The organism is Bradyrhizobium macuxiense, assembly GCF_001542415.1.
Lineage (GTDB): Bacteria > Pseudomonadota > Alphaproteobacteria > Rhizobiales > Xanthobacteraceae > Bradyrhizobium > Bradyrhizobium macuxiense.
On the sequence record NZ_LNCU01000077.1, the window covers coordinates 9,346 to 53,368 of the forward strand.

The 44,023-nt window shown below is 65.8% G+C and carries 40 protein-coding genes, 1 pseudogene and 2 riboswitches; of the genes and pseudogenes, 25 read left to right on the plus strand and 16 right to left on the minus strand.

Going from position 1 to position 44,023, the window contains the following annotated elements; translation table 11 throughout:
• Positions 1 to 515: chloride channel protein (locus AS156_RS44750; RefSeq protein ID WP_347336642.1), on the minus strand; the 515-nt coding region annotated here is incomplete at its 3' end.
• 194 nt (positions 516 to 709) lie between these two features.
• Between AS156_RS44750 and AS156_RS22235 the strand changes: the two genes are divergently transcribed.
• The 4 genes from AS156_RS22235 to AS156_RS44755 all read left to right on the plus strand — a co-directional run bounded on the left by AS156_RS22235 (position 710) and on the right by AS156_RS44755 (position 3,933).
• Entirely contained in the window at positions 710 to 1,267 is a 558-nt protein-coding gene (locus AS156_RS22235; protein WP_066508708.1) for an HNH endonuclease, read from the plus strand.
• A 142-nt stretch (positions 1,268 to 1,409) separates the two neighbouring features.
• Positions 1,410 to 2,516: a D-alanyl-D-alanine carboxypeptidase family protein gene (locus AS156_RS41055; RefSeq protein WP_245313006.1), complete on the plus strand. Its 1,107-nt coding sequence runs from the start codon at positions 1,410 to 1,412 to the stop codon at positions 2,514 to 2,516.
• A gap of 24 nt (positions 2,517 to 2,540) precedes the next feature.
• The coding region (locus AS156_RS41060) for an amidase (RefSeq protein ID WP_245313007.1) at positions 2,541 to 3,450 on the plus strand (910 nt) is incomplete at its 3' end.
• Positions 3,451 to 3,585: 135 nt separating this feature from the next.
• The gene (locus AS156_RS44755) at positions 3,586 to 3,933 is read left to right on the plus strand and encodes an amidase family protein (RefSeq protein WP_245313008.1); all 348 of its coding nucleotides are present in this window, start codon (positions 3,586 to 3,588) and stop codon (positions 3,931 to 3,933) included.
• Positions 3,934 to 4,047: 114 nt separating this feature from the next.
• Here the strand turns inward: AS156_RS44755 and AS156_RS22250 are convergent.
• The 4 genes and pseudogenes from AS156_RS22250 to cobU all read right to left on the minus strand — a co-directional run.
• A pseudogene (locus AS156_RS22250) lies at positions 4,048 to 5,478 on the minus strand (PepSY domain-containing protein); the annotation flags it as partial.
• Positions 5,479 to 5,480: 2 nt separating this feature from the next.
• Positions 5,481 to 7,508 carry a TonB-dependent receptor gene (locus tag AS156_RS22255; protein ID WP_430641808.1) on the minus strand — a complete coding sequence of 676 codons (2,028 nt, stop codon included), beginning with the start codon at positions 7,506 to 7,508 and terminating at the stop codon, positions 5,481 to 5,483.
• Between the two features lie 351 nt (positions 7,509 to 7,859).
• Positions 7,860 to 8,057: riboswitch (cobalamin riboswitch) on the minus strand.
• Positions 8,058 to 8,136: 79 nt separating this feature from the next.
• Positions 8,137 to 8,769, minus strand: coding sequence for a 5,6-dimethylbenzimidazole synthase (gene bluB, locus AS156_RS22260; RefSeq protein WP_066508719.1), 633 nt, complete (start codon positions 8,767 to 8,769; stop codon positions 8,137 to 8,139).
• Positions 8,770 to 8,788: 19 nt separating this feature from the next.
• The gene (cobU, locus tag AS156_RS22265; RefSeq protein ID WP_066508721.1) at positions 8,789 to 9,292 is read right to left on the minus strand and encodes a bifunctional adenosylcobinamide kinase/adenosylcobinamide-phosphate guanylyltransferase; all 504 of its coding nucleotides are present in this window, start codon (positions 9,290 to 9,292) and stop codon (positions 8,789 to 8,791) included.
• A 125-nt stretch (positions 9,293 to 9,417) separates the two neighbouring features.
• Between cobU and cbiB the strand changes: the two genes are divergently transcribed.
• Together cbiB and cobD are read left to right on the plus strand one after the other, a co-directional pair.
• Complete coding sequence (cbiB, locus tag AS156_RS22270) at positions 9,418 to 10,359, plus strand: adenosylcobinamide-phosphate synthase CbiB (protein ID WP_066508723.1); 942 nt, start codon at positions 9,418 to 9,420, stop codon at positions 10,357 to 10,359.
• An 11-nt stretch (positions 10,360 to 10,370) separates the two neighbouring features.
• A complete protein-coding gene (cobD, locus tag AS156_RS22275) occupies positions 10,371 to 11,336 on the plus strand; it encodes a threonine-phosphate decarboxylase CobD (RefSeq protein WP_066508727.1) in 966 nt (321 codons plus the stop codon).
• Positions 11,337 to 11,341: 5 nt separating this feature from the next.
• Here the strand turns inward: cobD and AS156_RS22280 are convergent, their stop codons facing one another.
• Complete coding sequence (locus AS156_RS22280; RefSeq protein WP_066508728.1) at positions 11,342 to 12,790, minus strand: cobyric acid synthase; 1,449 nt, start codon at positions 12,788 to 12,790, stop codon at positions 11,342 to 11,344.
• Positions 12,791 to 12,815: 25 nt separating this feature from the next.
• Positions 12,816 to 13,469 carry a cob(I)yrinic acid a,c-diamide adenosyltransferase gene (gene cobO / locus AS156_RS22285; RefSeq protein WP_066508730.1) on the minus strand — a complete coding sequence of 218 codons (654 nt, stop codon included), beginning with the start codon at positions 13,467 to 13,469 and terminating at the stop codon, positions 12,816 to 12,818.
• A gap of 38 nt (positions 13,470 to 13,507) precedes the next feature.
• Positions 13,508 to 13,716, plus strand: a riboswitch (cobalamin riboswitch).
• A gap of 91 nt (positions 13,717 to 13,807) precedes the next feature.
• Here cobO and AS156_RS22290 point away from each other — a divergent pair.
• The 7 genes from AS156_RS22290 to cobJ are packed head-to-tail and all read left to right on the plus strand — an operon-like array spanning position 13,808 to position 21,715.
• The gene (locus tag AS156_RS22290; protein ID WP_066508732.1) at positions 13,808 to 14,182 is read left to right on the plus strand and encodes a DUF1636 family protein; all 375 of its coding nucleotides are present in this window, start codon (positions 13,808 to 13,810) and stop codon (positions 14,180 to 14,182) included.
• Positions 14,179 to 15,213, plus strand: coding sequence for a cobalamin biosynthesis protein CobW (gene cobW, locus AS156_RS22295; protein ID WP_066508734.1), 1,035 nt, complete (start codon positions 14,179 to 14,181; stop codon positions 15,211 to 15,213). The genes AS156_RS22290 and cobW overlap by 4 nt, the downstream gene beginning before the upstream one ends.
• On the plus strand, positions 15,213 to 18,461 hold the full coding sequence (gene cobN / locus AS156_RS22300; RefSeq protein WP_066508736.1) for a cobaltochelatase subunit CobN: 3,249 nt from the start codon (positions 15,213 to 15,215) through the stop codon (positions 18,459 to 18,461). The genes cobW and cobN overlap by 1 nt, the downstream gene beginning before the upstream one ends.
• Complete coding sequence (cobG, locus tag AS156_RS22305; RefSeq protein ID WP_066508787.1) at positions 18,458 to 19,621, plus strand: precorrin-3B synthase; 1,164 nt, start codon at positions 18,458 to 18,460, stop codon at positions 19,619 to 19,621. The genes cobN and cobG overlap by 4 nt, the downstream gene beginning before the upstream one ends.
• Positions 19,621 to 20,250, plus strand: coding sequence for a precorrin-8X methylmutase (locus AS156_RS22310; protein WP_066508738.1), 630 nt, complete (start codon positions 19,621 to 19,623; stop codon positions 20,248 to 20,250). Before cobG ends, AS156_RS22310 begins: the two co-directional genes overlap by 1 nt.
• Before the next feature lie 2 nt (positions 20,251 to 20,252).
• A complete protein-coding gene (locus AS156_RS22315) occupies positions 20,253 to 20,984 on the plus strand; it encodes a precorrin-2 C(20)-methyltransferase (protein WP_066508740.1) in 732 nt (243 codons plus the stop codon).
• Positions 20,981 to 21,715: a precorrin-3B C(17)-methyltransferase gene (gene cobJ, locus AS156_RS22320; protein ID WP_066508741.1), complete on the plus strand. Its 735-nt coding sequence runs from the start codon at positions 20,981 to 20,983 to the stop codon at positions 21,713 to 21,715. The genes AS156_RS22315 and cobJ overlap by 4 nt, the downstream gene beginning before the upstream one ends.
• On the opposite strand, the gene AS156_RS22325 is transcribed toward cobJ, so the two are convergent.
• The gene (locus tag AS156_RS22325; RefSeq protein ID WP_066508743.1) at positions 21,691 to 22,440 is read right to left on the minus strand and encodes a cobalt-precorrin-6A reductase; all 750 of its coding nucleotides are present in this window, start codon (positions 22,438 to 22,440) and stop codon (positions 21,691 to 21,693) included. The genes cobJ and AS156_RS22325 overlap by 25 nt on opposite strands.
• On the opposite strand from AS156_RS22325, the gene AS156_RS22330 reads away from it, so the two are divergent.
• The 6 genes from AS156_RS22330 to cobF are packed head-to-tail and all read left to right on the plus strand — an operon-like array spanning position 22,439 to position 27,556.
• On the plus strand, positions 22,439 to 23,620 hold the full coding sequence (locus AS156_RS22330) for a bifunctional cobalt-precorrin-7 (C(5))-methyltransferase/cobalt-precorrin-6B (C(15))-methyltransferase (protein ID WP_066508747.1): 1,182 nt from the start codon (positions 22,439 to 22,441) through the stop codon (positions 23,618 to 23,620). The two genes, AS156_RS22325 and AS156_RS22330, sit on opposite strands and share 2 nt — an antisense overlap.
• Positions 23,617 to 23,985, plus strand: coding sequence for a cobalamin biosynthesis protein (locus tag AS156_RS22335; protein WP_066508788.1), 369 nt, complete (start codon positions 23,617 to 23,619; stop codon positions 23,983 to 23,985). Before AS156_RS22330 ends, AS156_RS22335 begins: the two co-directional genes overlap by 4 nt.
• Positions 23,982 to 24,764, plus strand: a complete 783-nt coding sequence (gene cobM / locus AS156_RS22340; protein WP_066508749.1) for a precorrin-4 C(11)-methyltransferase — start codon at positions 23,982 to 23,984, stop codon at positions 24,762 to 24,764. Before AS156_RS22335 ends, cobM begins: the two co-directional genes overlap by 4 nt.
• A complete protein-coding gene (locus tag AS156_RS22345) occupies positions 24,764 to 26,074 on the plus strand; it encodes a cobyrinic acid a,c-diamide synthase CobB (RefSeq protein WP_066508751.1) in 1,311 nt (436 codons plus the stop codon). Before cobM ends, AS156_RS22345 begins: the two co-directional genes overlap by 1 nt.
• A complete protein-coding gene (gene cobA / locus AS156_RS22350) occupies positions 26,071 to 26,799 on the plus strand; it encodes a uroporphyrinogen-III C-methyltransferase (RefSeq protein WP_066508753.1) in 729 nt (242 codons plus the stop codon). Before AS156_RS22345 ends, cobA begins: the two co-directional genes overlap by 4 nt.
• Before the next feature lie 7 nt (positions 26,800 to 26,806).
• Complete coding sequence (gene cobF / locus AS156_RS22355; RefSeq protein WP_066508755.1) at positions 26,807 to 27,556, plus strand: precorrin-6A synthase (deacetylating); 750 nt, start codon at positions 26,807 to 26,809, stop codon at positions 27,554 to 27,556.
• Between the two features lie 25 nt (positions 27,557 to 27,581).
• Here the strand turns inward: cobF and AS156_RS22360 are convergent, their stop codons facing one another.
• Positions 27,582 to 28,511 carry a CobW family GTP-binding protein gene (locus tag AS156_RS22360; protein WP_066508756.1) on the minus strand — a complete coding sequence of 310 codons (930 nt, stop codon included), beginning with the start codon at positions 28,509 to 28,511 and terminating at the stop codon, positions 27,582 to 27,584.
• 2 nt (positions 28,512 to 28,513) lie between these two features.
• Positions 28,514 to 30,004, minus strand: coding sequence for an amidohydrolase family protein (locus AS156_RS22365; protein WP_066508757.1), 1,491 nt, complete (start codon positions 30,002 to 30,004; stop codon positions 28,514 to 28,516).
• Positions 30,005 to 30,261: 257 nt separating this feature from the next.
• Between AS156_RS22365 and AS156_RS22370 the strand changes: the two genes are divergently transcribed.
• On the plus strand, positions 30,262 to 31,083 hold the full coding sequence (locus tag AS156_RS22370; protein WP_066508759.1) for an alpha/beta fold hydrolase: 822 nt from the start codon (positions 30,262 to 30,264) through the stop codon (positions 31,081 to 31,083).
• Between the two features lie 37 nt (positions 31,084 to 31,120).
• Here the strand turns inward: AS156_RS22370 and AS156_RS22375 are convergent, their stop codons facing one another.
• Both AS156_RS22375 and AS156_RS22380 read right to left on the minus strand, forming a co-directional pair.
• A complete protein-coding gene (locus AS156_RS22375; RefSeq protein ID WP_066508761.1) occupies positions 31,121 to 31,516 on the minus strand; it encodes a hypothetical protein in 396 nt (131 codons plus the stop codon).
• 221 nt (positions 31,517 to 31,737) lie between these two features.
• The gene (locus AS156_RS22380) at positions 31,738 to 33,585 is read right to left on the minus strand and encodes an ABC transporter transmembrane domain-containing protein (RefSeq protein WP_066508789.1); all 1,848 of its coding nucleotides are present in this window, start codon (positions 33,583 to 33,585) and stop codon (positions 31,738 to 31,740) included.
• Between the two features lie 193 nt (positions 33,586 to 33,778).
• Between AS156_RS22380 and rpmE the strand changes: the two genes are divergently transcribed.
• A complete protein-coding gene (gene rpmE, locus AS156_RS22385) occupies positions 33,779 to 34,006 on the plus strand; it encodes a 50S ribosomal protein L31 (RefSeq protein WP_016845230.1) in 228 nt (75 codons plus the stop codon).
• Positions 34,007 to 34,087: 81 nt separating this feature from the next.
• On the opposite strand, the gene AS156_RS22390 is transcribed toward rpmE, so the two are convergent.
• Complete coding sequence (locus AS156_RS22390; protein WP_066508763.1) at positions 34,088 to 34,705, minus strand: LysE family translocator; 618 nt, start codon at positions 34,703 to 34,705, stop codon at positions 34,088 to 34,090.
• 14 nt (positions 34,706 to 34,719) lie between these two features.
• Positions 34,720 to 35,346 carry an FMN-binding negative transcriptional regulator gene (locus AS156_RS22395; RefSeq protein WP_066508765.1) on the minus strand — a complete coding sequence of 209 codons (627 nt, stop codon included), beginning with the start codon at positions 35,344 to 35,346 and terminating at the stop codon, positions 34,720 to 34,722.
• Between the two features lie 87 nt (positions 35,347 to 35,433).
• Between AS156_RS22395 and pdxR the strand changes: the two genes are divergently transcribed.
• Complete coding sequence (gene pdxR, locus AS156_RS22400; protein WP_066508767.1) at positions 35,434 to 36,942, plus strand: MocR-like pyridoxine biosynthesis transcription factor PdxR; 1,509 nt, start codon at positions 35,434 to 35,436, stop codon at positions 36,940 to 36,942.
• Between the two features lie 18 nt (positions 36,943 to 36,960).
• Here pdxR and rcdA read toward each other — a convergent pair whose 3' ends face one another.
• Positions 36,961 to 37,473 carry a protease adaptor protein RcdA gene (gene rcdA / locus AS156_RS22405; RefSeq protein WP_066508769.1) on the minus strand — a complete coding sequence of 171 codons (513 nt, stop codon included), beginning with the start codon at positions 37,471 to 37,473 and terminating at the stop codon, positions 36,961 to 36,963.
• A gap of 396 nt (positions 37,474 to 37,869) precedes the next feature.
• Positions 37,870 to 38,061: a DUF1192 domain-containing protein gene (locus AS156_RS22410; protein ID WP_066508771.1), complete on the minus strand. Its 192-nt coding sequence runs from the start codon at positions 38,059 to 38,061 to the stop codon at positions 37,870 to 37,872.
• A 270-nt stretch (positions 38,062 to 38,331) separates the two neighbouring features.
• On the opposite strand from AS156_RS22410, the gene metG reads away from it, so the two are divergent.
• The 3 genes from metG to AS156_RS22425 form a co-directional block, all read left to right on the plus strand.
• On the plus strand, positions 38,332 to 40,014 hold the full coding sequence (gene metG, locus AS156_RS22415; protein ID WP_066508791.1) for a methionine--tRNA ligase: 1,683 nt from the start codon (positions 38,332 to 38,334) through the stop codon (positions 40,012 to 40,014).
• 66 nt (positions 40,015 to 40,080) lie between these two features.
• On the plus strand, positions 40,081 to 41,082 hold the full coding sequence (locus tag AS156_RS22420) for an NAD(P)H-quinone oxidoreductase (protein WP_066508773.1): 1,002 nt from the start codon (positions 40,081 to 40,083) through the stop codon (positions 41,080 to 41,082).
• 120 nt (positions 41,083 to 41,202) lie between these two features.
• On the plus strand, positions 41,203 to 44,023 hold a 2,821-nt coding region (locus tag AS156_RS22425; RefSeq protein WP_066508793.1), incomplete at its 3' end, for an EAL domain-containing protein.

Below are 44,023 nucleotides of genomic sequence, written 5' to 3' on the forward strand. Positions count from 1 at the left end.
CCGCATCCGACCATGATTCGCTGGTCGTTGCGGCGAAGGTGAAAGCCGCGTCCGAGCGAGGCGGCCAGGCCGCTCGCCAGCTGGGTGTAGCCGGCCTCGAGCCCAACCGAGGCGCCGACGCCGCTCGACCAGATCGTCTGCAGGGCCACGATCACGCTGCCGCGGAACGACATCCGCCCGCCATAAAGCGCATTGGCCTCGATCGGGTCGATTTCGCGGGCCGGCCGGACCCGCAGCAGCAGGAGAAACGCGATTCCCAGCAACAGCCCGCCAAGCCCTGGAACCACGATTGCACGCAACGGATCGATGCTCGACTGGCTCGACAGCCGCGCACCCCACGGCAAATTGAACAGCACGGCATGCAGCACCGTGACCATCCCGCTCATGGTCGCCACCACGAGCCCGCCGATCGCTCCGATCAGCACGGCCAGCACCACGAGGCTCGTTTCGTGCGCGCGCACGAATGCGCGGAGCCGGCGAGGGGCCTCGAAATAGCTGGACGTCAGGGTCGTCATCGGCAGGGTCCGTCAGTGACCGACAAAGGGCCTCCTGCTCCCTTTAGCGGGCCTGACGGGCCGTATGCAATCGGGGCAGGAACATGGCGAGCGCAGGGCGGATAAGCCGCTCATTGCTCTTCACAATCCCGTCACGCTGCCTGTAGTATGTGAGTGCATGCTGCTTCGCAGCTAATGGGAGTCAGGAGCGTTATTTGAACGCACATGTCTCGCAAGGCGGATGGCCGGTCCTGGTGCTGAATGCGGACTTCCGGCCGCTGAGTTACTACCCGCTGTCGCTCTGGTCCTGGCAGGACGCGATCAAGGCGGTGTTCCTCGATCGTGTCAACATCGTCGAATACTACGATAGGGCGGTACGAAGTCCTTCCTTCGAAATCCAGCTGCCGAGCGTCGTATCCCTCAAATCCTTCGTCAAGCCGACCACCCACCCCGCCTTCACCCGGTTCAACGTCTTCCTTCGCGATCGCTTCGCCTGCCAATACTGCCTCTCGGGCGACGACCTGACCTTCGATCACATCATTCCGCGCAGCAAGGGTGGCCAGACCACCTGGGAGAACGTCGTCGCCGCCTGCTCACCCTGCAATCTGCGCAAGGGCAACCTGACACCGCAGCAGGCCAAGATGTTCCCGAAGCAGACGCCCTACGCGCCGACGGTGCACCAGCTCCACCGCAACGGCAGGCTGTTCCCGCCGAACTATCTGCACGAAAGCTGGCTCGACTATCTCTACTGGGATACTGAGCTCGATCCGTAGGCCTGGATCGCGGCATACGGCGCCTCACGCGCCATCCCTCCCTCACATTCCTGCCTCCCGATGACCGCGCCTTCGCCGGCTATTGCGCGGCGGTCGCGTATCCGGCTAACGTTTTGACGGGGGTTCATTGGAGGCGGCGATCGTGCATCCGCGCCTGGTTGTCCTGTCAGACCTGTGCCGCGACGTCACAATGCCGGTCCTGGTCGTGCTGATGGCCGCATCGTCTGGCCTGACAGGCATTCCCGACAACCTCAGGCTAACGCCCGCAACACACGACTCGCCGCCGTCGCCGACCCAGGCCGAGTTTACCGTCCACGCAGACTCAACGACGCACGCCAGTGCCGATTCGCCGATCGCTGACCAGACGACCGCAAGCCAGCCCGCGGCATCGGTTCAGGCGTTGGCGACGCCCGAGACTGAAACAGCCCCGCCGGCTGCATCGATGCCTGAGCCGGAGGCTGTGCCATCGTCAATTCCTGCGCCGGCGAACATTAGCGACAGTCAGACCTCGGATGCGGCCGCAGTCGATGAGGCCGCGGTCGAGGTCGTTGATGAGTGCCTGGTGCTGGAGATTTGCGTCGATCGATATCTGTGGACGCTCTACCAGCGAGCTCCCAAGGAAGACACCATAAGCAGCGAAACGACCCAACAGGTCACGATCAAGCGAAAGGGCAAGCTGGTCACGAAGACAAAGACGATCACGACGCGGATCGACGAAGATTTTGCGTGGAAGGATGCGAAAGCTGCCGACAAGGCCGGCATGACGACCGAGACCTATGTCATCGGCGGCATGGACGCTGACTTCAAATTGAAGCTGTTCTACATGCTTCATGCGGCCGAGAAAGCGGGCCTGTCGCCCGGCATCACCAGCGGCTTCCGCGATGACTATCGCCAATCGATTGCAAGCGGGCTGAAAGCTGCCAACAACCGCTCCTATCACGGTGGCAGCCTACGCGGAGGCTATGGTCACGGGCTTGCGGCCGACATCGTCAGCATCGAGGGCGCAACCCGAGCGGAGCGGCTCGCTTCGACCCACGTTCTCTGGAAATGGCTTGACGCACACGGCAGCGAGTTCGGCATCGGACGCCCTTACCTTGATAGAGATCCTCCTCACGTCGGTCCGATCGACGGAGAAGAATACGCCAAGCACCGCCTTGGAATACGGCCGCCGCGACTTGAAGCCGAAGAGAAACAAACCCCGCCCGCAAAACGCAAGGTCGCGAAGCACGCCAGAACAGCGAAGCTATGAATACGACGACGGAAGAGTGACGACATGCGAAATGAATTGTGGGGTTGGAGAGCCGCGGATCTCGCCCGTGCCATTGCGAGCGGCGTGATTTCGAGCCGCGAGGCGGTGCAGGCAAGCCTCGATCGCATCGCAACCGTCAACCCGGCCCTGAACGCGATCGTCCAGGTGCTCGCCGATGAAGCTCTTTCGGCTGCGGATACCGCCGATGCTGCGCGCAAGGCCGGCGCTGTGCTCGGTCCGCTGCATGGCGTCCCGGTCACGGTGAAGGTCAACGTCGACCAGCGCGGCTGCGCCACCACCAACGGTGTGGTCGAATTCCGCAACGTCATCGCCAGCGACGACAGTCCGGTTGTCGCGAACTTGCGCAAGGCAGGCGCCGTCATCGTCGGGCGAACCAACACACCGGCGTTCTCCCATCGGTGGTTCACCGACAACGACCTGCATGGCGCGACCTACAATCCCTGGAGCAAGCGGCTCACGCCGGGCGGATCGAGCGGCGGCGCCGCCTCTTCCGTCGCATCCGGCATGGGTGCGATCGCCCACGGCAACGATTTCGGCGGCTCGATCCGCTATCCCGCCTATGCCTGCGGCGTCGCAGGCCTGCGCCCGACACCGGGCCGGATTCCGAGTTTCAATCCATCAGCCACGGCCGATCGCCCGATCACGGCGCAGATGATGTCGGTGCAGGGCCCGCTCGCGCGCTCCGTCGCCGACCTGCGGATCGCACTGGCGGCGATGGCGCAGCCGGACGCACGGGACGGCGGCTGGATCCCGGCGCCGCTCGAGGGGCCGGCCTTGAGCCGCCCGATCGGGGTTGCGATCGCGCCATCGCCGTTCGGCGACGAAGCGGCCGAAGTCAGCGCCGCTGTGAAGCAGGCGGGGCGCTGGCTCGCAGATGCCGGCTTTGCCGTGGAAGAGATTGCCCCGCCACGGCNATATCTGGCATCGGCTCGTCATCAACGAGGAACGGCGCTCGCTCGCGCCCCTGATCCGTCGCTACGGCGACGACAGGAGCCGCTACAATCTGGATTGCCACCTGGCCTATGCCCCGGAGCTCGACGGCGACCAGGTGCTGGCCTGCTTCGAACAGCGGCTCGCCATCCTGCGGGCCTGGCAGCTGTTTCAGGAACGCTATCCGATCATCATCCTGCCGGTATCGGCGCAACTGCCGTTCCGCTTCGGACAGGACCAGGAAGACGCCGCGGTGGTGCGGGCGTTGATCGACGCCCAGCGGCCGCTGCTCGCAGTCCCGGCGCTGGGTTTCCCCTCGGTCGTGGTGCCGACCGGGACTGCCGGTGACGGTCCGGTGGGCGTGCAGGTGATCGCGGGCCGCTTCCGCGAGGATATCTGTCTCGCAGCAGCCGAGGTGATCGAGGCACGCGCGCCACGCCTGACGCCGATCGACCCGAGGGGATGAGCGCATCTCGCTGAGGCGATCATCTTCCTGCTGCGAGACTTTCACCGGCGCGTTGACTTTCGGATCGACGCAAGCGGTTCGTATCGGCGGCGCGCGCCGAACGGCGTCGCAGCNCCAGCCGATCACGACGCCGCTGATCGATATGATCGTGCCGACCAGCGACAGCAGCCAGACCACGATGTCGCGCGACGGGACATAACGCAGCAGCAGCGGGAAATCGAAACTGTGCAGCGCGTTGAAGAGCCAGCGATAGGTGCGGCGTCCGTCGTCACTGCGATCGAGGACCTCGGCGGTGATGGGAGAAATGTGCAGCCAGGTGTGGACCGGATCGTCGAAGCCGACCCGCAGCACCGGAAACTCGCGCTCGTGATGCAGCGTGTACCAGTAAGCATCGGGCTCGTCGATCTGCCGGGAGAACATCATCGCTGCGTCGGGGACGGCGTGGCGCGCGGCGTCGATGATCTCTTCGTGTGACAGACTAATCGGCGCACCCGTCGCTGGGTCGACCAGACTTCGGCGGCCGCTATTGTCGTCCAGCACCATCAATTGGCGTCCGCCGATCCAGACGAAGCGCGCCTCGGCTGCCGGCGTTGGCGGCGTCGATTGGAACGCGGCAACGATGTCAGGCGCGTCGTGACCGCTATACCGAACCGCGATATCCCTCGTCATACCGCGACCCGAGAACGCGTCGCCTGGGTTGAGCGACAGCCAGCCGCTGAACATCCAGGTGAACACGAAGATGCCGCCGATCAGGCCGGCGATGTGATGCCAGGCCATCCAGCCGCGATAGGGCGATACGGCGCCGTGCGCATAACGGCGCGACAGCCGCAGCCGGAGAACGCCGATCCAGAAGCCTGTGACCGCAACCACGAGGCAGATGCCTGAGATCCACAGCACGACCTGCCGCCACAGCGGACCGTCCTTGCGCAGCACGGTCGGATAGATCCAGTGTGGGATCGAACCGAGCCAGTTCCAGATCCGCTCTTGCCGCGTCGTATCGAGCGCGATCTCGCCGCTACGGGATGAGACGTAGAGCTCCGTGCCGCCACGATCGCCGAGCGCGATCAAATAGAGCGGCCGCAAGGGATCGAAGCGCGCCGTGACAGACCATTGATCGCGCGTCACGATCTCGAGCAGATGCGGCTGCACCGCATCAGGGTGATGGGCGGCGATCGCCAGGGCCTGCTCCGGCGTGATGCCGTCAATGATGCTGCCGTCGACTGCGGAAATGGTAACGGCCCTGCCCTTCCACGGAGTCACCCGATAGACAGGGACATCATTCATCATCGAGAGGCGCAGGTCGCGCGGATAATGCTCCACGCCGGCGACCGCCATCGCGCGATCCGGCGTGATCTGCACCTTGTTCCAGGAAATGAAGGGGAGCGCGGCAAGGCGCTCCGCGTCGGTCAGCCGCGGAAAGGCCACGTACATCATGACGAGGCCGGACATGAACCACATCGCAAACAGCAGGCATGTCGCAATGCCGATCCAGCGATGGGCGATGTAGAGCCATCGCCGTCCTCGCCGGATCAGCGCGCTGCGCATGATCAGAACTTCACGTTGAGGGACAGTTCCGCGGTGCGCGGCATGCCCAGGAGCCACTGCCCGGTGCCGTTCGAGGTCACCGCGTAAACCTTGTCGAACAGATTGTAGACCCGGAGCGCGACCGTGGTGCGGTCATCCGGCTTCCAACTGACACCGCCATTGACCAGGTTGTAGCCCGGCCGCACCTGGGTGTTGGCAAGATCGGAATACATCTGGCCGACTATCTGCACGCCGCCATAGGCCGACCAATTGGGCGCGAAGCCCCAGGTCAGCCAGATGTTGGAGACCTGCTGCGGAACGTTGACGGGGACGTTGCCGTCATAGCTGACGATCTTCCCGCCGACCACTTGGCTGTTGTTGTCGTACCTGGCGCGCAGCACCGCAAGATTGGCGTCGATGCGCCAGCCGTCGTTCAGCGCGAGCCCGACCGATCCCTCGACTCCGCGGGATGATTGCTGACCGATCTGCAGTGCCAGGCCGCCTGTGGGATTGCTGGGATCAGGAATGGTCAGGCCGGTCTTGACGATCTCATAGGCCGCCAGCGTCCACTCGCCGCGACCGTTCCAGAACGATTGCTTGACCCCGATCTCGGTCTGCTTGCCGGTGGCGAGCTGGAAGGTCTTCTGCGTGGTCGACAGCGAAATGAGATTGGTGACCGGATCGACGCCAACGGCATATTGGCCGTAGAACGCGAGATTCTTGATCGGCTCATAGACGAGGCCGGCGCGCCAGCTGGTGCCCGACAGCGCGACGTCGAAACTGTTCGACGGCACCCTGTAATCGGTGCGATCGACCTCGGGCCGGTCGTACCTGACGCCGGTGACGAGCGACAGTTGATCGGTCAGCGACAGCCGGTCCTCGGCAAACAGCGCGTATTGATTGACGATTGCATTGAAGCCGGGCGAGGTCGGAGACGTGGTTGCAAAGAACGATCCTGGGTCAAAAACGTAAGGGTTGACCGACGATGCACCGTTGTAAGGTGAGTTGTTGGTGTGGGTGAAATCGATGTGGTTGACGTCGAAGCCCGTGACGAACTGGTTCGCAAGGCCAAAGATGTGACCGCTGAAGGTCGTATCCATCCGGTTGCCGAGCTGCTTCTGGTCGTGGAAGATTTCGATGTAGCTGGAGCGATTGATCAGCTGGGTCGCCGGATTCCAGGTGTAGTTTTCGATGTCGCGCCAGTGCCGCTCGCTGGTCAGGTAGTAGAGCGTGTTGTTGACCTTGATGCCGTCGGCGGCATCCCACTCGGTCTTGAACTGGGTCCAGCCGTCCTGATAGCGGATCGTGCTGTCCGATGCGTTGTAGCTCTTGAAGCGCAGAGCGTCGACGATTCCGCCGTTGATCACCGGCGTACCGAAATAACGCGACGGGCTACGGTCGCCATAGTCCTCGGAGAGTGTGAAGGCGAGATTCTCTGATGCCTGCACCCGCACCGCGGCGGAGACCGCCACGTTCGATGTCTTGTCGCGATCGACCCAGCCGTCCGACATGTTGCCGGTGGCATTGATGCGGTAGGACACATTGGGATTGATCGGACCGGTGCTGTCCACCGAGAGCCGGCGCGTCATGTTGCTGTCCAGCGAGACTTCGGCCTCGTTATAGGGCGTGTTGAGCGGCTTCTTCGGGATCACATTGATGACCCCGCCGATCGCGCCTTCGCCGTACAGCACCGAGGCCGGTCCGCGCAGCACCTCGATGCGCTGCGTCGACCAGGTGTCGTATGGAAACGTCAGGGTTCCGGAGCCGATATAAAAGCGCGTGCCGTCATACAGCGTCATCACCGAATTGCTGCCGGCGAAGCCGCGCGTACTGAACGACAGGCCGCCATTGCCCGGCGCGGGCGTTGCGGTGAAGCCCGCCGCATTCTGCGTGACGGCATCGAGCACATTATGCTGGCCGCGCTCGGCAATAGTTTCGGACGAGATGGTCTCGACGCTCGCCGGTGTCTGCAAAGGCGTCAGATTGAGGCGGCTGCCCGTTCCTTCCGACTGGGTGGCGTTGAGGGTCGGCGAAGCCGAAGCGGACGACACAGCGGGCTGGGGCGTACCGTGCGCTCCCGCGTTTGCTGCCGGGCTCGGCCGAGACCGCGCAGATGCGGTCCTGCTGCTTCGCGCGGCACGTTTCGGTTTGATCGTGTCGGGAGGCGAGACCTGGATGGGATCCAACCTGGTTGACGGAGCGGTCTGCCCCCAGGCTTCAACCGGCAGCAACAGCGGTGATACTGAACAAACGAGGCCAAGGCGCCATCCGAGCGCTATGGGGAAAGACGAGGACATGAAAGGACTCGCGGTTAACGTGGCACGTCACCGCGAACGCGGACACCGCATGCCGCAAGGCAATGCGCCGACCCCCACCAGGACGCCCCCGCCCGATGTGCTCGCGTGTGACCACGACTGACGGCAGGTCTCCTGGCTCACGGGTTATCGCCTGTCGACGCCTTCCCGGGCCGCTTGGCCCAGTGGCAAATTGACGAAAGGCTCGCCGTTTACAGTTGCGGGGACAGCTGCGGCCTTGAGCTCGCGCCCGCACCGCATTCCCTTTTGATCTCCCGAAGGAGAACCGTCGCGATCAAGATAGTTTCATTTGGAAATAACTGTCAATAACGCGCCCGCCGACGCGACAAACCAGAGTGCTCGCGTAGTGGCGCGCGCATGTTGTTCAGCGCCGGACCGTGAACTCGCTCGAATTTCGCCGCGACTCCCACTTGGCCTGCTCAAGCTCCGGCCTGTCACACTCTGTTTCAGGATACCCGATGCAGAGATAGCCGATGAACTTCCAGGCCTCCGGCACATCAAGAATGTCGTGGATGCGAATCGGATTGAGGATCGACACCCAGCCGAGCCCAATGCCTTCGGCGCGCGCGGCAAGCCACATCGAGCAGATGGCAGCCACCACGGAATATTCTGTCGTTTCGGGCATCGTCGCACGCCCGAGGCCGGAGCCGATGGTGCTCGTCTTTTCCGCGAACACAGCCAGATGGCCGGGTGCATCCTCCAGGCCGGAAAGTTTCAGGGCCGCGTACAGCGCCGCGCGCTCACCCGAATAGGACTGCAAGGCATCGGCATTGCAGGCCCTGAAGTCCTCAATGACAGCAAGGCGCCTCGCTTTGTCCTCGACGATGACGAACCTCCATGGCTGGCTCAGTCCGACCGACGGCGACAGGCAGGCCGTGTCGATCAATCGCTCCAGCGTGCCGTCCGGCAGCGGATCCCTTCGAAAGCGCCGCACGTCGCGGCGCCACACGAATAATTCGTGCAGTTGCCGGCGAAACGTATCGTCGAAGGAGATCATCAGCGTCGTCGTCCCATCTTCATTTGAGCTTCATCGGCAAGCCCGCCACGACGAATTCAACTTCGTCGGCGACGCCGGCAATCGTCTGATTCATGAGACCGGCGGCGTCGCGAAAGAGACGTGCCAACGCATTGTCGGGCACGATGCCAAGGCCGACCTCGTTGGTGACCAGGACGACCGGGCTATGCTGGCGCGGCAACACATCGGCAAGACGCGTAACCTCCTGCGACCAGTCGCGCTCCGCATGGAGAAGATTTGACAGCCAGAGCGTAAGGCAATCGACGAGCCGTGCGCCGCCACCGTCAGTTTCAGTGAGCATCTCGACAAGATCGAGCGGCACCTCCCGCTCGATCCAGTCGCGGCCGCGCCGCGCCCGGTGCCGCGCGATGCGCTCGTCCATTTCCGCATCGAGCGCTTCCGCCGTCGCGATATAGACGGGCTGCGCGGGAAAAGAGCGCGCGCGGACTTCGGCGCGCCGGCTCTTTCCCGATCGGGCCCCGCCCGTTATCAAAATGACGGCCATCATGATCTCCTGTCGCCAGCAGTAACCACCAAACGCGGTGAAAGACAAAGCCGAATTCGGTCGCGCAGGGCTTGCGCTCGCTCAATGTCTTGCGCATCAGGGGAGATCGAGGCGGGAGAGTGTGCGTGAGTTTTGCGGGAGCGATGGCGGTGGCAATGGCGGTGGACGCCCTGATCGGCTGGCCGGTGTGGCTGTTCGCGCGCATCGGTCATCCCGTGACCTGGCTCGGCCGGCTGATCAATGCCGTCGATACCGCGTGGAACCGGACGTCTGCCCCGCCTGCGCTGCGTCGCGCGGCCGGCATTGCGGCTGCGATCCTGGTGATAGCGCTGGCAGCGGCGCTCGCCTGGACCATTCAAATCGCACTCCCCGCAGGCTGGACCCGCATCGTCCTGGTCGGAATTCTGGCCTGGCCGCTGGTTGCGTTGCGCTCGCTCCATGACCATGTCGCCGCGGTCGCTAATCCGCTGGCGTCCGGCGATCTCGCCGGCGCGCGCGCTGCGGTTTCACTCATCGTCGGACGCGATCCCGCCACGCTCGATGACGCCGGCATTGCGCGCGCGACGATCGAGAGCCTTGCCGAGAATTCCTCCGACGGCATCGTGGCACCGGTGTTCTGGGGCGCGTTGTTCGGGCTGCCCGGCATCGCCGGCTACAAGGCAATCAATACACTGGACTCCATGATCGGCCATCGCACCGAGCGGCACGAGGCTTTCGGCTGGGCCGCCGCGCGCATCGATGATCTCGCCAATCTGATCCCGGCGCGCCTCACCGGTCTGCTTTTCGTGCTGCTTGCGCCCAAGCCTTCGCAGGCATGGTCGTGCATGCTGCGCGATGCGAGGAGCCATCGCTCGCCGAACGCCGGCTGGCCGGAAGCCGCCATGGCCGGCGCGATCGGCGTGCGGCTGAGCGGTCCGCGCATCTACCACGGCAGCACGGCGAATGAGCCTTGGCTGAACGAGGGCGCGCGCGATCCTGCCGCCACGGATATTCGCCGCGGATTGAAACTCTATCGTCGCGCCATGATGCTGTTGGCTGGGGTGCTTGCGCTCCTGGCCTTCGCGTGAAGGAGCCACAAATGCGTGAGCATGGTGGAAATCTCGACGTCGCCCAGCGGACGTTTGGCGGCCAGCCGAACGACTGGATCGACCTGTCGACGGGAATCAACCGGCTGCCCTATCCCTCAGTCGACGTGGAGCCGCGACTGTGGAGCGCGTTGCCGTCGCGATCAGACATCGAATCGCTGCATGAGGCGGCACAGCGCGCTTATGCCACCGATGCGCCGATCGTGGCGCTGGGCGGCGCGCAGGGGGCGATTCAGTTACTACCGCATCTGTCATCGCGTGGCCGGGCGCGCATCCTTGCGCCGACCTACAATGAGTACGCCGCGATTCTCTCGGCCTCCGGCTGGGACGTCACGGAGGTTTCCGATCTCCAAGCACTCGCTGGCGCCGATCTCGCCGTGGTCGTCAATCCCAACAATCCCGATGGGAGACGCCACGATCGCGGCGAGTTGCTCGCGCTTCTGCCGCGCCTCGGCCGACTCGTGATCGACGAGAGTTTCGCCGACGCCGCCCCGGACCTGTCGCTTGCTTCAGAGGCTGGCCGGGAGGGATTGTTGATCCTGCGTTCGTTCGGAAAATTCTACGGCCTGGCCGGCCTGCGGCTCGGCTTTGCGATCGGCTGCGAGCGAGACATCACCGCGCTTGCCGCGCAGACCGGTCCATGGCCGGTGTCAGGCGCCGCGATTGCGATCGGGCGCCGCGCCTTGCGCGATGATGCCTGGAAAGCCGCGACGTCAACGCGTCTGGCGAGCGATTGCCTCAGGCTCGATGCAGCGGTGCGATCGCAGGGCTGGACGCTGGTCGGCGGCACGGCCTTATTCCGGCTCTATGAAACCGGTGACGCTCTCGCCGCGCAGGAGAAGCTGGCGCGTCGTCAGATCTGGTCGCGCGTCTTCCAGCAACGGCCGGGATGGCTGCGCCTCGGCCTGCCCGGAAGCGAAACAGAATGGTCCCGCCTTGCCGCGGTGTTGTCGCGCTGAAAATCCTAGCGCGCCAGCGCAAGCAATCCGTCGACATCGAGATACGCTTCGATGTAATCGGCGAGCGCATCGAGCGCGCCATCGACCTTGGCGCCGTACGCCTGGTCTGAGGCAGGAATGTCCAGTTGCGCAAGGAAGGCCTTGCGAAATTCGTCCGACGCGAACAGGCCGTGCAGATAGCTGCCGTGGATCCGTCCATCGACCGACACAGCGCCTTCCGGCGCGCCGTCGACCGATGCGAATGGCCGGGCTCGATCCGGGCCGTCGGTCTGCCCGATGTGAATCTCGTAGGCGCTGATCGATTGATCGCTGGCGGCATGAACGGCGGCGACGCGGGTCAGCGTCTTCTGCTCGGTCATGACCGTCGTGACATCAAGAAGTCCGAGGCCGCGCGTATCGCCGGCGGGACCTTCGATCCCATCAGGATCGGCGACGCTCTGCCCGAGCATCTGGTATCCGCCGCACAGGCCCAGCACGTGGCCGCCGCGGCGATGATGCGCCAGCAGATCGATGTCCCAACCCTGCGCACGCAGAAAGGCAAGATCGCCGCGGGTGGATTTCGAGCCGGGCACGATAACGAGTCTGGCATCGCCCGGGATTGCCTCGCCGGGACGCACCATCACGAGATCGACACCGGGCTCGAGCTTCAAGGGATCGAGATCGTCGAAATTGGCGATGCGCGACAACGCAAGAAAAGCGATCTTGCACTGGCTGGGCTTACGCGCATCGCCGAGCCCGAGCGCATCCTCGGCCGGTAGTTCGCCGGCGCGGACGAACCAGGGCAGCACGCCGAACCCACGCCACGAGGTACGCGCTTCGATCAGCCGGTAGCCGTCGTCAAACAGCGTCGGATCGCCACGGAACTTGTTGATGATGAAGCCGCGGATCATCGCGGCGTCGTCGGGATCGATCACCGTCTTGATGCCGACCAGCTGCGCGATCACGCCGCCGCGGTCGATATCGCCGACCAGCACGACCGGAACGCCGGCCCTGCGGGCAAAGCCCATATTGGCGATGTCGGCCTTGCGCAGATTGACTTCGGCGGGGCTGCCGGCGCCCTCGACCAGCACCAGATCGGCGCGCTCCTTCAGCCGCGCGAAACTCTCCAGCACCGCGCCCATCAGCGACGGCTTCATCACCGCGTATTCACGGGCGCGAGCGGTCGCGACACGCTTGCCCTGCACGATGATCTGCGCGCCGACATCGGTCTCCGGCTTCAGCAGCACCGGGTTCATGTCGGTGTGCGGCTCGACGCCGGCGGCAAGCGCCTGCAGTGCCTGCGCGCGTCCGATCTCGCCGCCGTCGACGGTCACTGCCGCGTTGTTCGACATGTTCTGCGGCTTGAAGGGCTGCGCGCGCAGCCCGCGTCGCTTGGCTGCGCGCGCGAGGCCCGCGACGATCAGCGACTTGCCGACGTCCGAGCCCGCTCCCTGGATCATCAATGCGCGTGCCATCGCGTCTGCTTGCCTGGCTATACCGTCAAAATTCGACGCCCGGCTGCGCCTTGATGCCGGAGCGGAATGGATGCTTCACCAGCGTCATCTCGGTGACGAGGTCGGCGATCTCGATCAGCTCCTCCCTGGCGTTGCGCCCGGTGAGCACGACATGGGTCATCGGAGGCTTCGACGTCTTCAGGAATTCGATGACGTCGGCGATCGCCAGATAGTCGTAGCGAAGCGCGATGTTGATCTCGTCGAGCACGACCATGCGCAAGGTGGGATCCGAGATCAGCTGCTTGGCCTTTTCCCAGCCGGCCTGCGCTGCAGCGATGTCGCGGCTACGATCCTGGGTTTCCCAGGTGAAGCCCTCGCCCATCGCGTGGAATTGGCAGAGATCGCCGAAATGCCCGGTCAACAGACGGCGCTCGCCGGTATCCCAGGCGCCCTTGATGAACTGCACCACCGCGCAGGGAAAGCCATGGGCCACACAGCGGACGATCATGCCGAAGGCCGAGGATGATTTTCCCTTGCCCGCGCCCGTATGAACGATGATCAATCCCTTCTCACCGCTCTTGGTCGCCATGATCTTGTCACGTGCGGCCTTCTTCTTGGCCATCTTGGTGGCATGGCGCTCGTCCAGCGCAGCCTCGGAGCCACCAGCTTCGTTCTCGGTGGCGTCTGGTTCGGACATCATCCGGCGTTCCTTCGGCTTGACAAGTTCTGGGCTTGGACGAATGGTGGGCCCACGTTGGTTCCTGTCCTACGACAGGCGAAGAGGGAATGCGATAGGGCTCAAGTCGGCCCGAAGCGCAGCCGCCCCCGCGACCGTGACCGGAGAGATGCCCAAAGCCACTGATTCCCAACGGAATCGGGAAGGCGGGGATCGAAGGGCAAAGCCCTGCTCCGCAAGCCGGGAGACCTGCCAACGCAGACGTTGAGACCAGCGGACGGGGTGTTCCGCGACGGGGAACGAACCTTCGATCGAACGGTTCGTCTGCCTCATCGCCTCCCGCTGTCAATTCAGGAAGGGCGATGAGCGTTACACTTCATGTCTGTATCACCTGCCGCGCCGGCCAGACGCTGGACGAAGGTGAGGTAAGGCCCGGCGCGCGGCTGCATGCCGCGATTCTCGATGCCGGTGTGCCTGATGGCGTCAATCTGGTTCCCGTCGAATGCCTGTCGGCGTGCAACCAGGGTTGCTCGGTCGCGCTCAGCGCGCCGGGGCGATGGTCTTATGTCTACGGCCGCTTGTCCGAAGCCAATGCGAAGGATGTGATTGCCGGTGCGTCCGCCTATGCGGCGGCGCCTGATGGCATCGTGCCGTGGCGCAGCCGCCCGGAGATCTTTCGCAAGCAATCGCTCGCCCGTATTCCCCCCATCGCCGTCGTGCCAGAGGCCGCAGAATGAACACGCTCACCAAGGTGCCTGTCACCGTCGTCACCGGCTTTCTCGGATCGGGCAAGACGACGCTGATCCAGCACCTGATCAGGAATGCCAACGGCAAGAAGCTCGCGGTGCTGGTGAACGAGTTCGGCAGCGAGGGCGTCGACGGGGAGATCCTGAAGTCCTGCGCCCACGACAATTGCCCGAGCGAGAACATCGTCGAGCTCGCCAATGGCTGCATCTGCTGCACCGTCGCCGACGATTTCATCCCGGCGATGGAGCAGTTGCTCGCGCGCCGCGTGAAGCCCGACCACATCGTGATCGAGACATCGGGGCTCGCTTTGCCGAAGCCGCTATTGAAGGCGTTCGACTGGCCGGAGATCCGCTCGCGCATCACGGTCGACGGCGTGATCGCGCTTGCCGATGCGGAAGCCGTTGCCGCCGGCCGCTTTGCGCCGGATCCCGCCGCCGTCGACGCGCAGCGGGCGGCAGACGACAGCCTCGACCACGAGACGCCGCTGTCGGAAGTGTTCGAGGACCAGATCGCTTGCGCGGACATCGTGCTGTTGACCAAAGCCGATCTGGCCGGCTCCGAAGGGATTGAGGCCGCCAAAGTGGTGATCGCGGCCGAGATGCCGCGAGAGGTGCCGATGTTGCCTGTCGTGGATGGCGCGATCGATGCTCGCGTCATCCTGGGCCTCGAGGCCGCCGCCGAAGACGACCTCGCGGCGCGTCCGTCTCACCACGACGGCGAGAACGAGCACGAACACAATGATTTCAATTCCGTGGTGATCGACCTCCCGGAAATCGCCGACGTCGATACGCTCATCGCATCGATCAAGGGACTGGCGCGCGAGCAGAACGTGCTGCGCGCGAAGGGCTATATCGCGATCGAAGGCAAGCCGATGCGCCTGCTGGTGCAATCGGTCGGCGAGCGGGTGAGGCACCAGTTCGACATGCCCTGGGGCGTGCGGCCGCGGCAGTCCAAGCTGGTCGTGATCGGCGAGCACGGCGATATCGATGAGGCCGCCATCCGGGCGCGACTTGGTGTCTGATGCACGTCGTCTTCCGCGAGAGCCGCGGTCTTGAGGAGACCGCGACACCAAGGGATCTCGGCCAGGACCCGGCCGACCTCGTGGTGCTCTCGTTTTCGGACAGCGATCTTGCAGCGTTTGCATTCGGCTGGCGGCGCGGCCGCGGATCGCTGCCGTCGCTGCGGCTCGCCAATCTGGCGGAGCTGCGCCATCCGCTGTCGGTCGACACCTATATCGAACGGACGTTGTCGCAGGCGCGCGGCATCCTCGTGCGCCTGATCGGCGGCGAACCCTATTGGTCCTATGGGCTGGCCGCGCTGCACCGCCTGGCGAAAGAGCGCAACATCGCATTTGCGGTGTTGCCGGCAGACGGCCGCGATGACCTGCGGCTCGATGAATTCTCAACCCTGCCGGTTTCCACACTGCGCAGGCTCAAGGTGCTCTGCGACAAGGGCGGTCCGGTCGCGGCGCAGGCCGTGATCGCACAGCTGGCGCTGGCGTCGGGTCTCTATGCCGGACCTGTCGCCGGCGAGATCGATCTTCCAGAGATTGGTTTCTACGATCCCGGACTCGGCGTCATCGCGACGCCGCCGATGCCTGGCAATCGCCCGCGGGCGCTGGTGACGTTCTATCGCGCCTATCTCGCGGCAGGTGACATGGTGCCGGTCGACGCGCTGATCGGCGCGTTGCGACAGGAGGGCTTCGATGCTTACGGCGTATTCATCACCTCACTAAAGGCAACCGGCGTCGCCGACTGGATGCGCGCTCAGTTCGCGCAATGTGCGCCCGCCGCCATCGTCAATGCGACCGCCTTCTCTGCGATCGGCGACGACGGCACGACGCCGTTCGATTCCGTATCGTGCCCGGTCTTCCAGGTCGCCTTGTCGACCGCACAGCGCGACGATTGGGCGGAATCGCTTCGCGGTCTTTCACCCGGCGATCTGGCGATGCACGTGGTATTGCCGGAGGTCGACGGCCGCTTGTTTGCAGGCGTCGTGAGTTTCAAGTCGCCCGGTGAGCGCGATCCAGATCTGCAATTTGCGCACCTGGCGCACCGGCCTGACGAGGAACGCGTCGCGGCGGTCGCTGCGCGCGTGGCGGCGTGGCACCGGCTTGCGACCAAGCCGACGCACGCGAAGCGGCTCGCGATCGTGCTCTCGAACTATCCTGGCCGTCCCCACCAGATCGCGCATGCCGTCGGGCTCGATGCCCTCGCTTCGGTCGACGCGCTACTGACTGATCTCGCGACGGCCGGCTTCGACGTCGCGATCATGGACTCGCTCGGCGACACTCCGTTGCGGCAGAAATTGACCTGGAGCGTCGCCGACTATCGCACGGCGCTGTCCGCCCTTCCCAATCAGCTTCAGGACGACCTTGCGCGCGCCTGGGGCACGCCGGAGGATGATCCCGATTGCCGCGGCGGCGCATTTCATTTCGCCGCGATCCAGTGCGGCAGGTCCGTGGTCGCCGTTCAGCCGGAGCGCGGTGACATCGGCCATCGCGACGCCGACTATCACGATCTCTCCCGCACGCCCCGCCACGCCTATGTCGCGTTCTACCTCTGGCTCAGGCAGCAGAGTATCGACGCCGTCGTGCACATGGGCGCGCATGGCACCCTCGAATGGCTGCCCGGCAAATCGGTCGCGCTGTCGTCCTCCTGCTGGCCGGAAGCATTGATCGGCGATCTGCCGGTGATCTATCCCTTCATCGTCAATGACCCCGGCGAAGCCGCGCAGGCCAAGCGCCGGATCGGCGCCGTCACGATCGGCCATCTGCCTCCGCCGCTGGCTAACGCCGCACTGCCGGAGAGCCTGCGCCGTCTCGAACAATTGCTTGACGAATATTCCACCGCCGACGGCCTCGATCCCGCGCGGCGCCAGCGCCTGATTGCGGCGATCCGGGATGAAGCCCGTATCGCGGGGCTGGAAGAGGATCTGGGTCTCGCCGGATCGGTCTCGGCTGCCGAGGCCATTCCGCAGATCGACCGCTTCGTCTGCGATCTCAAGGAAAGCCAGTTCGGCGACGGCCTGCATGTATTCGGCCAGGGCGCCTGTGGCGAGGCGGAGATGCAGGCGCTGCGCGCTGCCCTCTCCGGTCAGCGTGTCGCGCCCGGTCCGTCAGGTTCGCCCTATCGCGGTCGCCGCGACGTGCTGCCGACCGGACGCAATCTGTTCGCGGTCGATCCGCGCGCCGTGCCAACGCCATCTGCGCATGCGCAAGGCGTCAAGCTTGCCGAGGAGCTGCTGCGCCGTCACCTGCAGGACCACGGCGACTGGCCGAAAGGGCTCGTCATCGATCTCTGGGGATCATCGACGATGCGCACCGCCGGCGAGGATTTCGCGATGGCCCTACATCTCGCGGGCGTCGCGCCGCGCTGGGATCACGCGTCGGGCCGCGTGACCGGTTATGACATCATCGCGCCGGCAGAGCTCGGCCGCCCGCGCATCGATGTCACGCTCCGCGTGTCGGGACTGTTCCGCGACGTATTTTCCGGCCTGGCCCAGTTGTTCGAAGCCGCGGCCGAGGCGCTGTCCGAACGCGACGAAGAAGGTGACGAAAATCCCTACACGCAGCGCGTAGCGCGCGTGTTCGGACCCCGTCCCGGACAATATGGCGTCGGCGCCGGCGCGACGCCGGATGTCTTCACGCCGGAGTCGCGCGACGCGGCCGGCGAAGCCTGGCTGTCGGCATCGTCATGGGCCTTTGCATCCGACGGCGAGATGCGGTCCGACCGCGCCGGCATCGAGGCAAGGCTTGGTTCGGCCGATGCCTTCGTCCACACCCAGGACCTGCCGGAGACCGACCTGCTGCTGGCGGCGGACTATGCCGCGCATGAGGCCGGCATCGCTGCGGCGGCTGCGCGCCTTGGCGCGAGCGCGCCATCGCTCTATCACCTCGACGCGACGCGGCCGGACCAGCCGCATGCCCGCCTGCTGACCGAGGAGATTTCGCGCGTGGTGCGTGCACGCGCCGCCAATCCGGCGTGGATCGCGGGCATGATGCGTCACGGCTTCCGCGGCGCGGCAGAGATCACCGCGACGCTCGAACACATGGCGGCCTTCGCCCATCTCGCTGGCGCGGTGCCGCCGCATCTGTTCGATCTCTACTATGATGCGACCTTGGGCAACAACGAGGTTCGCGCGTTCATGGAGCGTGAGAACCCGGCGGCGCTGGCGGCGATGGAAACGTGCTTCACCCGCTTGCATGAGGCATCGCTGTGGAAGACGCGGCGCAATTCGATCGCGGCCGCGCTGCGGGAGGCTTCATGAGCACAGTTGCGGTCAGGGGCTGGTGTCCCGGCGCGCTGCGGCCGATGCAGTCGGGCGACGGGCTTGTGGTGCGGATCCGCCCGCGTGGCGGGCGGCTGGACGCTGCGCAGGCGGCCGGAATAGCCGAACTGGCTGGGCGGCATGGCAACGGGCTGATCGATCTGACCAGTCGCGCCAACCTTCAGATTCGCGGCGTCAGCGATGACAGCCACCTGCCTTTGATCGATGGGCTCGCGCGTCTTGGATTGCTCGATCCGGATTCCGAGAGCGAAGCGCGGCGCAACATTCTGGTGACGCCGTTCTGGTCCGCGGGTGACGATACGCCGTCTCTTGCGTCCGAGCTAGAGCTCGGTTTGACCAGCGCTCCGCTCAATCTTCCGACCAAGTTTGGTTTCGCCATCGACGATGGTCATGAGCGGGTACTGGCCGGGGCGTCAGCGGACGTCCGGATCGAGCGCGACTCGGCTGGCGAGCTGCTGGTGCGCGCCGATGGTGCCGACCGCGGCCGTTCCGTCACGCGGAGCGAGGCCGTGCCCGTCGCGCTCGCGCTGGCCGAATGGTTCATCGCCTCCGGCGGTGCCAAGGGCGACAGGCGGCGGATGGCACGGCATATCGCGGCCGGCGCGCGCCTGCCCGACGCGCTTCGCGGCGATGCCGAGCCGGCGCCGCGCGCGGCCGAACCGCTTCCCGGTCTTTATCCGCAAGGCGCGATGGTTGGCGTCGCGTTCGGCCAGGTGCCGCATCAGACACTCAGCCGTCTCGCCACCGCCGCACAAGCGCTTCGCCTGACGCCGTGGCGGATGCTGCTGGCGGAAGGAATGGGCGAGATGCCGCAAGATACGGACCTCATTACGCGGGCCGACGATCCGGCGCTTCGGGCGATCGCCTGCAGCGGCGCACCGCGTTGCCGTAAGGCCCACGCCGATACGCGCGCCTTGGCGTCTGTGCTCGCGCCGCATATACCGGCCGGCGCCCGGCTCCATGTCTCCGGCTGCGCCAAGGGCTGCGCGCATTCCGGTCCAGCCACGATTACACTTGTTGCAACAAACGATGGCTTTGATCTTGTCCGAAACGGCTCGACGCGAGATGCACCTGTGATGCGCGGACTGAGCGGCGCGAGCATTGTCGCGGATCCTTCCGCATTGGCGGGAGACCGCTGATGCCGCATACCTATGAGACCGACGGCGCCGCGATCTATCGGCAATCTTTTGCCACCATCCGGTCCGAGGCGGACCTCGCCCGCTTCACGCCGGACGAGGAGCCGGTCGTCGTACGCATGATCCATGCCGCCGGCATGGTGGGACTCGAAGCCGACATCCGCTTCACGCCCGGCATGGCCATCGCCGCACGTGCCGCCTTGCAGAACGGCGCGCCGATCCTGTGCGACGCGCGCATGGTGTCGGAGGGAATTACGCGCGCGCGCCTGCCGGCCGGTAACGCCGTGATCTGCACGCTTTGCGACCCTGCCGTTCCCGCGCTCGCGCAATCGATGCGCAACACGCGCTCCGCGGCGGCGCTCGAGCTCTGGCGGCCGCACCTGGCCGGCGCGATCGTTGCGATCGGCAATGCGCCGACCGCCCTGTTTCATCTTCTCAACATGCTGGAGCAGCCGGATTGCCCAAGGCCGGCGGCAATCATCGGCTGCCCGGTCGGCTTCGTCGGCGCCGCCGAATCCAAGGCAGCGTTGATGGCTGATCCGCCAGCGCCGGCGTTGACGGTCGAGGGACGTCTCGGCGGTTCGGCGATCACGGTTGCCGCCGTCAATGCACTGGCGAGCCGGAGCGAATAGCGATGGGACGCATCATCTGTTGTGGCCTCGGCCCAGGCGATCCGGACCTGATGAGCGTACGCGCCGACCGCACAGTGCGCGGCGCGAAGCACGTCGCCTATTTCCGCAAGAAGGGCCATCCCGGCCAGGCCCGCCGTATCGTCGAAGGGATGCTCGCCGCTGACGTCTGCGAATATCCGATGGAATACCCGGTCACGACCGAGATCGCGTTCGACAGCCCGGACTACGTCCGGCTGCTGGCGTCCTTCTATGACGAATGGACGGAGCGCCTTGCGCGGCTGGCGCGCGCGGTCGACATCGTCGTGCTCTGCGAAGGCGATCCCTATTTCTACGGCTCGTTCATACACCTGCATGCGCGCTTGCAGGGCCGCCTCGAGATCGAGGTGATAGCCGGCATTCCCGGCATGGCGGGCTGCTGGAATGCCGTCGGCCAGCCGATCGCGCTTGGAGACGACGTCACGACCGTCCTGATGGGCACGCTGCCGGAGGCGGAGCTCGAGCAGCGAATGCGCAATTCCGACGCACTGGTCATCATGAAGACCGGGCGCAATCTGACGAAGGTTCGCCGCGCACTGGCATCCGCCGGCCGTCTCAACGAAGCTTGGCTCGTCGAGCGCGGCACCATGCCGGATCAACGTGTCGCCAGACTCATGGACGTCGACGCCGCCGACTGTCCCTATTTTGCGATCGTGCTCGTGCATGGGCAGGGCCGCCGCGAGGGATCAGCGGAATGACCGGGACCTTGACCATCGCGGGACTGGGACCGGGCGACGAGGCTCTGATCACGCCGGAGGTCTCCGCGGCGCTTGCGGCTGCAACCGACATCGTAGGCTATGCGCCCTATGTTGCCCGCGTACGCCCGCGCGACGGGCTGACGTTGCATCCGTCCGACAACCGCGTCGAGCTGCAGCGCGCCGGCGATGCCTTACAGCTGGCATCCGAAGGACGCCACGTCGTCGTCGTGTCGTCAGGCGATCCCGGCGTGTTTGCGATGGCCTCGGCCGTGTTCGAGGCGCTGGAGGAATTTCCGCAATGGCGGGAGCTGCCCATTCGTGTTTTGCCCGGCGTGACGGCGATGCTGGCGGCGGCGGCAAGCGCCGGTGCGCCGCTTGGCCATGATTTTTGCGCGATCAATCTGTCCGACAATCTGAAGCCGTGGCCGGTGATCGAGAAACGCCTGCGGCTCGCCGCCGAAGCCGATTTCGCGATCGCGATGTATAATCCGCGTTCGGCGAGCCGCCCCGAGGGCTTTGGCCGCGCGCTGGAGATCTTGCGTGAAGCCGGTTGCGGCGAGCGCTTCGTGATCTTCGCACGTGCCGTCAGCGCACCCGATCAGCGGATCGAAACGGTCAAGCTGCACGAGGCAAGCCCCGAGATGGCCGATATGCGCACGCTCGTGATCGTCGGCAATTCAGCAACGCGCCGTGTCGGACGCTGGGTCTATGCGCCGAGGCATGCGCGATGACCGAGCCACTCCATGACCTCGGCCACACTTTCCACCCGCGGTCTGTCCGGAAGTTGCGGTCGCGCGATCATAATCACGGGAAGGCCGAGCATGCGGGCGGCGTCGATCTTGGCGCGCGCACCTGGCCCGCCGGAATTGCGGGCGACGATCCATGCAATGGCACGCGCCCGCATCATCTCCAGCTCGCCGGCGAGTGTGAACGGTCCGCGCGATACGATGACGTCGGCATCGGGCAATGGCAGCGCGACGTCGGGAGGATCGACGAATCGCAGCGTGTAGGCATGTTGTGGCGTCGCACTGAACGGGGCGATGTGCTGGCGGCCGATGGCGAGGAACACGCGGGCGCGGTTCTTTGGCAAAGCCGCGACGGCGGAGCTGATATCCGTGACCTCGATCCAGTTGTCGCCGTCAGCCTTCACCCAGGGCGCGCGTTCGAGCGCGATCAGCGGTGTTCCGGTTTCCGCGCACGCGGCCACAGCATTGCGGCTCATCTCCGCCGCGAACGGATGGGTCGCGTCGACCAGATGCGTGATGCCCTCGCGGCGAAGATAGTCGGCGAGACCGCCTGCACCGCCGAAGCCGCCGATCCGGGTCGGCAGCCTCTGGCCGGCCGGCGCGCGGGTGCGACCGCCATAGGAATAGATCGCCTGAAGCCCTGCTTGCGCGATCTCTTCGGCAAGCAGATTGGCGTCGGCTGTTCCGCCCAGAATCAGGGCGCGCGTCATGGGTGATCCCTGGTTGACCATCATCGGCATCGGCGAAGATGGCCTTGCCGGCCTCTCCGACGCAAGCCGAAAGGCGTTTCACGACGCCGAGACGGTGTTCGGCGGGGAACGGCATCTCGTCTTGGCCGGGATCGCCGAGCGCGGCCGTGCGTGGCCTGTGCCGTTCGATGCGGACGTCGTGCTGAGCTGCCGCGGCCGTCCGACCGTTGTGCTCGCCTCGGGCGATCCGTTTTGGCATGGCGTCGGCGGCAGCATCGCAGAGAAGCTCGAGCCCGGCGAATGGGTCGCCCATTCCGCACCGTCGACATTCTCACTCGCGGCGGCGCGTCTGGGGTGGCGCCTCGAGAATGTCATCTGTCTCGGCGTTCACGCCGCGCCGTTCGACCGGCTGTTGCCGCATCTTGCGCGCGGCGCCCGCATCATCTGCCTGGTGCGTGACGGCAGGGCGGCGGGCGACCTCGCGCGCTGGCTGTCCGATCGAGGCTGGGGACCGTCGCCGATATGGACGCTTGCCGCACTTGGTGGTCCACGGGAACGCATCACGCAGCATCGCGCCGACAACTACGCCGCCGATCCAGACCAGAGCCTGGTCGCGGTCGCGCTGCAAGCCGAGGGCTCGCAAGGGATCGCCCGCAGCTCGGGTCTCCCGGACGAACTCTTTGCGCATGATGGGCAGATGACCAAGCGGCCGATCCGCGCGCTTGCGTTGTCAGCGCTTTCACCGCGACCCGGCGAGAGGTTGTGGGATATCGGCGCAGGCTCCGGTTCGATCTCGGTCGAATGGGCGCTCTGCGGCGGGACGGCGATTGCGGTCGAAATCCGCGGTGATCGCGCCGCGAACATCCGCAGCAATGCCGCAAGCCTTGGGTTGACGCACAGGATCACCGTGATCGAGGCAGCCACGTCCGACATCCTGCCGGGCCTCGCGACGCCGGACGCCGTGTTCATCGGCGGCGGCCTCGATGCTGCGATGTTCGATGCCGTCTGGTCGCGCGTCGCACCTGGGACACGGCTGGTTGCGCATGCCGTGACCCTGGAGACCGAAGCTCTGCTTTCCGACCTGCATCAGCGCCATGGCGGCGAGTTGATGCGGGTCGAGATCGCCCATGCAGAGCCGCTGGGCAAGTACCGCTCCTGGAGAGCCGCGCGGCCGATCGTCCAATGGAGCGCGGTCAGATGAAGGTCGCGGGTCTCGGCTTCAGGCGCGATGCCACGCTCGCCTCGCTCCGAGACGCTCTCCTCGCCGCCGGCGGCTTCGAGGGCCTTGCCGCCGTCGCAACGGTGAGCGACAAGGCCGATGCGCCCGTGCTGAAGTCGCTCGCGCACGAACTGGGACTGCCGATCAGGAGTATTCCCGCAGATATGCTGGCCGATATCGTCACCGCGACACAGTCCGAGCTCATCACGGAAAAGTTCGGCACGGGATCCGTCGCTGAAGCCGCGGCGGTCGCCGCCGCGGGGCGAGGTGCGCGCCTGATTTCGGCCCGGAGCGTTTCGCGGGATCGGATGGCCACCGCGGCGATCGCGGAAGGAGACGGTGAATGACTGTGCACTTCATCGGCGCGGGACCGGGCGCGGCCGATCTGCTGACCTTGCGTGGACGCGATCTCATCGCCGCCTGCCCGGTCTGCCTCTACGCTGGATCGCTGGTGCCGGAAGGCGTGCTGGCGCATTGCCCGCCCGGCGCACGCATCGTCAACACTGCGCCGCTGTCGCTCGACCAGATCATCGCGGAGATAGCTGCGGCACATGCCGACGGGAAGGATGTCGCGCGGCTGCATTCCGGCGATCTGTCGATCTGGTCGGCGATGGGTGAGCAACTGCGCCGCCTGCGCGCGCTGCAGATTCCTTACTCGATCACGCCGGGCGTGCCGGCCTTCTCCGCCGCGGCGGCCGCGCTCGAGACCGAACTCACGTTGCCCGGCCTCGCGCAATCCGTGGTGCTGACGCGCACGCCCGGCAGGGCCAGCGCGATGCCGGAAGGCGAAACGCTGGCAGCCTTCGCCGCGACCGGTGCGGTGCTCGCCATCCATCTCTCGATCCACCTGCTCGACAAGCTCATCGCCGAGCTGACGCCGCATTATGGCGCGGATTGCCCGGTCGCAATCGTCTGGCGCGCGAGCTGGCCGGACCAGCGCATCATGCGCGCCACGCTCGGGACGCTCGATGCCGCCGTCGGCCCCGAGCTCGAGCGGACCGCGCTCGTGCTGGTCGGCAAGACGCTGGGCGCGGAAGAGTTTGCCGAGAGCCGGCTCTACGCCGCCGATTATGACCGCCGCTACCGGCCGCTCGGCCCGGCGCCGCGCTTTCCCGAGGCATCGTGATGACCGCGGGGCTTGTCATCTCCGCGCCCGCCTCCAGCGCCGGCAAGACGACGCTGACGCTGGCGCTGGCCCGCGCTTACCGCAATCGCGGACTGAGGGTACAATGTCTCAAGAGCGGGCCCGACTATATCGATCCCGCCTTTCATGCGGTCGCGACGGGACGTGTCTCCGTCAATGTCGATAGCTGGGCCATGACGGGTGATGCGATCCGGCATCTCGCAAACCGCGGCGCGGATGCCGATCTCGTTCTGGCCGAAGGCTCGATGGGCCTGTTCGACGGCGTCGCCGTGCGCGGCGCGTCCGGCACTGGCGCCACCGCTGACATCGCCGAAATGACGGGCTGGCCAGTCCTGCTGGTGATCGATCCTTCCGGCCAGGCGCAAACCGCGGGGGCCGTCGCCGCGGGATTGCGCGACTTCCGCGCCGGCGTCAAGCTTGCCGGCGTCGTGCTCAATCGCGTCGCGAGCCCGCGGCACGAGGATCTGGTGCGCCACGCCATGGCGAGCGCCGGCATTCCCGTGTTCGGTGCACTGCCGCGCCATGCCGAGATCGCCTTGCCGAAACGCCATCTCGGCCTGGTGCAGGCCGAGGAGCAGACGACGGTGGACGGCTTGATCGAGGAGGCGGCGCGCTTCGTCGCGGAGCATGTCGATCTGGATGCCGTGCTGCAATCGGCCCGCGCCTGGTCACTGCAACCATCGGCTCGCGGATTCGGCTTCAATCCGCCCGGACAGCGCATCGCCCTGGCGCGCGACGCCGCATTCTCCTTCATCTATCCGCACATGCTGGAAGCCTGGCGCAATGCCGGCGCCGAGATCGCGAAGTTCTCGCCGCTGGCCGACGAGAGCCCCGATGCGAATGCCGACGTCTGCTGGCTGCCCGGCGGCTATCCCGAACTGCACGCCGGCAAGATCGCGGCCAACACGCACTTTCTGGGCAGCCTGCGGAGCTTTGCGGAAGCGCGGCCCGTGCATGGCGAATGCGGAGGCTATATGGTGCTGGGCACCGCCCTGACCGGCGCCGACGGCGTGCGCCACGAGATGGCGGGACTGCTCGGCCTGGAGACGAGCTATGCCAAGCGCCGCATGCATCTGGGCTACCGGCTGGCCGAGCTCGCCGCGCCGATGCCGGGACACCGCGCGGGCGCGCGCCTGCGCGGTCACGAATTCCACTACTCGACCATCATCTCTCAGCCCGACACGCCGCTTGCTGTGGTTCGCGATGCGGCCGGCGCGACGGTCGCGGAAACCGGCTCGCGGCGCGGTCACGCGACCGGAACATTCTTTCATCTGATTGCGGAGGACCGGTGAGCGGCTTCGTCTCCTTTGTCTCGGCCGGCCCCGGCGACCCCGAGCTCCTGACGGTGAAGGGCGCCGCGCGTCTGCGTGACGCCGACGTGGTACTCTATGACGATCTCGCGTCGGGCGCGATCCTCGATCTCGCACGTTCCGGCGCCAATCTCGTCGCGGTCGGCAAGCGCGCCGGCCGCAGGTCGACCAATCAGCAACATCTCAACCGGCTGCTGATCGACTACGCCGCCACCGGCGCGCGCGTGGTGCGCCTGAAATCGGGCGACGCCGGAATCTTCGGCCGGCTCGAAGAAGAGATCGAGGCGCTGCGTAGTGCCGGCATCGGTTACGAGATCGTCCCCGGCGTCACCTCCGCCTGCGTCGCGGCCGCACAGGCCGGCATTCCGCTAACGCGACGGCTGACCTCGCGTCGCGTGCAATTCATGACCGGGGCCGATGTCACCGGCGAGCTGCCGGCGGACCTGAACTGGGCGGCGCTCGCCGACCCGGAGGCCACGACCGTCGTCTACATGGGCCGTCGCACGTTCCCGGCGCTGGCCGCGCAACTGATCGCGCACGGCCTCTCGCCCGACACGCCTGCGTTGTTCGGCGAGTCGCTGGGCCACGCCGAGCAGCAGCTCGCCCGCACCACTATCGCAGAACTAGCCGGGCGGCTCACGGACGCGGGTCCGGCGACCGCGGCAACGGTCATTCTGTTCGGTCCGCTGGCCATCGACCATACGTGATGCTGTCATGTTGAAGCTTTCCCTGATCGGTATCGGCTGTGGCGATCCGCAACAACTAACCCGTGCCGCGATCGGCGCGATCAACGCCGCCGATCTGATCCTGATCCCGCGCAAGGGAAGCGCGAAGTTCGACCTTGCCGAATTGCGCCGGACCATTTGCGCCGAGGTGCTGACCAACGACAGGACGCGCATTGCGGAATTCGACCTGCCGGTGCGTGACGCCGGCGAGGAGGACTACCGCAAGGGCGTGGACGATTGGCACGATGCCGTCGCGGCCACCTGGTCTCGGCAAATCGCTGATCATCTCGGACACGAGGGACACGTTGCCCTGCTGATCTGGGGCGATCCGTCGCTGTATGATTCCAGCCTGCGGATCGCGCAACGGCTTGATCCGCTACCGAAGATCGACATGGTGCCGGGCATCACATCGATCCAAGCACTCTGCGCGGCGCATGCGTTGCCGCTCAACGAGATCGGCGGGCCGTTCGTGGTCACGACCGGGCGGCGGCTGCGCGACGGCGGCTGGCCCGCCGGCGTGGATACCGTGGTCGTGATGCTCGACGGCGGCGCAGCGTTCCAGACGCTGGATCCCAAGGGGCTGCAGATCTGGTGGGGCGCCTATCTCGGCATGCCCGATCAGATCATCATGGCGGGCGAGCTTGCCGAGACCGGCCCTCGTATCGTCGCAGTGCGGCGCGCGGCGCGCGAGCGGCACGGCTGGATCATGGACAGCTACATCCTCAAGCGACGATCGTAATCCAGCGATCCACCCACCCGTCATGTCATCCGGGTTCGACGCACCCTTCCATGGTCGCGTCGATCTCGGCGCGCGACAGAACGCCCATCTCGGCAATGAATACGATCCGCGCCCGCGGCTGACCCGGCGTCGGCGTCCCGCCGGCTGCCAGCGTCGCGCGGCCGCCTGCGAGTTGAAACACCATCAGACGTCCGGGCTGTTCCACCGTCTCGAACAATCCCTTCGCCCGCGCAAGCTTCGGCGCCAGCCGGCCGATGGCCTGCTGGAGTCGCGGCAGCCGCACCGGCCGTTCTGACGTCCAGCTCAGCGTCTCGAATCGATCAACCGCGGGCCGGCGCGATTCCGTCTCGCGCGGCATCGGCACGCGATCGAGGTCTGCGGGAAACAGCAGCGCTGAAGGCACTTCGCCATTGATGGCATCGACCACCACCGCCGCCGGACGTATCGCCCGGATCGAGTCGCGTACCTGCGCGCGCTGCTCCGCGCTCGCCAGGTCCGCCTTGCTCAGCGCCACCACATCGGCCGCCCGCAGCTGCGATCGCAGCAGCGCATCGTCGAGCCTGGCCGCGGGTTGCGTCGCGTCCACCACGCACAGCACGGTTTCCAGCGGCGCCTCCTTCCAGACCACCGGATCCATCAGGTTGCGCACGATGTCGGAGGGATCGGCCACGCCGCTGGTTTCGATTACGATGAATTCCGGGCGCGGATCGCGCCGCAGCAGCGTGGCAAGCGTGCGCAGCAGATCGCCTTCCAGCGTGCAGCAGATGCAGCCGTTGCTCAGGCTCACCACGCCGTCGCTGGCGCCGGCGATCAGCTCCGCATCGATGTTGACAGCGCCGAAATCGTTGACCACGGCGGCGATCCGCCTCCCCTGCGCATGCGCCAGCAGATGATTCACGACCGTGGTCTTGCCCGCCCCGAGAAAGCCCGCGACGAGCAGGATCGGGACCGGCACGATCAGCTCGCGACAACAGGCCGGCGTACCGGCTTGCCGGGCCGCGCCGCTACATCGAGCACGCCGTCGGAGATCAGCGGCTGGCCGCTGACCACGAGGTGGCGCACGCCCTCGGCCGGACGATTCATCGCGGTGAAGGTCGCGCGGTCGCTCAACGTCTCATAGTCGAACACCACGACGTCGGCATCCGCACCCGCCTGCAGCCTGCCCTTCGCGCGCATCGCCGGCGTGCTCGCCGCCAGGATCTCAGCCGGGATCAGCGCGCATTTGCGGATGCCTTCGAGCAACGACACCTTCTTCCGCTCGCGCACCCACTCACGGATGAAGCGCGTGAAGCAGCCCGCCGATCTCGGATGCGACGTTGCATCATCCGGCAGCGGCCAGGCATCGCCGGTGTAGACCTTGCCGCTTGACAACGTCCAGGGCATCGCATCGGACGCGATCGCACCGCCGGGATAGAGCACCGAGATGTCCAGGAGATCGCGGTGGTGCGGGTTGTTCTCGATATCCAGCACATGCCACAGCACCAGCGTCGAGGGCTCTTCGGCCTGCGCCGCCAGCAGTTCCTCGCGGCTGCCGAAGCGGTGCCCGTCGGTCACGCGCTGCACCGAATCGTAGCCGAGGCCGTTGCGCTCCTCGAATTGCGGATCGCTGAAGAAGGTCGCCGCCAGCACGGTCGATCCGGTGCCGTAGGGATAGGCTTCCACCGTAATCGGCAAGCCCTGCGCCTGCGCCTGCGCGATCAAGGCGGCGCAGCGCTCGACGTCCGTCTTGCTCGACGAGTTGAAGTGGCAGATGTGCATGTGCGCGCCGGTGGCGCCGGCATAGCCGATCAGCCGGATATAGGCCTCGGCCGCGCTCTCCGGGTCGACCCGCGACATGTAGGCGACGTGGGTGAAGGTCGGCACGGCATGCGCCGCCGCCAGTTGGCACACCGCAGTCAATTCCTGCACGCCGGCACCCGGGGCATAGGCGTTGAGAATGCCGATGCCGATGCCGCCCTCGTTCAACCCGTGGCCGAGGCGTTCGAGGATGCCGGCCACCTCGGTCTCGCTTGCGACATTCTCGATCCAGCGGCGGTCGCGCATGGCGCTGCCGAACGATTCCAGCGAGCTTTCCGAATTGGAGCCGGTCATCGCTCCGATCCGCGCGAATGCCCAATTGGCGGCGGCGCCGTAGTTCAGCACGCGTCCCTTCTCGGCTTGGCGCTTGTACCAGGATGCCACCGGGAGCACGCCGGCCTCGAGGTCGAGCGTCGTCGTCACACCGTCGAAGGCCTGCATGCGATCGGCCGGGATGGTCTGGCCATGCGCGTGGAGATCGATGAAGCCGGGAGCCACCACGAGCCCCGTTGCATCGATCTGGCGTTCAGCACCGCCGAGCCCGGTGCCGACAGCGGCGATCCGGCCGTCCACCACCGCCACGTCGCCGACAGTGTCCATCCCGCTGGCCGGATCCACCACCCGGCCGCCGCTGATTACCAAACCACCCATAGTGCCACTCCCGCATTCCGAAGCTGAGGTCCCACGCTTACGACCGACTGCATGCGACGCCAAGACACAAATCGGCATCGCATCCCTGACGTGACAAGCTGGTCAGGCCGCGCTCGAATGCCCGATGGCCTCGACCTCAGCGTGCCGCGAGAAGGCAGCGCGGGTCATGATCATGAACCATTTCGGCATCATTGTTGCTTCCTGGCAAGGCCGCCGCGTAGACACTCACCGACCATCGTAACCACGGAGCCACCACGATGACCCACATCACGACCAAGGACGGAACGAAAATCGCCTACAAGGATTGGGGAGCAGGACAGCCGATCCTGTTCTCCCATGGCTGGCCGCTCGCCGGTGACGCCTGGGATGCCCAGATGCTGTTCTTCGGTCAGAACGGATATCGCGTCATCGCCCATGATCGCCGCGGCCACGGCAAATCCGATCAGCCGTGGAACGGCAACACGATGGACCAGTATGCCGACGACCTCGCCGAGCTGATCGAGAAGCTCGACCTGAACAATGTGGTCCTGGTCGGTCACTCCACCGGCGGCGGCGAGGTGGCGCACTATATCGGCCGGCACGGGTCGAAGCGCGTTGCCAAGGTCGTGCTCGTCGGCGCCGTCCCGCCGCTGATGCTGAAGACCGACGCCAACCCGGAAGGCACTCCGCTCAGCGTGTTCGACGAGATCCGCAAGGGCACCGCGATCAACCGGTCGCAATTCTTCCGGGATCTCACCATGCCGTTCTACGGGTTCAATCGGTCGGGCGCGAAGGTCAATGACGGCCTGCGCGAATCCTTCTGGCTGATGGGCATGCAGGGCGGCATCAAGGGCGAGTACGACTGCATCCATGAGTTCTCGGAGGTCGACTACACAGCCGATCTGAAGAAGATCGACAAGCCGACGCTCGTGATCCACGGCGATGACGACCAGATCGTCCCGATCGCAGCCGCGGGCGAGAAGACCGCAAAGATCGTCAAGGGTGCGCAGCTCAAGGTCTACAAGGGCGGCTGCCACGGCCTCGCCCAGGTCGACGTCGCAACGTTCAACGCAGACGTCCTCGCCTTCATCCGCGCGTGAGCCGAGATCGCCGGGCCGGCTCCGACCGGCCCGGCCCCTACCTCCCGGCGGCACGTCGCGAGGCCAGCCCTTTCCACAGATCCTCGTTGGGCCTTGTTCGGTTCGCGACGAGCCTCGGCGGTGTCCGGTCCTTCGCGATCGCCGCTTCGAACGCGCGCCTCAGCCGAGGATTGTCGATCTGCGCCAGGAAGCGCCACAGGACGGCCTCCGCCTGCTCGTGGTGTCCGCAGATGGCGCGGCACAGTTCCGCGGTCGTTCTCCGAAAGAAGCGGAAGGAACCGTCGGTCGGCCCGCCGAACCGGTCAACCTCGCCCGCGAGCGCATGCGCGTGCATCCGGTCGTCGTCGTCGAGCGTCACTGCAAAGCGCAGGACCGCGAGCTGCCACGCGCGGAGCAGCTTGCCCTGCGGTTCGATCGCGTCCTCGCAGCTCATCCGCCAAATACCCGCGCGCCGACGTCGCCATGCATCCGCATGAGCCTCCTTCGCCCGTCGAAGGAGATCCGGCGCGACGCGACTATCGCTGCGCGGGAATAGGTTTTCGAGTGAAGCGCGCGATTGATCTCATAGGATTCGCATAAGCGAGGGGCCGATGCACGGAGCGGGACTCTTCCTTTTCGCCTCCGGCGCCGCGCCGACAGAGCCGGCGCGCGTGCTCAAATCCCCTCGAACTGCAGCCGCGCCAACCGTGCGTAGAGGCCGTTGGCGGCGACCAGCTCGGTATGGGTGCCCTGCTCGACGATCTTGCCCTGATCCATCACCAGGATACGGTCGCAGGACAGCACGGTCGCGAGACGATGCGCGATGACGAGCGTGGTGCGATGGCGCATCAGCTCTTCCAGCGCAGTCTGCACCAGCGTCTCGCTTTCGGCATCGAGCGCCGAGGTCGCCTCGTCGAGCAGCAGCAGCGGCGCGTCGCGCAGGATCGCGCGGGCGATCGCGATGCGCTGGCGCTGCCCCCCGGAGAGCGTCACGCCGCGCTCGCCGAGCTGGGCCTCGAAGCCGCCGGGCAGCCGGCGCAGGAACTCGGTGGCGTGCGCAAGGTCAGCGGCGCGCTCGACCTCGGCGTCGGTGGCATCGGGCCGGCCGAAGCGGATGTTCTCGCGCGCGCTGGCGGCGAACACGACGGACTCCTGCGGCACCAGCGCGATGCGCGCGCGCACGTCGGTCGGATCGGCCTCGCGGATCGGCACGCCGTCGAGCGAGATCGTGCCCGCCTTCGGATCGTAGAAGCGCAGCAGCAGATGGAACAGCGTGCTCTTGCCGGCGCCGGAGGGACCGACGATCGCTACCTTTTCACCCGAGCGAACCGCGAGCGACACGCTGTCGACCGCGAGCGCCTTGGGCCGGGTCGGATAGGCGAAGCTGACCTGGTCGAAGCCGACATCGCCGCGCGGCGGCTGAGGCAACGCGCGCGGCGCGGCAGGAGCGGCAATCGCCGGCTTGACGCGCAGGATCTCGAACAGCCGCTCGGCGGCGCCTGACGCCGCAGAGACTTCACCCCAGACCTCGCTGAGCTGGCCGAGGCCGCTCGCGGCGAAAGCCGCATAGAGGATGAACTGGCCGAGCCTGCCCGGGCTGATCGTGCCAATGAGCACGTCGTGCGAACCGACCCAAAGGATCATGACGACGCTGGTGAACACGATGAAGATGACGATTAGCGTCAACACCGCGCGCGCCTTGGTCGAGCTGCGCGCCGCCACATAGGCTTGCTCGACCTCGCGAGCGAAGCGCGTGTTGGCGAACCGCTCGCTGGTATAGGCCTGCACGGTGCGGATCGCGTTGACGAGCTCGCTGGCATAGGCGCTGGCATCGGCCAGCGTGTCCTGGGCGTTGCGCGACAGCCGCCGCACCCAGCGCCCGAATGCGACCAGCGGGATCACGATGATCGGGATCGCCAGCAGCACGAAGCCGGAGAGCCGCGGGCTCGTGAACACCATCATGGCGGCAGCGCCAAAGAACAGCATCAGATTGCGCAGCGCGATCGAGACGGAAGCACCGACCGCGGACTTGATCTGCGTGGTGTCGGCGGTGAGCCGCGACACCAGCTCGCCCGAGCGCGCGGAATCGAAGAACGACGGCGACAGCGAAATCAGATGCGCAAATACGTCGCGCCGGAGATCGGCGACGATGCGCTCGCCGATCGTCATGACGAGGTAGTAGCGCGAGGCGCTGGCACAGGCCAGCACTGCGACGACCGCGATCATCACGCTGAAATAGCTGTTGATCATCGCGATGCCTTCGGGCGTGAAGCCCATGTCGATCATCCGCCTCACCGCGACCGGCACGATCAGCGTCGTGAGCGCAGCGACCGTCAGCGCGATGAAGGCGAGGATCGCGCGTCCCTTGTAACGCGCCACATAGGGCGCGAGCGCGAGCAACGGCTTCAGACGCGCGCGGCTCTTCGCCGGCTCCGTGAGCTGGCTCTCGATGAAGGCTTCCTCCTCCATCAGCGCGTCACGCGGGGGCTGCTGCGGGGTCTCAATCTGTTCGGCTGCGCTCATCATCCCGGACCGGTTTTTCCGCCCCCAGATAGGCTCATGGACCCCCGCTGGCAAATCCGCCAATGTCCCAATCCGGTGATGGGCTTAGCCTTGTTTCTTGGCTTGTTTTAGGGGGCTCCTTGCGTTATAGAGCCGCCCAAATCCCGTATCCCAGACACTTTGAGACGGGCGCCGGCGCGCCGAAGGAACTGCCATGAAAGCCGATATTCATCCGAATTATCATACGATTAAGGTCGTCATGACCGACGGCACCGAGTACCTGACCCGCTCGACCTGGGGCAAGGAAGGCGACACGCTGAACCTCGACATCGACCCCAAGTCGCACCCGGCCTGGACCGGCGGCACCCAGCAGCTGATGGACCGTGGCGGCCGTGTGTCGCGCTTCCAGAAGAAGTTCTCGGGCTTCCTCAAGAAGGACTAAAGTCCGCATCGATCGCGTCGCGGTCAAAATGCAAACGCCCCCATCGCGGGGGCGTTTTTGTTTTGGGGGGACCGTTCCGCGTCAGCGGTCTTGGAAGGCGAGCCGGGCGCCGAGCCCGATCAGGATGCTGCCGCCGATCCGCTGCATGATCCGTTGCGACCTTCGCGAGCGCTGCAGCTTCGACATCACGGCGCTCGCGCAGAACACGCAGACGACATCGACCAGCGAGAACGTCAGGTTGACGATGGTGCCGAGCGCGAAGAGCTGGGCCCAGACCGGCAGGCTTGCCGAGGCGTCGATGAACTGCGGCAGGAACGCCAGGAAGAAGATCGCGGTCTTCGGATTGAGCACTTCGACAACCACGCTTTGCGCGAAGGCGCGCTTTGCCGGGACTGGCGCGAAGTCAGGACGCACCGCATTGTCGCGATCGCGGAACAGCGATAGCCCAAGCCAGACCAGGTAGGCCGCGCCGGCGAACTTCATCGCCATGAACAGCGGCGGCACCGCGTGAAACAGGAACGCAAGGCCTGCGGCCGCGGCGACCACATGGACATAGCCGCCGAGATGCAGGCCAAGCGAAGCCATCAGGCCCGCACGCCTGCCACCCGCCAAGGTGCGGGCAGCGGCGTAGAGCATGGCCGGGCCTGGAATCAGTGCGAAGGTCGCGGTCGTGATCGCGAAGGCGATGTACAAGTCCATTCCGAGCCTTCGCCTTACGTCATCGGGATCATCGTCGCGACCTCGCGGTCGACCGGATTGTCGCTGGCGCCGAGCCCGGCGACGACGCCCGCGCGATCCTCGAGCTTGCGGTTCTGGCTCATCTTCTTCTTGGCATCGATCCGCGTGATCGGCATGCGGATGCCGACGATGCCGCGCAGTTGCGCCTGGATGAAATCGGCCGGCGCATCGCTGACCTGCCAGACTTCCGCGCGCGAACGCTCGTGCAGATTGGTCAGCCGCGTCACGACATCGAGCAGACGATCGGCGTCCTCGAAGAATTCGGCCGGTCCATAGGCGTGCACGGCAACATAGTTCCAGGTCGGCACCACCTTGCCGTGCTCGACCTTGGTCAGGTACCAAGACGGCGTCACATAGGCGTCGGGCCCGGTGAAGATCGCCATCGCCTCGCCGACCGCAGGCGCCCTCCACTGCGGATTGGGCCGCGCGACATGGCCATAGAGCGTGCCGTATTCGCCTTCGCGCTCGTCAAGGATCAGCGGCAGCGGCGTGCCCAGCAGCCCTTCTGCAGTAGCGGTGACCAGCGTCGCGAGCCGCGACGCCCGCATCGCGGCGTGGATCGCGCCGAGCTCGTCGATCTTGAAATGTGGCGGCACATACATGGCAAACCTCATCATCTATTGGCTCGCATATTAGGCGCAGAGTGGTCTATGATAAGGTCCATTCCAGGCCAAATTGACTGAACCACTATGCCGCGCCCACGCGCCACCGTCAGCATTCCCTCCCTCGGCGCGGTCGACCGTGCGGCGGGGCAAGTTGGACGCCAGATCGCGCAAGCGCTGCGCGCAGCCATCGCCAAGGGCGAGTTGAAGGCCGGCGAATTGCTGCCTTCGACGCGCGCGCTCGCGGCCTCGCTCGAGGTCGCTCGCGGCACGGTGGTCGAGGCGTTCGATCAGCTGCAGGCCGAAGGCTATCTGAAATCGCAGGTCGGTGCGGGCACCCGCGTGGCGCCGACGCTGGCTGACTTGCCCCGCCCTGCCCGCACGCCGATTGCACGCGACCGCAACACACCGCCGATCCAGTTGTCGCCGCGCGCGCGGCGGCTGGCTGAGGTTGCGAAGGCCTTCGCGCCGATGCCGGAGGTTCCGTTTGCAATCGCCGTTCCCGGAGGCAGCGTCGCACCCGATGCGAGTTGGCGGCGGCTCGGCAACCGGGTGCGGGCATCGCGCGCAGCAGCGCCGGCAAGCTACGGCGATCCGCGCGGCGTGATGGAGTTGCGGCGCGCGATTGCCGACTATGTCCGGACATCGCGCGCGGTGCATTGCGAGCCGGAACAGGTCGTGATCACCGCGGGCACGCAGCAGGGCCTCTATCTTGCAGGCCGCGTGCTGCTGTCGCGCGGCGATCATGTCTGGGCTGAGGATCCCGCTTATCCCGGCATGACCGCCGTGCTCGACGATCTCGAATTCATCACGACGCGCGTGCCGGTCGATGAGCAGGGCATCGATGTCGATGCAGGCCTTGCTGCGTGCCCCGACGCGCGCGCCGGCTTCGTCACCCCATCGCATCAATATCCGCTGGGCATGCCGATGAGCATGGCCCGTCGCAACGCGCTGCTTGCCTGGGCACAACATCGCGATGCCTGGATCGTCGAGGACGACTATGACAGCGAGCTGCGCTATGCGGGGCATCCGTTCCCGTCGCTGCAAGGCCTCGACCCGTCGCGGGTGATCTATCTGGGCACGCTGAGCAAGGTGCTGTTTCCCTCGCTGCGGCTCGGCTACGTCGTAGCACCCGCGCCACTGGTCGATGCCTTTGCCGGCGCGCGGGCGCTGCTCGACAGGCATTCAATGACCAGCGATCAGCACGTGCTGGCAGCCTATATGCGCGAGGGTCTGTTCGAAGCGCATATCAGGCGGATTCGCGGGGTCTATGCCGCACGGCGCGCAACGCTGATCGCCGCGCTCGAACGCCACATGCCTGACGACGTCACGCTGCAGCCGAGCGATCAGGGCATGCATTTATTGCTTTGGCTGCCGCACGGCGCCGACGATGTGCAACTGGTGCAGGCCGCGCTATCTGAGGGGATTGTCGTGCGGCCGATATCGCCGATGTACAAGGCCGCAGCACGGCCCGGCCTCATGCTCGGCTTCGGCGGCTTCTCACCGGAGGAGCTTGAGACGGCGGCGATACGCCTGCGGCGCGTGATGGATCAGCAGGAATCGCAACAGCGCGCCGAACCGCGCCGCGCGTCCTGACGACGATTTGCGTTGATCTTACTGCTCGAACGCGGCCTTGAGGCGGTTGAGCTGCGGCACCAGCGGGTTGCCGATCGAGGAACGATCGGGCGCCGGCGCATGGATCGTGGTGTCGAGCCGGCGGACGCGCACCTGCAGGTCCATCGAGCGGGTGATCAGGTCCTGCAACTGCTGCGGCAACTTCGCGATCATGTCGGCGGGGCCGGGATCGGCGGCCGACAGCTTGACTTTGGTCTTCTCGCGGTTGGCCTGGGTCAGCGTCATCTCGCCTTCCTTGACCGCGCGATGCAGCAGCAGCCAGGACGCAAGCTGCATCAGCCGGGTGGTCAGGCGCATGCTTTCGGTGGCATAGGTCAGGCTGACGGAACGCTCGAGCGCCTTGGCCTCGGCACGGCCGTCGCCATCGAGATAGGCGGCGGTCTGCTCGACCAGATCCATGCCTTCCCGGAACAGCACGCCGAATGCCGCAGAATTGGTCAGCCGTTCACTGAACAGCACAAGCCCGGCTTCGCTCTGGGAACGATCCGCCATGGTTAACGCCCTCACACCACCGTAACGCCCGCCGGCGTCTAGCGCGCCGGCTTATGATGAACAAATCATTGCGCGGGCGTGGCGAAGAGTCCAGCCGCAACCGGATTTATGGTTTCCAGCGGGTCGGGCGCACAAAAAAGAGCCGCCGTTTCCGGCGGCTTTTGAAGTTGATAACAGGGAGGCGTCAAACAGAGTGGACAGGAGCCACTCGGTGTCCAAACGAGGACAATGCAGTCATAATCGAGAAAGCTTAACTGAGCGTAAACGAACGAATTTCTTCAGCTTTTGTTTGCCATGTCGGCCAGTGACCTAGTTTGAGACATGCGGCGACGCAGCGACGATTCCCGGATCGGGATTCGCTTCATCCGGGCGATGGCAAGGAATGAAGTCGCCGAGCTACGATTTGAAGAACGCGTTGGCTGCATCCTTCGATGCGCGCCTCTTGGTCATCGCCTCCTTCAGACGATCGACTTCGGCGTTGAGCAGCGCGATCCGCTCGGTCAATTCCTCGACCGACAACAGCGAGAGATCCTGTCCGATCTCGTGGGTGATTTTCTTCCGCGGCCGGTCCTCGTCCTCTATCGGCATGCGTCCTCCCGGCAATCCTTGATCCGCGCCAATCTGGCGCTCGCCACCCCAAGATGATATCTTCGCGGTGCAAGGAGAATTTTGCAGTGACTTTCGCATGTGTGCAACAGCTGACGCGAATGCCCCGGCCCGACCGCAAGGAGGCTGACCGGACGGGATAGCGCGCGTCGACGCGCGAGGCATGAGCCGACCCCAAGCCCTTCCGATCATGCGGGAGGGCTTTTTGATTTGCACGAGGTCGGCATCCTCAACCGCGAAAGACCGCACCCCATGAGCAAGATTCTCATCACCAGCGCGCTGCCTTATGTCAACGGCGTCAAGCATCTCGGCAATCTCATCGGCTCGCTGCTGCCCGCCGACGTTCACACCCGCTTCCGACGGCAGATCGGAGACGACGTTCTCTTCATCTGCGCGACCGACGAGCACGGCACACCCGCCGAACTCGGCGCCATCAAGGCCGGCCAGGACGTCAGGACTTTCTGCGACACGCAACACGCGATCCAGGCCGACATCTACCGCCGCTTCGGCCTCTCCTTCGATCATTTCGGCCGCACCAGCTCGCCGCACAACCATGCGCTGACACAGCACTTCTACCGAAGGCTCGACGAGGCCGGACTGATCGAGGCGCGCGAACTGCAGCAGGTCTGGTCGCCCGTCGACCGGCGTTTCCTGCCCGATCGCTACGTGCTCGGCACCTGCCCGCATTGCGGCGACCCATCCGCGCGCGGTGATCAGTGCGACCATTGCGGCGCGGTGCTCGATCCGCCCGAACTGATCGCGCCGCGATCTGCGCTGTCGGGCGACCGCGCGCTGGAGATCCGCGACAGTCATCATCTGTTTCTGCGTCAGTCCGAACTCGTCGCGAAGCTCGGCGCATGGATCGACAGTCGGTCCGGGTGGCCGCCCTTCGTGACCTCGACTGCGAAGAGCTGGCTCACCGCCGACCTGCGCGATCGCTGCATCACGCGCGATCTCGCCTGGGGCATTCGCGTGCCGCGCGACGGCTTCGAGGCTAAGGTGTTCTACGTCTGGTTCGATGCACCGATCGGCTATATCGCCGCGACGCAGGAATGGGCCGCAGCGGCGCCGGAGCGCGATTGGCGGCAATGGTGGTGGCAGGCCGATGACGTCAGCTACATCCAGTTTCTCGGCAAGGACAACATCCCGTTCCACACCGTCAGCTTCCCGGCAACCCTGCTCGGCTCCGGCGAGCCGTGGACAACCGCCGACGTGATCAAGGGATTTCACTGGCTCAGCTATGAAGGCGGCAAGTTCTCGACCAGCCGCAATCGCGGCATCTTCACCGACCAGGCGCTCGAGGAATTGCCGGCCGATCTCTGGCGCTGGTGGCTGATCGCAAACGCGCCCGAGAGCGCCGACACCGACTTCAGCGTTGCGAAGTTCACGGCTGATGTGAACAAGGACCTCGCCGACATTTTCGGCAACCTCGCCAATCGCATCATCAGCTTCGCCCATCACGCCTTCGACGGTCGTATCCCCGACGGCGGTACGCCTGATCACGCCGAGCGCCAGCTCGCAGATGACTTGGAGCAGCGCATCGCCGCACTCCACCGTCATCACACGGCGCTGGAATTTCGTGCCGCCGCTGCCGCGACACGTGCGATCTGGGACACAGCGAATGCTTACCTGCAGCACGCAGCGCCATGGATTGCGATCAAGTCCGATTCCGTTCGCGCAGCCGTCGTGACGCGGACAGGACTGAATCTGGTCACGATCTGCGCAACGCTGGCGTGGAGCGTCATCCCGCATCTGTCGGAACGCGTGCTGCGCGCCTTCGGTCGCGACGACAACATTCCGCGCTGGCCCAATGGCCCACTTGCGCCTTTGTTGGACGGCAATGGCGGCACGCCGATCGCGCCGCTTGGCGCGCTGGTTGAGAAGATCACGCCTGAGAGAGCCGACCATCTGGCGAGGCGTTTCGGGGCTCATTGACGTTTCACTTCGGCGGGAAAAGCGATATGCCATCCACCGACCCCCTTCACTGACCAAGGACGAACCATGCCCCAGCTGCCCGCGCAAATGACCGTCGTCGCCATCAGCAAGCCCGGTGGTCCGGAGGTCCTGGCGCCGGAAACCCGCGCCCTGCCGGTCCCGAAAGCGGGCGAGATTCTGGTCAAGGTCGCCGCCGCTGGCGTCAATCGTCCCGACGTCGCGCAACGCTCCGGCTCCTACCCGCCGCCGCCCGGCGCGAGCGACCTGCCCGGCCTCGAGATATCAGGCGAAGTGGTGGCGCTCGGCGAAGGCGCTGTCAGGCACAAGATCGGCGACAAGGTGATGTCGCTCGTCGCCGGCGGCGGCTATGCGCAATATTGCATCGCGCAGGACGGCCAGGCGATGACCGTGCCGCCCTCGCTGTCGATGCAGGAAGCCGGCGCCACGCCGGAAACGCTGATGACGGTGTGGCACAATGTCTTCGAGCGCGGCGCGCTGCAGGCGGGCGAGACGTTGCTGATTCATGGCGGCTCGTCAGGCATCGGCACGATGGCGATCCAGCTTGCGAAGGCGTTCGGCGCCAAGGTGATCGTCACCGTGGGCTCGCAGGACAAGGCAGACGCCTGTCTCAAGCTCGGCGCCGATCATGCCGTGAACTACAAGACCGAGGATTTCGTCGACGCGGTGAAGAAGATCACCGGCGGCACTGGAGCGAATGTCATCCTCGACATGGTAGGCGGCGACTACATCGATCGGAACTACGAGGCCGCAGCGGTCGAGGGACGCATCGTCCAGATCGCGTTCCTGTCGGGAACTCCGAAGGCGACCGCCAACTTCGCCAAGCTGATGGTCAAGCGGCTGCATCACACCGGCTCGACCTTGCGCCCCCGTAGTAATGCGGACAAGGCGGCGATGGTCGCGGCGATCGAGGCGAAAGTTATCCCGCTGCTGCGCGAAGGCCGCGTCAAACCGCTGATGGACAGCACATTCCCGCTGGAAAAGGCCGCCGACGCGCACCGCCGGATGGAGACCAGCGAACATATTGGCAAAATTGTGTTGCTGGCTTAACGATCGCAGCGGAAGCAGGGGCGGAAACCCTTTGATTCCCTTCGCTTTCATGGCATCTATCGCGCCACCCTTGAGCCGGTCGTCAGGCTCGAGCCGTTTGTCGATCGCGGAGTACTGACATTGCGTCTGATCAGGTGCCTTGCGCTGTTGGCGCTGGGTCTCATGATGTTTGCCGCTGCGCCCGACGCGTATGCGCTCGACGCCGTCAGCGTGCGCAGCGATGCGCCGGCGATCGACCTGACCGGCGTCCTTGACCATCAGCGCAGCGAAACCGATCGCATCCAGGTCTCCACCGCGCCTGGAACCGACGGCATCGTGCGCCGCATCGAGGTTCGCGCCCGCGAGGGCGGGACCAATTGGGTGGTGTTCGCGCTCGCCAACAACACCGACGACCAGCTCGACCGCCTGATCGTCGCGCCGCACTATCGCATCGTGTCGTCCGGCCTGCTGTGGCCCGATCTCGGCCTGTCCCGCATCGCCACGATCACGCCTTCGGTCGGCGATCGCCCCGAGCGGCAGGAGAGTCCCACCGCAGACGTGTTCCGCATCACCCTCGATCCGGGCGCTGTGGTGACCTTCGTCGCGGAACTGCGCACCGACAAGCTGCCGCAGCTCTATCTGTGGGAACCCGAAGCCTACAAGGACAAGGTCAACTCGTTCACGCTCTACCAGGGCATCGTGATCGGCATCTCCGGCCTGCTGGCGCTGGTGCTCACGATTTTGTTTGTGGTCAAGGGCAGCATCATGTTCCCGGCCGCTGCGGCGCTGGCCTGGGCGGTGCTGGTCTATATCGGCGTCGACTTCGGCTTCTGGGGCAAGGTGCTCGACATGTCGAACAACGCCGAGCGCGTCTGGCGTGCGGCGGGCGAGGCGATGCTGGCGGCGACACTGCTCGTGTTCCTGTTCGCCTATCTGAATCTGAGTAGATGGCACGTCCGCTACTCGCACATTACGATCGGCTGGCTTGCCTTCCTCGGCTCGCTGGTGGCGCTGGCGTTGTTCGATCCGGCGGTCGCCTCCGGCATCGCGCGCATGTCGCTCGTCATGATCGCCTTCGCCGGCTTTGCCCTGATCGTCTATCTCTCGACCCACGGCTTCGACCGCGCGGTGCTTTTGATTCCGACCTGGTTCCTGCTGGTGGTCTGGGTGATCGCGGCCGGCATGACGGTCGCGGGTTCGGTCACCAACGATATCGTCGGCCCTGCTCTGCTCGGCGGCCTCGTGCTGATCGTGATGCTGATCGGGTTCACCGTCATGCAGCACGCCTTCGCCGGCGGCGGCGCCACCACCGGCGTCGTCTCCGATGTCGAGCGCCGGGCGCTGGCGCTGACCGGCTCCGGCGACCTGATCTGGGACTGGGACGTCTCCGCCGACAAGGTGTTCACCAGCCCCGAGACCGAAGCATTGCTCGGCCTGAAACGCGGCACGCTGGAAGGCCCGGCGGCGAAATGGCTCGAAGTGCTGCATCCGCTAGACCAGGACCGCTTCCGCGCGGCGCTCGACAGCGTGCTCGACCAGCGCCGCGGCCGCCTGGTGCAGGATTTCCGTCTGCGCACCCCCGACGGTCACTTCATGTGGTTCGCGCTGAAGGCGCGCCCGGTGGTCGGCTCCGACGGCGAGGTCTCCCGCGTGGTCGGCACGCTGACCGACGTCACCGAGTTCAAGAACTCCGAAGAGCGGATGCTTCACGACTCGGTGCACGACAATCTGACCGGCTTGCCGAACCGCAAGCTGTTCATGGACCGGCTCACCGCGGTGGCGAACCTCGCCAAGACCATGCCGAACCTGCGGCCGACGCTGATGGTGATCGACCTCGATCGCTTCAAGCAGGTCAACGATTCCGTCGGCATCGCGGTCGGCGATTCCATCCTGCTCACGCTGGCGCGGCGTCTCACGCGCATCCTGAAGCCGCAGGACACGCTGGCGCGGCTCGCCGGCGATCAGTTCGGCCTGATCCTGCTGTCCGAGCAGGACTCGGCGCGGATCACCAATTTCGCCGAGACCATCCGCAAGACCATCCGCGCCCCGATCGCGTTCAACGACCGCGAGATCTTCCTGACCGCCTCGATCGGCCTTGCGCTGTCCGATCCGCAGGCGCCGCTGACGGATGAGATCATCAAGGACGCCGAGCTTGCGATGTATCACTCCAAGCGCATCGGCGGCGACCGCATCGACGTCTACAAGCCGGCGATGCGCGCGCGGAAGACCGACCGCCTCACCCTGGAGAGCGACCTGCGCCGCGCCATCGAGCGCCAGGAGATCACCATCCTGTATCAGCCGATCGTGCGGCTGGAGGATCGCTCGATCGCAGGCTTCGAGGCACTGGCGCGCTGGGATCATCCCAAGCTCGGCCGGATGTCGCCGTCGGAGTTCATCAACGTCGCCGAGGAGATCGGCCTGATCGTCGATCTCGGCATGTTCGTGATGGACCAAACCGCCCGCCAGCTCGCGGTGTGGCAGCGCGCGATGCGCGCCCGCGAGCCGATCTTCGCCTCGGTCAACGTCTCCTCGCGCCAATTGCTGCGCCACGATCTGATCCACGACATCCGCACCGTGCTGTCGCGCTCCACGGTGGCGCGCGGCACGCTCAAGCTCGAGCTGACGGAATCGCTGGTCATGGAGAACCCAGAGCATGCGGCGCAGATGCTGGCGCGGATCCGCGAGCTCGGCACCGGGCTGTCGCTCGACGACTTCGGCACCGGCCACTCCTCGCTGTCCTATCTGCAGCGCTTCCCGTTCGACACCATCAAGATCGACCAGTCCTTCGTCCGCACCACCAGCCGCGGCACCCGCCCCGTGATCCTGAAATCGATCATCGCGCTGGCGCACGATCTCGGCATGGAAGTGGTGGCGGAAGGCGCCGAGACGGATTCGGATGCGGTCGAGCTCTACCAGCTCGGCTGCGAATTCGCGCAGGGCTTCGCCTTCGGCGAGCCGATGG

Excerpts from the sequence above, each read along its gene's own strand:
- AS156_RS22380 (WP_066508789.1), bottom strand. The coding sequence starts at position 33,585 with ATGAGCGCAGCCGAACAGATTGAGACCCCGCAGCAGCCCCCGCGTGAC.
- AS156_RS22335 (WP_066508788.1), top strand. The coding sequence starts at position 23,617 with ATGAAGGTCGCGGGTCTCGGCTTCAGGCGCGATGCCACGCTCGCCTCG.
- cobF (WP_066508755.1), top strand. The coding sequence starts at position 26,807 with ATGTTGAAGCTTTCCCTGATCGGTATCGGCTGTGGCGATCCGCAACAA.
- AS156_RS22410 (WP_066508771.1), bottom strand. The coding sequence starts at position 38,061 with ATGCCGATAGAGGACGAGGACCGGCCGCGGAAGAAAATCACCCACGAG.
- pdxR (WP_066508767.1), top strand. The coding sequence starts at position 35,434 with ATGCCGCGCCCACGCGCCACCGTCAGCATTCCCTCCCTCGGCGCGGTC.
- AS156_RS22345 (WP_066508751.1), top strand. The coding sequence starts at position 24,764 with ATGACCGCGGGGCTTGTCATCTCCGCGCCCGCCTCCAGCGCCGGCAAG.
- cobJ (WP_066508741.1), top strand. The coding sequence starts at position 20,981 with ATGACCGGGACCTTGACCATCGCGGGACTGGGACCGGGCGACGAGGCT.
- AS156_RS22325 (WP_066508743.1), bottom strand. The coding sequence starts at position 22,440 with ATGACGCGCGCCCTGATTCTGGGCGGAACAGCCGACGCCAATCTGCTT.
- AS156_RS22420 (WP_066508773.1), top strand. The coding sequence starts at position 40,081 with ATGCCCCAGCTGCCCGCGCAAATGACCGTCGTCGCCATCAGCAAGCCC.
- AS156_RS22390 (WP_066508763.1), bottom strand. The coding sequence starts at position 34,705 with ATGGACTTGTACATCGCCTTCGCGATCACGACCGCGACCTTCGCACTG.
- cobD (WP_066508727.1), top strand. The coding sequence starts at position 10,371 with ATGCGTGAGCATGGTGGAAATCTCGACGTCGCCCAGCGGACGTTTGGC.
- rcdA (WP_066508769.1), bottom strand. The coding sequence starts at position 37,473 with ATGGCGGATCGTTCCCAGAGCGAAGCCGGGCTTGTGCTGTTCAGTGAA.
- metG (WP_066508791.1), top strand. The coding sequence starts at position 38,332 with ATGAGCAAGATTCTCATCACCAGCGCGCTGCCTTATGTCAACGGCGTC.
- AS156_RS22375 (WP_066508761.1), bottom strand. The coding sequence starts at position 31,516 with ATGAGCTGCGAGGACGCGATCGAACCGCAGGGCAAGCTGCTCCGCGCG.
- cobN (WP_066508736.1), top strand. The coding sequence starts at position 15,213 with ATGCACGTCGTCTTCCGCGAGAGCCGCGGTCTTGAGGAGACCGCGACA.
- cobG (WP_066508787.1), top strand. The coding sequence starts at position 18,458 with ATGAGCACAGTTGCGGTCAGGGGCTGGTGTCCCGGCGCGCTGCGGCCG.
- AS156_RS22280 (WP_066508728.1), bottom strand. The coding sequence starts at position 12,790 with ATGGCACGCGCATTGATGATCCAGGGAGCGGGCTCGGACGTCGGCAAG.
- cobM (WP_066508749.1), top strand. The coding sequence starts at position 23,982 with ATGACTGTGCACTTCATCGGCGCGGGACCGGGCGCGGCCGATCTGCTG.
- bluB (WP_066508719.1), bottom strand. The coding sequence starts at position 8,769 with ATGATCTCCTTCGACGATACGTTTCGCCGGCAACTGCACGAATTATTC.
- AS156_RS22315 (WP_066508740.1), top strand. The coding sequence starts at position 20,253 with ATGGGACGCATCATCTGTTGTGGCCTCGGCCCAGGCGATCCGGACCTG.
- AS156_RS22290 (WP_066508732.1), top strand. The coding sequence starts at position 13,808 with ATGAGCGTTACACTTCATGTCTGTATCACCTGCCGCGCCGGCCAGACG.
- AS156_RS22310 (WP_066508738.1), top strand. The coding sequence starts at position 19,621 with ATGCCGCATACCTATGAGACCGACGGCGCCGCGATCTATCGGCAATCT.
- AS156_RS22330 (WP_066508747.1), top strand. The coding sequence starts at position 22,439 with ATGGGTGATCCCTGGTTGACCATCATCGGCATCGGCGAAGATGGCCTT.
- cobW (WP_066508734.1), top strand. The coding sequence starts at position 14,179 with ATGAACACGCTCACCAAGGTGCCTGTCACCGTCGTCACCGGCTTTCTC.
- AS156_RS22365 (WP_066508757.1), bottom strand. The coding sequence starts at position 30,004 with ATGGGTGGTTTGGTAATCAGCGGCGGCCGGGTGGTGGATCCGGCCAGC.
- AS156_RS22370 (WP_066508759.1), top strand. The coding sequence starts at position 30,262 with ATGACCCACATCACGACCAAGGACGGAACGAAAATCGCCTACAAGGAT.
- AS156_RS22395 (WP_066508765.1), bottom strand. The coding sequence starts at position 35,346 with ATGTATGTGCCGCCACATTTCAAGATCGACGAGCTCGGCGCGATCCAC.
- cobU (WP_066508721.1), bottom strand. The coding sequence starts at position 9,292 with ATGGCCGTCATTTTGATAACGGGCGGGGCCCGATCGGGAAAGAGCCGG.
- cobO (WP_066508730.1), bottom strand. The coding sequence starts at position 13,469 with ATGATGTCCGAACCAGACGCCACCGAGAACGAAGCTGGTGGCTCCGAG.
- rpmE (WP_016845230.1), top strand. The coding sequence starts at position 33,779 with ATGAAAGCCGATATTCATCCGAATTATCATACGATTAAGGTCGTCATG.